The 57671-nt window shown below is 71.6% G+C and carries 50 protein-coding genes (1 of these 50 only partly in view); 20 read left to right on the top strand and 30 right to left on the bottom strand.

The features are described 5' to 3' along the window. The 7 genes from truB to rimP all read right to left on the bottom strand — a co-directional run. Positions 1–310, bottom strand: partial view of a tRNA pseudouridine(55) synthase TruB gene (gene truB, locus ACFYYJ_RS25070; protein ID WP_385124269.1) — the 5' portion only. 596 nt of this gene lie to the left of the window's left edge; only the first 310 of its 906 coding nucleotides appear in the window; the start codon lies at positions 308–310; its stop codon lies off the left edge, out of view. Continuing rightward, on the bottom strand, positions 307–753 hold the full coding sequence (gene rbfA, locus ACFYYJ_RS25065) for a 30S ribosome-binding factor RbfA (RefSeq protein WP_384748910.1): 447 nt from the start codon (positions 751–753) through the stop codon (positions 307–309). The genes truB and rbfA overlap by 4 nt, the downstream gene beginning before the upstream one ends. A gap of 28 nt (positions 754–781) precedes the next feature. After that, on the bottom strand, positions 782–1075 hold the full coding sequence (locus ACFYYJ_RS25060; protein WP_030651158.1) for a DUF503 domain-containing protein: 294 nt from the start codon (positions 1073–1075) through the stop codon (positions 782–784). A gap of 141 nt (positions 1076–1216) precedes the next feature. Beyond that, positions 1217–4330: a translation initiation factor IF-2 gene (gene infB, locus ACFYYJ_RS25055; protein ID WP_385124274.1), complete on the bottom strand. Its 3114-nt coding sequence runs from the start codon at positions 4328–4330 to the stop codon at positions 1217–1219. A 147-nt stretch (positions 4331–4477) separates the two neighbouring features. Then, on the bottom strand, positions 4478–4765 hold the full coding sequence (locus ACFYYJ_RS25050) for a YlxR family protein (protein ID WP_389135570.1): 288 nt from the start codon (positions 4763–4765) through the stop codon (positions 4478–4480). A 109-nt stretch (positions 4766–4874) separates the two neighbouring features. After that, on the bottom strand, positions 4875–5903 hold the full coding sequence (gene nusA, locus ACFYYJ_RS25045; protein ID WP_385124280.1) for a transcription termination factor NusA: 1029 nt from the start codon (positions 5901–5903) through the stop codon (positions 4875–4877). Between the two features lie 2 nt (positions 5904–5905). Beyond that, positions 5906–6403: a ribosome maturation factor RimP gene (rimP, locus tag ACFYYJ_RS25040; RefSeq protein ID WP_385124283.1), complete on the bottom strand. Its 498-nt coding sequence runs from the start codon at positions 6401–6403 to the stop codon at positions 5906–5908. Positions 6404–6560: 157 nt separating this feature from the next. On the opposite strand from rimP, the gene ACFYYJ_RS25035 reads away from it, so the two are divergent. The 4 genes from ACFYYJ_RS25035 to ACFYYJ_RS25020 all read left to right on the top strand — a co-directional run bounded on the left by ACFYYJ_RS25035 (position 6561) and on the right by ACFYYJ_RS25020 (position 9508). Next, entirely contained in the window at positions 6561–7106 is a 546-nt protein-coding gene (locus tag ACFYYJ_RS25035) for a hypothetical protein (RefSeq protein WP_385124286.1), read from the top strand. After that, positions 7103–7561 carry a ferritin-like domain-containing protein gene (locus ACFYYJ_RS25030; protein WP_385124289.1) on the top strand — a complete coding sequence of 153 codons (459 nt, stop codon included), beginning with the start codon at positions 7103–7105 and terminating at the stop codon, positions 7559–7561. The genes ACFYYJ_RS25035 and ACFYYJ_RS25030 overlap by 4 nt, the downstream gene beginning before the upstream one ends. Positions 7562–7577: 16 nt before the next feature. After that, positions 7578–8480 carry an aminoglycoside phosphotransferase family protein gene (locus tag ACFYYJ_RS25025; protein WP_389135566.1) on the top strand — a complete coding sequence of 301 codons (903 nt, stop codon included), beginning with the start codon at positions 7578–7580 and terminating at the stop codon, positions 8478–8480. Positions 8481–8566: 86 nt separating this feature from the next. Further along, positions 8567–9508, top strand: a complete 942-nt coding sequence (locus tag ACFYYJ_RS25020) for a slipin family protein (RefSeq protein WP_389135564.1) — start codon at positions 8567–8569, stop codon at positions 9506–9508. 108 nt (positions 9509–9616) lie between these two features. Here ACFYYJ_RS25020 and ACFYYJ_RS25015 read toward each other — a convergent pair whose 3' ends face one another. The 11 genes from ACFYYJ_RS25015 to ACFYYJ_RS24965 form a co-directional block, all read right to left on the bottom strand. Beyond that, positions 9617–11323, bottom strand: a complete 1707-nt coding sequence (locus tag ACFYYJ_RS25015) for a proline--tRNA ligase (protein ID WP_389135562.1) — start codon at positions 11321–11323, stop codon at positions 9617–9619. Positions 11324–11376: 53 nt separating this feature from the next. After that, positions 11377–11919, bottom strand: a complete 543-nt coding sequence (locus tag ACFYYJ_RS25010; RefSeq protein ID WP_385124300.1) for a GNAT family N-acetyltransferase — start codon at positions 11917–11919, stop codon at positions 11377–11379. Between the two features lie 65 nt (positions 11920–11984). After that, on the bottom strand, positions 11985–12827 hold the full coding sequence (locus ACFYYJ_RS25005) for a GNAT family N-acetyltransferase (protein WP_389135602.1): 843 nt from the start codon (positions 12825–12827) through the stop codon (positions 11985–11987). Positions 12828–12987: 160 nt separating this feature from the next. Next, the gene (gene ispG / locus ACFYYJ_RS25000; protein ID WP_384579979.1) at positions 12988–14145 is read right to left on the bottom strand and encodes a flavodoxin-dependent (E)-4-hydroxy-3-methylbut-2-enyl-diphosphate synthase; all 1158 of its coding nucleotides are present in this window, start codon (positions 14143–14145) and stop codon (positions 12988–12990) included. Positions 14146–14321: 176 nt separating this feature from the next. Further along, entirely contained in the window at positions 14322–15623 is a 1302-nt protein-coding gene (locus ACFYYJ_RS24995) for a M50 family metallopeptidase (RefSeq protein WP_389135558.1), read from the bottom strand. After that, positions 15620–16873, bottom strand: a complete 1254-nt coding sequence (gene dxr, locus ACFYYJ_RS24990; RefSeq protein ID WP_385124305.1) for a 1-deoxy-D-xylulose-5-phosphate reductoisomerase — start codon at positions 16871–16873, stop codon at positions 15620–15622. Before dxr ends, ACFYYJ_RS24995 begins: the two co-directional genes overlap by 4 nt. Positions 16874–16893: 20 nt before the next feature. Continuing rightward, on the bottom strand, positions 16894–18228 hold the full coding sequence (locus ACFYYJ_RS24985; protein WP_389135555.1) for a hypothetical protein: 1335 nt from the start codon (positions 18226–18228) through the stop codon (positions 16894–16896). 75 nt (positions 18229–18303) lie between these two features. Beyond that, positions 18304–20256, bottom strand: coding sequence for an acyl-CoA dehydrogenase family protein (locus ACFYYJ_RS24980; RefSeq protein WP_389135553.1), 1953 nt, complete (start codon positions 20254–20256; stop codon positions 18304–18306). 528 nt (positions 20257–20784) lie between these two features. Then, on the bottom strand, positions 20785–22230 hold the full coding sequence (locus tag ACFYYJ_RS24975) for an aldehyde dehydrogenase family protein (RefSeq protein WP_385124317.1): 1446 nt from the start codon (positions 22228–22230) through the stop codon (positions 20785–20787). 240 nt (positions 22231–22470) lie between these two features. Further along, a complete protein-coding gene (locus ACFYYJ_RS24970; RefSeq protein WP_385358613.1) occupies positions 22471–24051 on the bottom strand; it encodes a PucR family transcriptional regulator in 1581 nt (526 codons plus the stop codon). Positions 24052–24248: 197 nt separating this feature from the next. Continuing rightward, positions 24249–26648 (bottom strand): ATP/GTP-binding protein, encoded by a 2400-nt coding sequence (locus ACFYYJ_RS24965; RefSeq protein WP_389135549.1) that lies wholly within the window; start codon positions 26646–26648, stop codon positions 24249–24251. A 237-nt stretch (positions 26649–26885) separates the two neighbouring features. Here ACFYYJ_RS24965 and gabT point away from each other — a divergent pair, with 237 nt between their 5' ends. Then, on the top strand, positions 26886–28232 hold the full coding sequence (gene gabT / locus ACFYYJ_RS24960; RefSeq protein ID WP_385124326.1) for a 4-aminobutyrate--2-oxoglutarate transaminase: 1347 nt from the start codon (positions 26886–26888) through the stop codon (positions 28230–28232). 394 nt (positions 28233–28626) lie between these two features. Continuing rightward, positions 28627–29154, top strand: coding sequence for a phosphatase PAP2 family protein (locus ACFYYJ_RS24955; protein WP_385358610.1), 528 nt, complete (start codon positions 28627–28629; stop codon positions 29152–29154). Here the strand turns inward: ACFYYJ_RS24955 and ACFYYJ_RS24950 are convergent. The 8 genes from ACFYYJ_RS24950 to ACFYYJ_RS24915 form a co-directional block, all read right to left on the bottom strand. After that, a complete protein-coding gene (locus tag ACFYYJ_RS24950) occupies positions 29120–30913 on the bottom strand; it encodes a chitinase (RefSeq protein WP_389135600.1) in 1794 nt (597 codons plus the stop codon). The two genes, ACFYYJ_RS24955 and ACFYYJ_RS24950, sit on opposite strands and share 35 nt — an antisense overlap. Before the next feature lie 82 nt (positions 30914–30995). Next, the gene (locus ACFYYJ_RS24945) at positions 30996–31460 is read right to left on the bottom strand and encodes a hypothetical protein (protein WP_389135545.1); all 465 of its coding nucleotides are present in this window, start codon (positions 31458–31460) and stop codon (positions 30996–30998) included. A gap of 180 nt (positions 31461–31640) precedes the next feature. Further along, positions 31641–33059 (bottom strand): NAD(P)/FAD-dependent oxidoreductase, encoded by a 1419-nt coding sequence (locus tag ACFYYJ_RS24940; protein WP_385124335.1) that lies wholly within the window; start codon positions 33057–33059, stop codon positions 31641–31643. Positions 33060–33082: 23 nt separating this feature from the next. Further along, a complete protein-coding gene (locus ACFYYJ_RS24935; RefSeq protein ID WP_385358607.1) occupies positions 33083–33892 on the bottom strand; it encodes an ABC transporter permease in 810 nt (269 codons plus the stop codon). Continuing rightward, positions 33892–34821: an ABC transporter permease gene (locus ACFYYJ_RS24930; RefSeq protein WP_385358604.1), complete on the bottom strand. Its 930-nt coding sequence runs from the start codon at positions 34819–34821 to the stop codon at positions 33892–33894. Before ACFYYJ_RS24930 ends, ACFYYJ_RS24935 begins: the two co-directional genes overlap by 1 nt. Next, positions 34818–35966, bottom strand: a complete 1149-nt coding sequence (locus tag ACFYYJ_RS24925) for an ABC transporter ATP-binding protein (protein ID WP_389135543.1) — start codon at positions 35964–35966, stop codon at positions 34818–34820. Before ACFYYJ_RS24925 ends, ACFYYJ_RS24930 begins: the two co-directional genes overlap by 4 nt. A gap of 76 nt (positions 35967–36042) precedes the next feature. Further along, positions 36043–37293, bottom strand: coding sequence for a spermidine/putrescine ABC transporter substrate-binding protein (locus ACFYYJ_RS24920; RefSeq protein ID WP_385124345.1), 1251 nt, complete (start codon positions 37291–37293; stop codon positions 36043–36045). A gap of 48 nt (positions 37294–37341) precedes the next feature. Then, complete coding sequence (locus ACFYYJ_RS24915; RefSeq protein ID WP_385124412.1) at positions 37342–38856, bottom strand: gamma-aminobutyraldehyde dehydrogenase; 1515 nt, start codon at positions 38854–38856, stop codon at positions 37342–37344. Positions 38857–39050: 194 nt separating this feature from the next. Between ACFYYJ_RS24915 and ACFYYJ_RS24910 the strand changes: the two genes are divergently transcribed. Further along, positions 39051–39623: an NADAR family protein gene (locus tag ACFYYJ_RS24910; RefSeq protein ID WP_385124413.1), complete on the top strand. Its 573-nt coding sequence runs from the start codon at positions 39051–39053 to the stop codon at positions 39621–39623. A 455-nt stretch (positions 39624–40078) separates the two neighbouring features. Beyond that, a complete protein-coding gene (locus ACFYYJ_RS24905; protein WP_389135541.1) occupies positions 40079–41680 on the top strand; it encodes a TROVE domain-containing protein in 1602 nt (533 codons plus the stop codon). Between the two features lie 22 nt (positions 41681–41702). On the opposite strand, the gene ACFYYJ_RS24900 is transcribed toward ACFYYJ_RS24905, so the two are convergent. Then, on the bottom strand, positions 41703–42410 hold the full coding sequence (locus ACFYYJ_RS24900; RefSeq protein WP_389135538.1) for a hypothetical protein: 708 nt from the start codon (positions 42408–42410) through the stop codon (positions 41703–41705). A 110-nt stretch (positions 42411–42520) separates the two neighbouring features. On the opposite strand from ACFYYJ_RS24900, the gene ACFYYJ_RS24895 reads away from it, so the two are divergent. The 5 genes from ACFYYJ_RS24895 (at position 42521) to ACFYYJ_RS24875 (ending at position 47489) form a co-directional block, all read left to right on the top strand. Next, a complete protein-coding gene (locus ACFYYJ_RS24895; protein WP_385124352.1) occupies positions 42521–43546 on the top strand; it encodes an adenosine deaminase in 1026 nt (341 codons plus the stop codon). A 21-nt stretch (positions 43547–43567) separates the two neighbouring features. Beyond that, positions 43568–44257, top strand: a complete 690-nt coding sequence (locus ACFYYJ_RS24890; protein ID WP_389135535.1) for a glycerophosphodiester phosphodiesterase — start codon at positions 43568–43570, stop codon at positions 44255–44257. Then, complete coding sequence (locus ACFYYJ_RS24885) at positions 44254–45426, top strand: sensor histidine kinase (protein ID WP_385358594.1); 1173 nt, start codon at positions 44254–44256, stop codon at positions 45424–45426. The genes ACFYYJ_RS24890 and ACFYYJ_RS24885 overlap by 4 nt, the downstream gene beginning before the upstream one ends. Further along, entirely contained in the window at positions 45423–46142 is a 720-nt protein-coding gene (locus tag ACFYYJ_RS24880) for a response regulator (RefSeq protein WP_385358592.1), read from the top strand. Before ACFYYJ_RS24885 ends, ACFYYJ_RS24880 begins: the two co-directional genes overlap by 4 nt. Positions 46143–46289: 147 nt before the next feature. Next, positions 46290–47489 carry a serine hydrolase domain-containing protein gene (locus ACFYYJ_RS24875; RefSeq protein ID WP_389135532.1) on the top strand — a complete coding sequence of 400 codons (1200 nt, stop codon included), beginning with the start codon at positions 46290–46292 and terminating at the stop codon, positions 47487–47489. On the opposite strand, the gene ACFYYJ_RS24870 is transcribed toward ACFYYJ_RS24875, so the two are convergent. From ACFYYJ_RS24870 to ACFYYJ_RS24860, 3 genes are all read right to left on the bottom strand, one after another. Further along, positions 47456–47965: a hypothetical protein gene (locus ACFYYJ_RS24870; RefSeq protein WP_389135531.1), complete on the bottom strand. Its 510-nt coding sequence runs from the start codon at positions 47963–47965 to the stop codon at positions 47456–47458. The genes ACFYYJ_RS24875 and ACFYYJ_RS24870 overlap by 34 nt on opposite strands. A gap of 76 nt (positions 47966–48041) precedes the next feature. Then, complete coding sequence (locus ACFYYJ_RS24865; RefSeq protein ID WP_389135528.1) at positions 48042–49220, bottom strand: spermidine/putrescine ABC transporter substrate-binding protein; 1179 nt, start codon at positions 49218–49220, stop codon at positions 48042–48044. Between the two features lie 100 nt (positions 49221–49320). Then, positions 49321–50760 carry a gamma-aminobutyraldehyde dehydrogenase gene (locus ACFYYJ_RS24860; RefSeq protein ID WP_389135526.1) on the bottom strand — a complete coding sequence of 480 codons (1440 nt, stop codon included), beginning with the start codon at positions 50758–50760 and terminating at the stop codon, positions 49321–49323. A 168-nt stretch (positions 50761–50928) separates the two neighbouring features. Between ACFYYJ_RS24860 and ACFYYJ_RS24855 the strand changes: the two genes are divergently transcribed. The 7 genes from ACFYYJ_RS24855 to ACFYYJ_RS24825 all read left to right on the top strand — a co-directional run bounded on the left by ACFYYJ_RS24855 (position 50929) and on the right by ACFYYJ_RS24825 (position 57656). Next, a complete protein-coding gene (locus ACFYYJ_RS24855) occupies positions 50929–51432 on the top strand; it encodes an Lrp/AsnC family transcriptional regulator (protein ID WP_281207348.1) in 504 nt (167 codons plus the stop codon). A 3-nt stretch (positions 51433–51435) separates the two neighbouring features. Further along, positions 51436–52797 carry an aspartate aminotransferase family protein gene (locus ACFYYJ_RS24850; protein ID WP_385124364.1) on the top strand — a complete coding sequence of 454 codons (1362 nt, stop codon included), beginning with the start codon at positions 51436–51438 and terminating at the stop codon, positions 52795–52797. Positions 52798–52978: 181 nt separating this feature from the next. Beyond that, positions 52979–53740, top strand: a complete 762-nt coding sequence (locus tag ACFYYJ_RS24845) for an ABC transporter ATP-binding protein (RefSeq protein ID WP_385124366.1) — start codon at positions 52979–52981, stop codon at positions 53738–53740. Next, a complete protein-coding gene (locus ACFYYJ_RS24840) occupies positions 53722–54795 on the top strand; it encodes a hypothetical protein (RefSeq protein ID WP_389135522.1) in 1074 nt (357 codons plus the stop codon). The genes ACFYYJ_RS24845 and ACFYYJ_RS24840 overlap by 19 nt, the downstream gene beginning before the upstream one ends. Before the next feature lie 25 nt (positions 54796–54820). Beyond that, positions 54821–55933 (top strand): LOG family protein, encoded by a 1113-nt coding sequence (locus ACFYYJ_RS24835; protein ID WP_385124368.1) that lies wholly within the window; start codon positions 54821–54823, stop codon positions 55931–55933. An 80-nt stretch (positions 55934–56013) separates the two neighbouring features. Continuing rightward, positions 56014–56919 carry a hypothetical protein gene (locus ACFYYJ_RS24830; protein WP_385124369.1) on the top strand — a complete coding sequence of 302 codons (906 nt, stop codon included), beginning with the start codon at positions 56014–56016 and terminating at the stop codon, positions 56917–56919. A gap of 122 nt (positions 56920–57041) precedes the next feature. Beyond that, positions 57042–57656 carry a hypothetical protein gene (locus tag ACFYYJ_RS24825; RefSeq protein WP_385358581.1) on the top strand — a complete coding sequence of 205 codons (615 nt, stop codon included), beginning with the start codon at positions 57042–57044 and terminating at the stop codon, positions 57654–57656. Positions 57657–57671 lie beyond the last annotated feature (15 nt).

The raw sequence follows: 57671 nt of genomic DNA, 5'->3' as shown, positions 1-57671 counted from the left end.
CCCGGGTGACCCCGGAGGCGTCCGCGGAGGAGGTGATCTCGCCCTCGGCGTCGTCCGTCAGGGTGTACTGGCCCAGACGGATCGTCCCGAGGTACTCCTTCTCGGTGAGCGCGAGGTGGCCGAGGAGCTTGGTGGCCTTCTCGACACCGAGGACGAGGACGCCCGTCGCCATCGGGTCCAGCGTGCCTGCGTGGCCGACGCGGCGGGTCTTGGCCATCCCGCGCATCTTGGCGACCACGTCGTGCGAAGTGAAGCCGGACGGCTTGTCGACGATGACAAGGCCGTCCGGCGTCTTTCCTGCGTTGCTCATTCGGCGGCTGCGTCCTCGTCGTCGCCCGGCTTCTTGTACGGATCGGCGTCGCCGGCGTACTGGGCGCCGGAGGAGACCTCGCGCACCTGGGCGTCGGAGGCGCGCGCCTTGTCGAGGAGGTCCTCGATGGTCTTGGCGGTCTCCGGGAGGGCGTCCGCCACGAAGGTCAGGGTGGGCGTGAACTTGGTGCCCGCCGCCCGACCGACCGCGGAGCGCAGTACGCCCTTGGCGCTCTCCAGGCCCGCTGCCGCGCTGGCCCGGTCCTCGTCGTCGCCGTAGACCGTGTAGAAGACCGTGGCCTCCCGCAGATCGCCGGTGACGCGGGTGTCCGTGATGGTCACGTGCGTGCCGAGGCGGGGGTCCTTGACGCCGCGCTGCAGCTTCTCGGCCACCACCTCCCGGATGAGGTCCGCCAGCTTCTTCGCCCGCGCATTGTCGGCCACTGGTCCGTCTCCTTCTTATGTCTTGCTATCAGTCTTCATCACCGTGGAGGCGCCGTCGTACGGACAGCAGCTCCACTTCCGGACGCGCCGCGACCAGCCGCTCGCAGCGGTCCAGTACGTCCGAGAGGAACCCCGCGTCCCCACTCACCAGAGCGACCCCTATACGGGCCCTGCGGTGCAGGTCCTGATCGCCCACTTCGGCCGCGCTCACGGAGAACTTTCGTTGGAGCTCGGCCACGATGGGCCGGACCACGGAGCGTTTCTCCTTGAGCGAGTGGACGTCGCCGAGGAGCAGATCGAAGGACAGAGTCCCCACGTACATGCAGTTCCGGATATCCCGCCGGTGCGGGTTCGGTGGCCTGCCGGCCGTCGCTCGGCAGGGTCACCAGAACCGTACACGCAACGGCCGGGGCCGATCGACGGATATTCCGTCGACCGGCCCCGGTGTCAAACCGCCTGGCGCTTACGCGCGGGGCTTCTCGCGCATCTCGTACGTCGCGATGACGTCGTCGATCTTGATGTCGTTGTAGCTGCCGAGGTTGATACCGCCCTCGAAGCCTTCGCGAATCTCGGTGACGTCGTCCTTGAAGCGGCGCAGACCGGAGATGGTGAGGTTCTCCGCGATGACCTTGCCATCGCGCAGGAGCCGCGCCTTGGTGTTGCGCTTGACCTCGCCGGACCGGATGAGGACACCGGCGATGTTGCCCAGCTTGGACGAACGGAAGACCTCGCGGACCTCCGCCGTACCGAGCTCGACCTCTTCGTACTCGGGCTTGAGGAGACCCTTCAGGGCCGCCTCGATCTCCTCGATGGCCTGGTAGATCACCGAGTAGTAGCGGACGTCGACGCCTTCGCGGTCCGCCATCTGCGCGGCACGGCCGACAGCGCGGACGTTGTAGCCGATGACGATGGCGTCGGAGCCCATCGCCAGCGAGATGTCCGACTCGGTGACCGCACCCACACCGCGGTGCAGGACGCGGATGTCGACCTCTTCGCCGACGTCGAGCTGGAGCAGCGAGGACTCGAGGGCCTCGACCGCACCGGACGAGTCGCCCTTGATGATGAGGTTGAGTTCCTGGACCAGACCGGCCTTGAGGACCGAGTCGAGGTCTTCCAGGGACACCCGGCGGACGCGCTTGGCGAAGTTGGCGTTGCGCTCGCGCGCAGCACGCTTCTCGGCGATCTGACGGGCGGTGCGGTCCTCGTCGACGACGAGGAAGTTGTCGCCGGCGCCGGGGACGTTGGTGAGACCCAGGACCAGGACGGGGGTCGCGGGACCCGCTTCCTCGATGTTGTTGCCCTTGTCGTCGAGCATGGCGCGCACGCGGCCGTAGGCGTCGCCCACGACCATCGTGTCGCCGACGCGGAGGGTACCGCGCTGGACGAGGACGGTGGCGACGGCACCGCGGCCACGGTCGAGGTGGGACTCGATCGCAATACCCTGAGCGTCCTGCTCCGGGTTGGCGCGCAGGTCGAGCGAGGCGTCGGCGGTGAGGACGACGGCCTCCAGCAGGGAGTCGATGTGCAGACCCTGCTTGGCGGAGATGTCGACGAACATCGTGTCGCCGCCGTACTCCTCGGCGACCAGACCGAACTCGGTGAGCTGACCGCGCACCTTGACCGGGTCGGCACCCTCGACGTCGATCTTGTTGACCGCGACGACGATCGGGACGCCGGCGGCCTTGGCGTGGTTCAGCGCCTCGATCGTCTGCGGCATGACGCCGTCGTTGGCCGCGACCACGAGGATCGCGATGTCGGTCGACTTCGCACCACGGGCACGCATGGCGGTGAACGCCTCGTGACCCGGGGTGTCGATGAAGGTGATCTTGCGGTCTTCACCGTTGACCTCGGTGCCCACCTGGTAGGCGCCGATGCCCTGGGTGATGCCACCGGCCTCGCCCGCGACGACGTTCGTCTTGCGGATGGCGTCGAGGAGGCGGGTCTTACCGTGGTCGACGTGACCCATGACGGTGACGACCGGCGGACGCGGCACGAGGAATTCCTCGCCGCCCTCGTCCTCGCCGAACTCGATGTCGAAGCCCTCGAGGAGCTCGCGGTCCTCTTCCTCCGGGCTGACGATCTGAACGACGTAGTTCATCTCGTCCGCGAGGAGCTGGAGGGTCTCGTCGGACACGGACTGCGTGGCCGTGACCATCTCGCCGAGGTTCATCATCACGGCGACGAGCGACGCCGGGTTGGCGTTGATCTTCTCCGCGAAGTCGGTGAGGGAGGCACCGCGCGACAGGCGCACGGTCTCGCCGCCACCGCGCGGCAGCATCACGCCGCCGACCGACGGGGCCTGCATGGCCTCGTACTCCTGGCGACGCTGGCGCTTGGACTTGCGACCACGACGGGCCGGACCACCGGGACGGCCGAAGGCGCCCTGCGTGCCACCACGGGCACCGGGACCACCGGGACGACCACCGAAGCCGGGACGACCGCCGCCACCGGCACCGGCCGGGCCGCCACCGAAGCCGCCGCCACCCGGACGGGGGCCGCCGAAGCCGCCACCCGCGGGACGGGAGCCCGGACCGGCCGGACGGCCGGCGAAGCCGCCGCCACCGGGACGACCGGCGCCACCGGGACGCGGGCCACCGGCACCGGGACCACGGCCACCGGGGCCGCCACCGGGACGGGGACCGGGACCACCGGCAGCGGGACGCTGCGGCATCATGCCCGGGTTCGGACGGTTACCGCCGGGAGCACCACCGGGACGCGGGGCGCCGCCCTGCGGACGGGGCATGCCGCCCGGGGTCGGACGGGCGCCGCCGGGACCCTGCGGACGCGGAGCGCCGCCGGGACCACCCTGCGGGCGGGGAGCACCCTGGCCGCCACCGGCGCCGGGAGCACCGGGACGCGGGGCGCCGGCCGGACGGGGCGCCTGCGGGCGCGCCATGCCGGTGGAGCCGCCGGAGGTGAAGGGGTTGTTGCCCGGACGGGGACCGGCCGGACGGGCGCCACCGGGGCGCGGAGCCTGGGCGCCGCCCGCGGGGCGGGGAGCCTGGGCACCGGGAGTGGCACCGGCCGGGCGCGGGGCGCCGGGACGGGCACCGGACTGGCCCGGGCCGGCCGGACGCTGCTGCGTCGGACGGGGACCGGGGGCCGCGGCGGGACGCTCGGTGCGCGCCGGGGCGGCCGGGGCCGCCGGAGGCGCGGAGAACTCGGTCGCCACGGGAGCCGCCGGAGCGGGCTTCGGGGCGGCCGGAGCCTTCGGGCCGGGACGCGGGCCGGGGGCGGCCGGGGTCACCGGTGCGGGCGCCGCGGGGGCCGGAGCCTCCGCCGCGACCGGCTTGGGGGCCGGTGCGCCGGGCTTCGGCGCAGCGGGACGGGCGGGACCCGGAGTCGGAGCCCCGGGCTTGGCGGGGGCAGCCTTGCGGGGCGCACCCGGCTTCGCAGCGGACTTGCCGGCGTTGCCGCCGGGGCCCTGCAGTGCGTCGGTCAACTTGCGCACAACCGGCGCCTCGATCGTCGAGGACGCCGAACGGACGAACTCACCGAGTTCCTGGAGCTTGGCCATGACGACCTTGCTCTCAACTCCGAACTCCTTGGCGAGTTCGTATACCCGGACCTTAGCCACTTCGCTCCTTTTAGGTCCGGGTTACGCCGGACCGTCGCTACTTCATGGGCGTACTCATCGCGTACTCATCGAGTGCTCATCGCAATCTCGACCTACTTCCAACTCGCGAGGTACCTGACCGCACGGGGCTCCGTGCCGTACTACTTCTTACGGTGTGACCACGGCCTCACCGGCCATGGCTTTGTGCAGCTCCGCCGTGTCGAGCGCCCCGGTGGACCTGAGGGCCCGGGGGAACGCGCGGCGGCGGATCGCCTGGTCGAGGCAGACCACGACCGGGTGCACGTAGGCACCCCGGCCGGGCAGCGTACCGCGCTGATCGGGGACGCATTCGTCTCCGATCGCCACGATGCGCAGCAGATCGCTCTTGGCCGCTCGCTCCCGACACCCCACACAGGTGCGTTCGGGGCATGCGCGGGCTTGCGTCCGGCCAGACACGCCTAAGTCTACCTCCCCGTACCGACCTCACCCCTTCAGGCGAAAAATCGAACGGACGTTGTCGTGTTATTCCCTGTCTACCGTCCGGGAAGCCCCGGCGGGTACCGGTTTATTCCCCGTCGCGGACCCGGTCCCGGTCCGCGTCGCGGTCGGCGTCACGGTCCGGCTCGGTGTCCGGGCGGATGTCGATGCGCCAGCCGGTGAGGCGCGCGGCGAGGCGGGCGTTCTGGCCCTCCTTGCCGATGGCCAGCGACAGCTGGTAGTCGGGAACGGTCACCCGCGCGGAGCGGGAGTCCCAGTCGACGACCTCGACCTTGCTCACCCGGGCGGGTGACAGCGCGTTCGCGACCATCTCCGCCGGGTCGTCCGACCAGTCGACGATGTCGATCTTCTCGCCGTGGAGCTCGGCCATCACGTTGCGCACGCGGCTGCCCATCGGGCCGATGCAGGCGCCCTTCGGGTTCAGGCCCGAGCGGGTGGAGCGCACGGCGATCTTGGTGCGGTGACCGGCCTCGCGGGCGATCGCCGAGATCTCGACGCTGCCGTCGGCGATCTCCGGGACCTCCAGCGAGAAGAGCTTCTTCACCAGGTTGGGGTGGGTGCGCGAGAGGGTCACGGACGGACCGCGGACGCCCTTCGCCACCCGCACGACGTACGCCTTCAGGCGCAGACCGTGCGTGTACTCCTCGCCGGGCACCTGCTCCTGCACCGGCAGGATGGCCTCCAGCTTGCCGATGTCGACGAGGACGTTCTTGGGGTCCTTGCCCTGCTGCACGACGCCGGTGATGACGTCGCCCTCACGGCCGGCGAACTCGCCGAAGGTCAGGTCGTCCTCTGCGTCGCGCAGACGCTGGAGGATCACCTGCTTGGCGGTCGTCGCGGCGATCCGGCCGAAGTCCGACGGAGTGTCGTCGAACTCCTTCGGCTCCTGCCCCTCTTCGAGGTCCCTCGGGTCTTCCGTCGCCCACACGACCACGTGACCGTTGGTGCGGTCCAGCACGACGCGGGCGCGGCGGAAGCTCCCCTCGGTCCGGTGGTACGCGATGAGGAGGGCCGACTCGATCGCCTCGACGAGCAGGTCGAAGGAGATCTCCTTCTCCCGGACCAGACCCCGCAGGGCACTCATGTCGATGTCCACGGCTACGCCTCCTCTTCCTTCTTGTCCTTGCGGTTGAACTCGATCTCGACACGCGCCTTGGCGATGTCGGTGAAAGCAATGCGGCGGGCGGTCGCCTTGCGGCCCTTCACGCCCGGGACCTCGAGGTCCATTCCCTCGTCGTCCACGTCGAGGATGCGGGCGATCAGTTCCCCGCCCTCGACGAGCTGGAACTTCACGAGGCGTTCGATCGCCCGTACGTAGTGACGGTGCTCGGTCAGCGGGCGGTCCGCGCCCGGGGAGCTCACTTCGAGGACGTACTCGTCCTCGCCCATCACATCGGATTCGTCGAGCTTGTCGGAGACCTCACGGCTCAGCTCGGCGCACGCGTCCAGCTCCACGCCCTCGTCGGAGTCCACGATGATCCGCAGCATCCGGCGCTTGCCCGCCTTGGACATCTCGATCTCCTCGAGGTCCAGGCCCTTGGCGGCGACGAGCGGCTCCAGCAGTCCGCGCAGCCTGTCGCTCTGGGTGGTGCTCATCCGGGTGACTCCTCGGCCGCGTGTGCTGTTGTGGTTTCCGTCGTGCGTCAGGTCAAAGGGTATCCGGTCGCGGAGGGTGTTGCCGTCCGCCCTGTGGACAGGGCCCCGGGTACCGTGATCACACCCTGCCCCGCCCATCACCCCCGAGGACGTCCCCGTGCCCTGGACCTTGCCTTTCAGGCCCTCGCGAAGGAGCCTGCTCGCCGGCGCCGCCGGTGCGGCGGGCGCCGCGCTGCTCACCGGGTGCTCCGGCGGCCCCTCCCCCGAGGAGGAAGCACGGATTCCACTCGAACGGCGGATGCGGGAAGCGGCCGTTCGTGAGAGCGAGCGACTGCTGGAACGTTACGACGCCACGCGCGCGGCCCACCCCGCCCTCGACGCGCAGCTCGCTCCGCTGCGCGCCGCCGTCGCCGCGCACGCGGCGGCCCTCGCCCCGGCCCCCGCGGGCTCCCGTTCCCCCCGCCCCGCCTCCCCGTCCGGCCCCGTGGGCGCCGCCGCTCCCACGGGCAGCGCCGAGCCGGTGCCGCCGAAGCCCGCCGATGCCCTGACCGCCCTCGCCGACGCGGAGCGCAAGCTGTCCGAGGCCCGCATCATCGACCTCGCCGGAGCCCCCGGGGAGCTGGCGCGGCTGCTCGCCTCGCTGGCCGCCTGCGGAGCCGTCCACGTCCACCTGCTGACCTCGAACCCCGGAGCCGCGTCGTGAGCGACGGTCCCTCCCCCGAGGGGAACCCCCTGCCGGCCGCCCAGGCCGCCCTCGCCGCCGAGCACGCGGCGGCGTACGGCTACGGCGTCATCGGCGCGCGCAGCACCGGTGCCCGCGCGACCCAGGCCCGGGAGGCCTACGGCGGCCACCTCGCGCGCCGCGACTCGCTCGCCCGTACCGTGCGGGAGCTGGGCGGCACACCGCGGGCGGCGGAGGCCGCGTACACCCTGCCCTTCGAGGTGCGCACGCCCGCCGACGCCGAGCGGCTGGCGGCCGAGATCGAGGACCGCGTGGCCGGCGCCTACTCCGATCTGGTGCGTGCCTCGCAGGGCAAACTGCGCCGCGAGGCGGCCGACGCGCTGAGCGCCGCGGCCGTGCGCGCGGCACGCTGGCGCGGTGTCGGCGTAGCCTTCCCTGGGCTCCCGGAACGATCGGATCGAGCCAAGCAAAGCTGAAAGGGACCACGCACGCATGGCTTTCGAACCGCCGCAGCGGCTTGTGAGGGCGCTCGGCGAGATGCCGCAGACGGAGCGGGACGCGACGTGGCTGGGGCAGTTGCCCGGGCTCACCGCGGTCGCGCTGTCCCGGCGCGGGCTGCAGTCCCAGCGGGTGCAGGCCCCGGGCGGCCGGAGCAGTCTGGTCGTCCTCGTCCGGTACTCCGACGGGACCCCGGCCGCACTGAAGATGGCGCCCCCGTACGCCCGCCCCGACCTGGAACTGGCCGCGCTGGCGCACTGGGGCGGCTTCGGGGCCGTACGGGTGCTCGACACGCGGTACCACGAGGAGGACGGGGCGCTGCTGCTGGAGCGGCTGCACGCGGAGGTCTCGCTGCGGTCGCTGCCCGAGGCGAAGGCGCTGTTGGAGGCCGGCGGCACGCTGCGCCGACTGTGGGTCACCCCTCCCGCCGGGCACGGATTCGAGTCGGTGGCGTCGCGCACGAAGCGGCAGTCCGAGGCGCTGCGGGCGGCTCCGCCGGAGGTCCGGGCGCTGGCGGACACCGCGCTCGCGGTGCGCGAGGAGCTCGTCGCCGTCCCCCCGGAGGAGCTGCTGCTGCACGGCAACTTCCGCCAGGGCAAGGTCCTGGCGGGCGACCGGGCGCCGTGGCTGACGGTGGGTCCCGAGCCGCTGATCGGCGAGCGGGCGTACGACCTGGCGCGGCTGGCCCGGGACCGGCTGGAGGACCAGGTGGCCTCCTCCACGGGCGCGGCGGGTGCCCGCCGGCGCGTGCAGCGGCTGGCGGACGCCCTGGAGGTGGACCGGGAGCGGCTGCGGGGCTGGACCCTGTTCCGCGCCGTGGAATCGGGCAACCGCGCGCTGGCCGCCGGGCGGCGCCGGGACGCGGAGCAGCTGCTGGAGTTCGCGGCCTGGTTGTAGGGCATACCGTGAATAGGTAGGCATGTCCGGTATCTGACATGCGTCAGGCGACATGCGTTCTGCGGTATGCACAGCAGGGGGCCGTCATGGTCGAACAGCTGCTGACGGCGGCGATCGCCGCCGGTGTGGGCATCGTGGTCTACATGGGCGCGGCGGCCCGCGTGGTGAAGCAGTACGAGCGGGGCTTGGTCTTCCGCTTCGGCCGGCTGCGCGACGGGATACGGCCGCCCGGCTTCGCGGCGATCGTTCCCGGGATCGATCGCATGCGGAAGGTGAACATGCAGATCGTGACCCTCCCGGTGCCGGCGCAGGAGGGCATCACGCGGGACAACGTCACGGTGCGGGTGGACGCGGTCGTGTACTTCAAGGTCGTCGACCCGGCCAGCGCGATCGTGGCCGTGGAGGACTACCGCTTCGCCGTCTCGCAGATGGCGCAGACCTCGCTGCGGTCGATCATCGGCAAGTCCGACCTGGACGACCTGCTCTCCAACCGGGAGATGCTGAACCAGGGCCTGGAGCTGATGATCGACAGTCCGGCGGTGGGCTGGGGCGTGCAGATCGACCGGGTCGAGATCAAGGACGTGTCCCTGCCGGAGTCGATGAAGCGGTCGATGGCACGGCAGGCGGAGGCGGACCGGGAGCGGCGGGCGCGCGTGATCAACGCGGACGCGGAGCTCCAGGCCTCGCACAAGCTCGCCGAGGCGGCGGCGGTGATGTCGGACCAGCCGGCGGCGCTGCAGTTGCGGCTGCTGCAGACGGTGGTGGCGGTGGCGGCGGAGAAGAACTCCACGCTGGTGCTCCCGTTCCCGGTGGAGCTGCTCCGCTTCCTGGAACGCGCGACGCCTGCGGAGGCGGTCCCGGTGCCCCCGGAATCGGCGCCGCCGGTCCCGCCGCTCGCCCCTACGGACACCGCCGTGCCCCCGGGACTGCCGCCCGTGCCGGACCCGCCTCCGGCGCCGCCGGCCGGGGCCGTGGACGACGCGCCGTCCGGGACCGGGACCGTGAACGGGTCCGCGCGGCCGGGGTAGCCGCTGCGCGGGGCCGGTCCCCTACCCGCCCTTCCACCGTTCCCCGGGGCTCCGCCCCGGACCCCGGTCCTCGAACGCCGGACGGGCTGAAACTCAGCCCCGCCGGGGCTACGTCAGGCGGGACAGGGCCTCCTGGAGGGGGAGTTCCTCCCGGGTGCCCGTGCGGCGGTTCTGGAGTTCGACCACCGACTCCGCCGCCCGGCGGCCCGCCACCAGGATCCACGGGACCCCGATCAGCTCCGCGTCGGTGAGCTTCACCCCCGGCGAGAGCCCCGCGCGGTCGTCCAGGAGGACCCGCAGGCCGGCCCCCGCCAGGGCCTCCGCGGCCGAGGCGGCCAGTTCCTGCTGGGCCGCCTTGCCCGCGGCCACCACGTGGACATCGGCCGGGGCCACCTCCGCCGGCCAGCACAGCCCGCGCTCGTCCGCCGACTGCTCGGCCAGCGCCGCCACCGCCCGGGAGACTCCGATGCCGTACGAGCCCATGGTGACCCGTACCGGCTTGCCCTCCCGCCCCAGGACGTCGAGCCCGAACGCGTCCGCGTACTTGCGGCCGAGCTGGAAGATGTGGCCGATCTCGATGGCCCGGTCGAGCCGCAGCCCGGCCCCGCAGTTCGGGCAGGGGTCGCCCGGTTCCACGACCACCACGTCGAGGTACTGGTCGACCTCGAAGTCGCGGCCGCAGACCACGTTCCGGGTGTGGGTGTCGACCCGGTTGGCGCCGGTGACCCACGAGGTGCCCGGCGCCACCCGCGGGTCGGCGAGGTAGCGGACCTTGTCCAGGCCCTGTGGGCCGACGTAGCCGCGTACGAGGTCGGGGCGGTCGGCGAAGTCCTCCGCCGTCACGAGCTCGACGACGGCCGGCGCCAAGTGCTCGCCCAGCTTGCCGAGGTCCACCTCGCGGTCACCCGGCACGCCGACGGCCACGATCTCGCCGTCGACCTTCACCAGGAGGTTCTTCAGCGTCGCCGAGGCGGGCACGTCCAGCCGGGCCGCCAGGGTCTCGATCGTCGGGGTGTCGGGGGTGTCCACGTCCTCCGGTGCGGGGTGCTCCACGGCGACCGGGGTCAGGGCGAAGGTGACGGCCTCCGTGTTCGCCGCGTAGTCGCAGGACGGGCAGTCCACGAAGGTGTCCTCGCCCGCCGCCGCGGGGGCCAGGAACTCCTCGGACGCCGAGCCCCCCATCGCGCCGGACACCGCCGACACGATCCGGTGGTCCAGGCCGAGGCGGGTGAAGATGCGGACGTACGCCTCGCGGTGCAGCCGGTAGGACTCCGCCAAGCCCTCGTCGGAGACGTCGAAGGAGTACGAGTCCTTCATCTGGAACTCGCGGCCGCGCAGCACGCCGGAGCGGGGCCGCGCCTCGTCCCGGTACTTGGTCTGGATCTGGTAGAGCATGACCGGCAGGTCCTTGTACGAGGTGCACTGGTCCTTGACGACCAGGGTGAAGATCTCCTCGTGGGTGGGGCCGAGCAGGTAGTCGGCGCCCTTGCGGTCCCGGAGGCGGAACAGCAGGTCCCCGTACTCCGACCAGCGGCCGCTGACCTCGTAGGGCTCCTTGGGCAGCAGCGCGGGGAGCAGCACCTCCTGGGCGCCGATCGCGTCCATCTCCTCGCGGACGACGCGCGAGACGTTGTCCAGCACCCGCTTGCCGAGCGGCAGCCAGGTCCACACGCCGGCCGAGCTGCGCCGGACGTAGCCGGCGCGGACCAGCAGCCGGTGGCTGAGGGTCTCGGCGTCGGCCGGGTCCTCGCGGAGGGTCTTGGCCATGAGACGGGACATGCGCTGCACGGGGGGCGTGCCGTGGTGTGTGGACATGTGCGGAGGCTACCGGGGGGCGCGCGGGGCCCGGAAACCCGTTTTCCCCGTGCTCAGGGCCTGCGCAGCGGCAGTTCCGCGCCCATGACGGCGTACGGGAGGCTCGCGCTCGGGAAGAGGACCTGACGGGCGAGGTCCCGGTAGCCGAGGGCCCGGTAGAGGCCCCGGGCGGGGCTCTCGGTGTCGATGGCGGAGAGGATCGAGCGCGGCTCTTCGGCGCTGTCGGTGATGCGGGTGATCAGCTCGCGGCCGACGCCGTGGCCCTGGAAGCCGGGGTGGACGTGCAGTTCGGTGATGACGAAGGAGCCGTCGAGCCAGGCCTCGTGGCCGCCGGCCCGCAAGTAGGGCTCGACGATTCCGGACCACCAGTGGCGGCGGTCGTTCGGCATCCCGTAGACGAATCCGGTGAGCGCGCCGTCCTCGGTGAACGCGCCGAGCGCGCGGGCTCCCGGGCAGGTCATGTGGCGCTGGACGATGTAGCGCCGGATGCCGACCTCCTCCTCGCTGAGGCCGAAGGCGACGGCCTGCACGCGCAGGGCCTCGTCCACGCGGGCGGCGAGGTCGAGGGGGCCGATGCGGAGTCCGGAAGGCAGCATGCGGCTGACCTTACTGCGCGGTTCCGGCGTGCCGGTATGCCAGGCCCCGTTCGGAGCCGGGGCGTTCAGAAGAGCACGCTCATGAACGCGCCGACCTCGCGGAAGCCGACGCGCCGGTACGCGGCCCTCGCCGCGGTGTTGAAGTCGTTGACGTACAGGCTGACCACGGGTGCGACGTCGCGCAGCGCGTAGTCGACGACGGCGGCCATGCCGGCCTCGGAGTGGCCGCGGCCGCGGAATTCGGGGGCCACCCACACGCCCTGGATCTGGCAGGCCTTGGCGGTGGCGGCGCCGATCTCCGCCTTGAAGACGACCTTGCCGTCCTCGACGCGGGCGAAGGAGCGGCCGGTGCCGACGAGCTCGGCGACGCGGGCCTGGTAGAGCAGTCCGCCATCGCCGGCCATCGGGGAGATGCCGACCTCCTCGGTGAACATGGCGACGCAGGCGGGCATGATCAGCTCCATCTCGTCCTTGCGGATCCGGCGGACCCGGGGGTCGGGGGCGACCGTCGTGGAGGAGTGCTCGATGATCATGAGCGGCTGGTGGGAGCGGACCTCGCGGGCCGGACCCCAGCTGGGCTCCAGGAGCTTCCACAGCAGCCGGGTGGGTTCGGCGGGGCCGACGATGGAGGAGCAGCGGCGGCCGGTGCGGCGGGCCCGGTCGGCGAAGGCGCGCACGGCGTCGGGTACGGCGCACACCGGGACCAGGTTGGCGCCCGCGTAGCAGAGGGAGCGGAGCTCTCCGTCGGCGTACCAGCCCCACATCTCGCCGCCCAGGCGCCAGGGGTCGAGGCCGGCGACCTGGACCCGGGAGGTGACGAAGGCGTTCTCGACCGGCTCGCGTCCGAGGACTTCGAGCGCGGCGTCGAGATCACTGGGGTCAAGGACCCTTGTGGTGGTCTGCGTCAACACGGGGGCCTCACGGTACAAGTCTGCTGATCTCCGCACTGTACCCGGCGGGGCCGGAGGATGCCCGGCCGGCGGGTCACGAAAAGGCCCCGGCCCCGCCCGCGAGCTGCGGTAACGGGGCCGGGGCCGATGCCTTGGAGGGCCGGGTGCCGGGCCTGGATCAGACGCCGATGGCGACGGTGGGCTCGCCGCTCATCACGCCGTCCTTCTCCATCTGCTCGGCGATCTTCATCGCCTCTTCGATGAGGGTCTCCACGATCTTCGACTCGGGGACGGTCTTGATGACCTCGCCCTTCACGAAGATCTGGCCCTTGCCGTTGCCGGAGGCGACGCCGAGGTCGGCCTCGCGGGCCTCGCCGGGGCCGTTGACGACGCAGCCCATGACCGCGACGCGCAGCGGGACCTCCATGCCCTCCAGGCCCGCCGTGACCTCCTCGGCCAGCTTGTAGACGTCGACCTGGGCGCGGCCGCAGGAGGGGCAGGAGACGATCTCCAGGCGGCGCGGCTTGAGGTTCAGCGACTCCAGGATCTGGATGCCGACCTTGATCTCCTCCACCGGCGGGGCCGACAGGGAGACGCGGATCGTGTCGCCGATGCCCTCGGAGAGCAGCGCGCCGAAGGCGACGGCGGACTTGATGGTGCCCTGGAAGGCGGGGCCGGCCTCGGTGACGCCGAGGTGCAGCGGGTACTCGCACTGGGCGGCCAGCTGGCGGTAGGCGTTGACCATGACGACCGGGTCGTTGTGCTTGACCGAGATCTTGATGTCGCTGAAGCCGTGCTCCTCGAAGAGGGAGGCCTCCCACAGCGCGGACTCGACCAGCGCCTCGGGGGTGGCCTTGCCGTACTTCTTCAGCAGTCGGGCGTCGAGGGAGCCCGCGTTGACGCCGATCCGGATCGGGGTGCCCGCGTCCTTGGCGGCCCGCGCGATCTCCTTGACCTTGTCGTCGAACTGCTTGATGTTGCCGGGGTTCACGCGGACGGCGGCGCAGCCGGCGTCGATCGCGGCGAACACGTACTTCGGCTGGAAGTGGATGTCGGCGATGACCGGGATGTTCGACTTCTTCGCGATCACGGCGAGCGCGTCGGCGTCGTCCTGCGTCGGGCAGGCGACACGGACGATGTCGCAGCCGGAGGCGGTCAGCTCGGCGATCTGCTGCAGGGTGGCGCCGATGTCGGAGGTACGCGTCGTGGTCATCGACTGCACCGAGATGGGTGCGTCGCCGCCGACGGCCACGGAACCGACCTGGATCTTGCGGCTGACCCTGCGGTCGGCAAGCTTCGTCGGCACGGCCGGCATTCCGAGAGAGATGGCAGTCATCTGCTGTGCAACCCCAAGGTGTGGATCATGGTCCCGAATTCGGCGGGCTCCAGGCTCCGAGATTACGGCAATCCCCGCGTGCCCCTCGCATCCGAGGGGGGTGCGCCACCCGAACGTAGGGAGCCGGGCACGATCCGTGCCCGGCTCTCCTGTCGGTGGGGTATCGACCCCGGCCGCTAGGTGATCTTGATCGGGTTCACCACGTCGGCGACCATCACCAGCAGCGTGAAGCAGATGAACACGCCGGCCACCACGTAGGCGACGGGCATCAGCTTCGCGACGTCGAACGGGCCCGGGTCGGGGCGCCGGAAGATCCGCGCCAGGTTGCGGCGGAACGACTCCCACAGGGCTCCCGCGATGTGCCCGCCGTCCAGCGGGAGCAGCGGGAGCATGTTGAACAGGAACAGCGAGAGGTTGAAGCCGGCCAGCAGGTTGAGGAAGAAGACGAGCTGGTGCTGGGCGGGGATGTCGAGGGTGAAGATCTCCCCGCTGACCCGGGCCGCGCCGACGACGCCCATCGGGCTGTCCTGCTTGCGCTCGGCGCCGTTGAAGGCCGCGTTCCACAGGTCCGGGACCTTGGACGGCAGCTGGACCAGCGACTGCACGCCGGCCTGCATCATCTCGCCCATGCGGTCGACGGACTGGCCGAAGGACTGCTGGACGTAGCCGGGGGCGGGGGTGAAGCCGAGGAAGCCCGCGGTGACGTACTGGTCCTTGACGTACTTGCCGCTGCCATCCGTCTTGGCGACCTTGTTCTCGATCAGGGTGGCCTTGAGGTCCACGCGCTGACCGGCCCGCTCCACCGTGATGGTCGCGGGGCCGACGGTGGCCCGGATGTCCTTCTGCAGGGCGGACCAGTCCTCGACCCGTCGCCCGTTGAAGGCGACGATCTTGTCGCCCGCCTTCAGGCCCGCGGCCTTGGCGGGGGCGGCCGGGTCGCCGGGGGCGCACTTGTCGCGCTTCTCGCTCTGCTGGATGACGCAGTCCGAGACGGTCTGGACCGAGGTGGTCTGCGTGTTCAGTCCGAAGGTCATCAGGGTGGTGACGAAGATCGCCACGGCCAGGACCAGGTTCATGAACGGTCCGGCGAACATCACGATCACGCGCTTCCACGGCTTGCGCGTGTAGAAGAGCCTGCTCTCGTCGCCGGGCTGGAGCTCCTCGTACGCGGCCGAGCGCGCGTCCTCGATCATCGACCGGAACGGCGAGGTGGACCGGGCGGTCACCTTGCCGTCCTCGCCGGGCGGGAACATCCCGATCATGCGGATGTAGCCGCCCATCGGGATGGCCTTGATCCCGTACTCGGTCTCGCCCTTCATCCGCGACCAGACGGTCGGGCCGAAGCCGACCATGTACTGCGGCACGCGGATGCCGAAGAGCTTGGCCGTGGAGAGGTGCCCCAGCTCGTGCCAGGCGATGGACACCAGCAGGCCGAACGCGAAGATCGCGACCCCGAGCACCGTCATCAGAACTGTCATGCGCGCGCCTCCGCGGCGGCCCGAGCCGCCATCTCCCGCGCCCGGGCCCTGGCCCAGGCCTCTGCTTCAAGGACGTCCTCGACGGTCAGGGAGGTTCCCGACGCCGGCGTCCCGTGCTCACCTACCACGGCAGAGACCGTATCCATGATTGCTGTGAACGGCAGCCGGCCGGCCAGGAAAGCCTCGACGCACTCCTCGTTGGCCGCGTTGAACACGGCCGGGGCGGTGCCGCCGAGGGTCCCGACGTGCCGGGCCAGCCCCACCGAGGGGAAGGCCTCGGTGTCCAGGGGGAAGAACTCCCAGGTGGACGCCTTGGTCCAGTCGAAGGCGGGAGCGGCGTCCGGGATCCGCTGGGGCCAGCCGAGGCCGATCGCGATGGGCCCGCGCATGTCCGGCGGGGTGGCCTGGGCGAGCGTGGAGCCGTCCGTGAACTCCACCATCGAGTGGACGTAGGACTGCGGGTGGACGACGACCTCGATGCGGTCGAAGGGGATGTCGTAGAGCAGGTGCGCCTCGATGACCTCCAGCCCCTTGTTGACGAGGGTCGCCGAGTTGACGGTGATGACCGGGCCCATCGCCCACGTGGGGTGGGCCAGGGCGTCCTCGACGGTGACGGCGGCCAGCTCGGCGCGGGTGCGGCCGCGGAAGGGCCCGCCGGAGGCAGTGACCACGAGCTTGCGGACGTCGGCCCGGGTACCGGCGGCGAGGGCCTGGAAGAGGGCCGCGTGCTCGGAGTCCACGGGGATGATCTGGCCGGGCTTCGCGAGGGCCTTGACCAGCGGGCCGCCGACGATCAGCGACTCCTTGTTGGCGAGGGCCAGCGTCCGGCCCGCGCGCAGCGCGGCGAGGGTGGGCGCGAGGCCGATGGAACCGGTGATGCCGTTGAGGACGGTGTGGCACTCGGAGGCGGCGAGCTCGGTCGCGGCGTCGGGCCCGGCCAGGATCTCGGGCAGCGGCTCTCCGGCCCCGTACTGGGCGTTCAGCGCCTCCTTGAGGGCCGGTACGACGTCCTCGCGGGCGACGGCGACCTTCTCGACCCGCAGCCGGCGGGCCTGCTCGGCCAGCAGTGCGACCCGCCCGCCGGCGGCGGACAGCGCGGTCACGCGGAACCGGTCGGGGTTGCGCAGGGCCAGGTCGATGGCCTGGGTGCCGATGGAGCCGGTGGACCCGAGGATGACGATGTCCCGGCGGCCGGCCGCGGGGTCGAAGAGGAGGTGCGGGTCGGCGAGGGGGGCTGGGCTGTCGCTCATGCCCCCATTGTTGCCGCAACTCACGACGGCTTGGACACGGAGTCCCCCTGGACGACGGCGGCGAGGAGCTCGGGCAGGGTCCCGGCGAACTCGGGGAGCGAGCGGGCCGCGCGCCACCAGGTGTCCGTGTCCGCTCCGAGTGCGGCGTCGAACAGCCGGTCCGCCTCCGCCCGGGCGGCGAGGACCGCCTGGTGCCGGTCGTGGCGGTCGGGGTAGTCGGTGTCCCCCAGCCAGTGGTCCTCGTCCAGGGCCCAGGCTGCGGGGGCCTTGTGCCGGATCACGTCGTCGCCGGTGAGCACGCCGCGGTCGAGGCAGGCGCGGACCCACCGGATGTCCTCGTAGAGGTCGCCCATGGCGTTGGGCACCGCGAGGCTGGCGAGGGCCAGCTCGCGGTTCACGGTGTCGTTCGGCCACCACGGTGAGCCGGGGGCGAGGGAGTCGACGGCCTGGGTGAGCCCCGGGACCGCGGGCGCGGGGCCGCGCCCGGGCACGGCGACGGTCCCGGCGGCGATCTCGGCGGCCAGCTCCGGCAGGGTGCCGGTGAACCCGGGGGCGTGCCGCTTCAGCTCCGCCCACAGACGCGGGTCATCGCCCAGCGCCGGGCGCAGCACCCGCATCAGGGCGGAGCGCATGCCGGCCCACTCGGCCAGGTTCCAGGCGAAGCGGCCGATGGCGTGGGCCCGCCCCAGCAGCAGGGTCCGGTGTGCCGGTGCCGCGGCCGCCGCGAGCTCGTCGAAGGTCAGCATCCCCGTGCGCACGGCGCGCACGGCGGGGCGGTGCCAAGAGGGCCCGTACGCCTCCTGCGCACGCGTGTCGAGCAGCGCGAGGCAGACCCGCCGGTCCAGCCCCGCCACCAGCATCAGGGCCTCCACCGAGCCGGGCGGCAGCGGGGCCCGGGCGTGCTCGCGCAGCAGGACCTCCGGGTCGAGTTCGTACGGCAGGGCCAGCACGTCGAGCGGGATCCGCGGCCGGCGGCTGCCGTGCCGGCGCAGCAGGACGATGAGGTCCTCGCCGGCCAGCGGCACCCGGAGCGGGCGGCCGAGCTCGGCGCGGAAGGTGGCGAGCAGTTCCGGGGAGGGGCCGGGGCGGCGCGCGTACCGGGCGGGGCCGGGCAGACCGGGCAGCGGGCGGCCCCGCACGTGCGGGTTGCGGGCGATGGTGCGGCGGTCCTCTTCGGTGCCGTCGCGCAGCAGGAGCGTGACGACGGGGGCCGGGAGGATTTCGTCGCGGCTCAGGTAACGGCGGGTGGACGCGTCGAGGCGGGCGAGCAGGTTCGCCGCGACGGTGTCCGGTGCGTGGCGCAGGAGCAGTGCCACGCACCAGGCCAGCCGCCTGCTCTGTCTGTCGACGTCCACATGCATCCGATTCCCCGTCGCCGCTCCGGTACGCCTTTCCGCGTGCGGAGATGATCTCAGTCGACGGGCCGGGGGTCAGCGGATGGGGCGGTGAACGTTCGGGTGCGGGGAGGGGCCGGGGGTGGCGTCCGCGATCCAGGGGCCGTCGCCGGAGGGGTCGATGATCCCTTCTTCGAGCCAGGCGTAGGTGCCGGTCAGGACGCCCGCGACGACCTTGTGGTCGAGGTCGTCGGTGTTGGACCAGAGGCGTCCGAAGAGTTCCTCGACGCGGAGCCGGGACTGCTCGCAGAAGGCGTCGGCGAGCTGGTAGGCCTCGCGACCGTGGTCTCCCGTGGCGCGCAGGTGCTCGGCGCGGACGCAGGCCGCGCTCATCGCGAAGAGTTCGGCGCCGATGTCGACGACGCGGCCGAGGAAGCCCTGTTTGGTCTCCATGCGGCCCTGCCAGCGGGACATGGCGTAGAAGGTGGAGCGGGCGAGTTTGCGGGCGCCGCGTTCGACGTAGCGCAGGTGGGTGGCGAGGTCGGGGTGGCCGGCGGGGTGGAAGGCCCGGTAGGTGCCGGGGACCTGGCCGGCGCCGGTGGCGAGCTTGGGCAGCCAGCGGGCGTAGAACCCGGCGGCGCGGGCGCCCGCCTTCGCCTTGTCGCCGAGGGCCTTCTCCGGGTCGATGAGGTCGCCCGCGACCGAAAGGTGGGCGTCGACGGCCTCGCGGGCGATCAGCAGGTGCATGATCTCCGTCGAGCCCTCGAAGATCCGGTTGATGCGCAGGTCGCGGAGCATCTGTTCGGCCGGGACGGCCCGCTCTCCGCGGGCGGCCAGGGATTCGGCGGTCTCGAAGCCGCGGCCGCCGCGGATCTGGACGAGTTCGTCGGCCATCAGGCAGGCCATCTCGGAGCCGTAGAGCTTGGCGAGGGCGGCCTCGATGCGGATGTCGTTGCGGTCCTCGTCCGCCATCTGGGAGGCGAGGTCGACGACCGCTTCCAGGGCGAAGGTGGTGGCGGCGATGAAGGAGATCTTGGCGCCGACGGCCTCGTGGTTCGCGACGGGGCGGCCCCACTGCTCGCGTACGCCGGCCCACTCGCGGGCGATCTTCAGACACCACTTGCCGGCGCCGACGCACATCGCGGGCAGCGAGAGCCGACCGGTGTTCAGCGTGGTCAGGGCGATCTTGAGGCCGGCGCCCTCGGCTCCGATGCGCTGGTCGGCGGGGACCCTCACCTGGTGGAAGCGGGTGACGCCGTTCTCCAGGCCGCGCAGGCCCATGAAGGCGTTGCGGTGTTCGACGGTGATGCCGGGCGAATCGGCCTCGACGACGAAGGCGGTGATGCCGCCGCGGTGGTTCTCGCTCTTCGGCACCCGGGCCATCACGACGAGCAGGTCGGCGACGACCCCGTTGGTGGTCCACAGCTTCACGCCGTCGAGGACGTACGCGTCGTCCCCGTCGGGCACGGCCGTGGTGGCCAGCCGGGCCGGGTCGGAGCCGACGTCCGGTTCGGTGAGCAGGAAGGCGCTGATGGCGGTGGTGGCGCAGCGCGGCAGGTAGGCGTCCTTCTGGGCCTGCGTGCCGAACATCTTCAGCGGCTGGGGCACGCCGATCGACTGGTGCGCGGAGAGCAGGGCGCCGATGGCGGGGCTGACGGAGCCGACGAGGGCGAGGGCCTTGTTGTAGTAGACCTGGGTCAGACCGAGGCCGCCGTACTTGGGGTCGATCTTCATGCCGAGCGCGCCGAGCTCCTTGAGCCCGCGCACGGTCTCGTCGGGGATCTTCGCCTCGCGTTCGATGCGCTGCCCGTCGATCTCGTTCTCGCAGAATTCCCTCAGCCGGGCCAGGAAGGCCTCGCCGCGCCGGACGTCCTCGTCGGCGGGGAGCGGGTGGGGATGGATCAGATCGAGGCGGAACCGCCCCAGGAAGAGCTCCTTGGCGAAGCTGGGCTTGCGCCAGTCCTGTTCCCGGGCCGCTTCCGCGACCTGCCGTGCCTCGCGCTCGGTCACCTTGGGCGTTACGGGACGTGCGGGCTGTGTTGCGGACATGAGCGGGCTCACCTCGCCGCGGGAGTCGGTGGAACCGGGCCTACCGGCCGGTACTCCCTGTGAGGCGTACCCGTTTCGCGTGCCGGGGAAAAGCGGCATTGGGCAGAGTGGGGGACCAGGAGGGCGCCGGGAACCTCCCGCGACAGGCCCCGCGAACCGGCGCCGGCCTGCGAAGATCCATGCCCATGGACACCCTGGAACACGAGGAAGCCCGGACTGGCGGAGACGGGCGCGAGGACCTCCTGCACCTGGTACGGAAGGCCGCCCGCCCGGAGCCGGACGGAGGGCGGGTCGAGACCCGCCTCGCCGTGTGCGAGCTGTGCGGTGGCGGTACGGACGAGTTCGAGGTGGCGCTCTGGAGGCCTACTGCGTCGGCTGCTGCATACCGATCGACATCACGGTCGGGCTGCAATGCGCGCACGACGGCGCGCTCCACCTGTACGTCGACAACGCGCGCGTGGTGAAAAAGGAGACGGCCGGAGCCCCCGCACAGTAGGCTCCGGCCGCCGGCTCAATGGCCGTACGAGATCAGATGTCGAGGCCGGTCAGGACCAGGACCCGCTCGTACGTGTAGTCGTCCATCGCGTAACGGACGCCCTCGCGGCCCACACCGGACTGCTTGACGCCGCCGTACGGCATCTGGTCGGCGCGGTAGGACGGCGCGTCGCCGACGATCACACCGCCGACCTCGAGCTCGCGGTGGGCGCGGAACGCCGTCTGGACGTTGCGGGTGAAGACACCGGTCTGCAGGCCGAACTTCGAGTCGTTGACGGCGGCGAAGGCCTCGTCGGTGTTCTCGACCTTCAGCAGGGTCAGGACCGGGCCGAAGACCTCCTCGGTGGCGAGCTTGACGCCGTCCGGGACGTGGGCGACGACGGTGGGCTCGAACGAGGCACCCTCGCGCTTGCCGCCGGTGAGGAGCTTGGCGCCCGCGGCGACGGCCTCGTCGACCCAGGACTCGACACGCTTGGCGGCGTCCTCGGAGACGAGGGGGCCGACGTCGGTGGCGGAGTCGGACGGGTCACCGGTGACCTGCGCCTGGACCTTCGCGACGACCTTCTCCACGAGGCGGTCGTAGACGGAGGCGTCGGCGATCACGCGCTGCACGGAGATGCAGGACTGACCGGCCTGGTAGTTCGAGAAGGTCGCGATACGGGTCGCGGCCCAGTCGAGGTCCTCCTCGGAGGACCAGTCGTCCAGGACGACGGCCGCGGCGTTGCCGCCGAGCTCCAGGGTGCAGTGCTTGTGGGGCACCGACTGCTGGATGGCGTAACCGACGGTGTCGGAACCGGTGAAGGAGATGACGGGCAGGCGCTCGTCCTTCACCAGGGCCGGCATCTTGTCGTTCGCGACCGGCAGGACCGACCAGGAACCGGCCGGGAGGTCGGTCTCGGCGAGCAGCTCACCCAGGATCAGGCCGGAGAGCGGCGTGGCCGGGGCGGGCTTGAGGATGATCGGCGCGCCGACGGCGATGGCGGGGGCCACCTTGTGGGCGCACAGGTTCAGCGGGAAGTTGAACGGCGCGATGCCGAGGACCGGACCCTTGACGAAGCGGCGGGTCAGGGCGAGACGGCCGACGCCACCGGCGTCGGTGTCGAGGCGCTGGGCCTCTCCGCCGTTGAAGCGGCGGGCCTCTTCGGCGGCGAAGCGGAACACGGACACCGCACGGCCGACCTCACCGCGGGCCCACTTGATGGGCTTGCCGTTCTCGGCGGAGATCAGCTGGGCGATCTCCTCGGTGCGCTCGACGAGCCGCTTGGACACGTGGTCCAGGGCGGCGGCCCGTACGTGGGCGGGGGTCGCGGAGAACTCCGCCGTCACGGCGTACGCCGCGGCCACGGCCTCTTCGACCTGCGCGTCGGTGGGCACGCTGACGGTGCCGACGAGGCGTCCGTCCCACGGGGAGTGGACGTCGAAGCTGTCCTCGCCGGTGGCCTGGCGGCCGGCGAGCCAGAAGGCGTGGGTGGAAGTCATGCGAATCCCGGCCCTTCGGAGTGTGCGGTGGGTCCTTGTCCCCTCCACCGTAGGACTCCGGCGGGGATTCGGCGTTTATCCGGGGTGTAGTACCTGGTGTCGGGGGCGCGCCGGTTTGTCACTGTCCCGGGCGGCCCGGCCTGTGCGGGCCCTGCCGGGTGCGGCTCCCACGGCGGCTCCCACGAGGGGGGCGGGCCGGCCTTGACGACGGGTTCGAGTACGACGGGTTCGAGCCGGCCCCTACGACGGGGTCGAGCTGGCCTTGAGGGCGAGCCACAGTTCCATGCGTACGTCCGGGTCCTCCAGGGAGCGGCCGAGGATCTCCTCGACGCGCTTCATCCGGTAGCGCAGGGTGTGCCGGTGGACGCCGAGGTCGGCGGCGGCCGCGTCCCACTGGCCGTGCCGGGACAGCCAGGCCTGCAGGGAGGCCACCAGGTCGCCCCGGCCCGTCGCGTCGTGCTCCTTCAGGGCCCGCAGCGTGCCCTCGGCGAAGGCCCGTACGGCGTCGTCGGCGAGCAGCGGCAGGACCGAGCCCGCCGCCATGTCCTCGTGCTCGACCATCGGCCGGCCGCGCCTGCGGGCCACCGCGAGGGCCTGGTCGGCCTGTTTCAGGGCGGCGGCCACGGTGCCCGGTCCGGCCGGCGCGGACAGGCCGACCACCAGTTCGTCGGGCTCCGGCCCGCTGGTGTCCCGGCCGCGCCTGGCCTCCAGGGCCTCCGCGTGGTCCACGCACGCCTGTACGGCCGAACCGGCGTCGGCGGCCAGCACCACGAGCCGGCCCGGCTCGGGCACCACCAGCAGCGCCTCGCCGGTACGGGCGGCCGCGGACTCCACGGCGTCCGTCAGCAGGGCCAGGCCCTCGGGCTGGGCCGTGCCGGGGAGCGCCGGTTCGGCCACGATCAGTCGGAAGGGCGCCTCCAGGAGGGGCCCGTACAGGTCGCCGGCCACGGACCGGGCGTGTTCCGCCTCGCCCGCCAGGAGCATCCGCAGCACCGCCGCGCCCAGCCGGGACTCGGCGTCGTGCAGGGAGCGGGAGCGTTCGGTGGTGAGGGTGAGCAGGGCGACGGCGGAGTGCACGGCGTACCGCTCGGCCGTGCCCAGCGGGGCGGCGGTGCCCACGGCCAGCGCGCCGCGGGCCCGGCGGCCGGTGCCGAGCGACTGGAGCTCGACCCGGTCCTCCGCGCCGCCGACCACGGCGCTGGCGGGCGCGGGCCGGTCCCGCAGCCGCTCCACGTCGGGGGTGAGCCGGGCGGCCCGGCGGGCGGCCCAGTCGGGGGCCGCGGCGACGACGGCGCCCGAGGTGTCGTAGAGCGCGGCCCAGCCCTGCACGTGCGCCGCCAGCCTGCCGAGCAGTTCGGCGGGGCCCTCGGCGGAGAGCGCGGCCCGCGTCAGCTCCCGCTGCGCCTCGAAGCCGGCGGTCACGGCCCGGTACTGGTCCGCCGCGAGGGCCGCGGAGACGGCCTTGCTGATCGCGAGGAAGGGGGTCTTGCGCGGCACCTCCAGCAGCGGCATCTCCTCGGCCCGCGCGGCCTCGACCAGGGCTTCGGGGATCGCCTCGTAGTTGACCCCGATCGCGAAGCCGATGCCGACGACTCCGGCGGCGGCGAGGCGGCGCACGTAGCGGAGCATCTCCTCGGGATCCTCCGCGTCCAGCTTCATCGCGGTGATCAGCAGCAGTTCCCCGCCCTCCATGTAGGGGACGGGGTCGGCGAGCTCACTGACGTGGGCCCAGCGCACGGGGGTGTCGAGGCGGCCCTCCCCCGCCCGGACGCCGAGTTTGAGCGCCGAGTGCTGGACGAGTGAGGCGAGGGTGAGCGGCATCGGTTACCAGGAGCCTTAGCGGGGAGGGAGCGACGGAGGAACGGGCCGACGGGGGAAGGGACCGACGGGAGGAAGGACCGACGGGAGGAAGGCCGGAACGGTGGCCTACAGGCCACCAGAACGACTGCGGGGCTTTTCGCCGTGGCGTATGAACGGCTCCCCTCGATTCTGCCACCTCGTACGGGTCCGGGTGTGGTTCAGGCCGATCCGGCCAGCCGTACCAGCAGCGGCGCCGCCCGCTCCCCGCGGACCGAGGTCAGCGACAGCACGGCCGAGCCCGGGGGCACGGCGTGCGCGAGGTCGGACGCGGACCAGCGTTCGCGCTCGACCTGGCGCACGGTCACCGCGTCCGTGGTGACGGCCTTGCCCGTGACGAGCTTGCGGAAGGTGTGGATGGCCCGGGTCAGCGGCTGGTCGGCGAAGACGGTCCGGTGGGTGACGTCGCGGGTCTCGACCCACTCGGTGCCCCAGGCCTCGGCGAAGCGCTTGCCGTCCCAGGTGGTGACCCCGGAGAAGGCCATCCGGCAGCCGACCGCCCCGAGCAGCGGGATGCGCAGGGCCTCCGGTACGTCGTCCAGCGTGCGCAGCGTGAGCAGCACCCCGGCGTTGGTGGAACGCAGCCGCTGTACGCCGCGCACGGTCTCCGGGGTCAGGGTGTGGGAGGCGTCGTCTAGCGCGAGCAGGGCGAAGAGGGAGCGGTCGGTGCGGGCCGCCGCGGCGGCGTTGAACTGGGCGAGCAGCAGCCGGGCCAGCATCCGGGAGGCGTCGGCGTGCGCACGCTCGGGCAGGTCCACCCGCACCCGGATCGGGTGTTCCAGGGCGCGCAGGGAGAAGGGCCGCCCCTGCCCGGTGGTGTCGAAGAAACCGGCGAAGGCGGGCCGGTCCAGCAGGGCCACCCGGTCGGCGAGGGCCGGCCCCGGGTCGCCGTGGGCCCCGTACTGCCGCTCCCGCGCGTCGAGGTCGCGGAGCATGGCGTGCGCCCCGACGTTCCCCGCGGCCCCGGCGTCCTCCAGGGCGCGCCGCAGCCCGTCGAGTGCCGGGCGCGCCTGGTCGAGCAGCCCGCGCAGCTCGGGCACGGCGGGGAAGCGACCGTACGCCGTCCGGAAGGGCCCGAGGAGCTGTGCGAGGGCGGTCGCGGCGCGGCGGACGTCGATGCCGGGGACGTCTCCGACGAAGCCCTCGGCGAGCAGGGTGGCGGCCTCGTCGGGATCGGTGGTGCCGCCGTAGAGGTCGAGGTCGTAGACGGACTCGGGGTCGCCGACGCGGACGACGACGTCGTAGGCCGCGTCGGGCCCGAGCTGCGCGCCGGCCGCCCCCACGGCGACGACGGCCGCCTGCCCGGCGAGCGCCTGCAGCGCGAGCGACTCGACGACGGGCCGCACGAGGCGCCCCGTCTTCCCGGCCCCGGAGGGCCCGACCGCGAGGAGGGAGGTGCCGAGCACCGCGGGATCGAGGGCGAGGCCGGTGCCGCGGCGGGCGTAGGGGTTGCGGGGCTCGTCCTCGACGGTGCCGAGGCGCACCTGCCGGACCAGCAGATCGTGCCGCGCCGCCCTGACGGGCAGGTCCCGCGCCCCGGAGGGGTGGGCGCAGGCGGCGGCACCCTTGTCCCGAACGGCATCGACGAAGGCCCGCAGCCGGCCGGGATCTGCTTGGACGGACTCCCAGGCCCTGGCGATACGGGCGTAGTCCACGTCGTTCATCCGCCCGTCGGCGATGGTCGCCTCCAACCGGTCGGCAACGTCCCCGAGTCCGGCCCCCCGCACCTGAGGCCACCGCACGGGGTCGTCGGCCGGAGTCGCGGTGGCCGGGGTCTGCGGTTGCCGCCGGGGGGCGGTGGCCGTGGACGCGGTCGATCGCTGCGATCCGGGCAGGAAGCGGCGCACCAGGCGGTCTCCGCCCGCGAGCCAGAGGAAGGCGAGAACGAGGAGCACGTCGATGACGGTCCTCGTCGTGTTCATCAGCTCGCGGTTGGCCTCCGGGGTTCCGTCGAAGGTCAGGAACGCCTCCGCCAGTTGCCGGAGCGGCAGCTGGTAGTTGTGGACGAGCAGCAGGGTGAGGTAGCCGAGGGGCACGACCGCGAGGGGCTGGATCCAGGGCCCGCGTGCCTCGGCCAGCCGGCGCCACGCCGCCCCCCAGTTCCCCAGACGGCCGAAGCCGTAGAGGAGCGCCGCGTCGAAGAGCAGCTCGTAGATGGGTTTGGCGCGCACCCCGCCGGTCCCCGTGAGGGGCTCTCCGTTGCCGGCCCACCAGCTGTTCGGCGTGAAGAGCTTCAGCGGCACGTCCCAGAACGGGATGTAGGCGTTCCTCATGAGGGACCAGACGAGGACGCACGCCAGGAAGGAGATGACGGCGCCGGCCGCGAGGGCCCGGTCGGGGGTCCGCGCCGGTTCCACCTCCGCGCGAGGGGTGTGGGCGTGGCGCCAGACACCCGGTTCGGCGGTGGGGCGGGCGGTGCGCAACCAGTCGGCGAGGACCGGTCCCCCTCCGGGTGCATGACGCGGCTTCGGCGGATGGGCGGGAGGAGCGGGAGGAGCGGACGGTTTCAGGATGTGGCTCGGGCGCGTCGTGTTCGCCTCGTGCGTGCCCTCGGTGTCCATGAACCCCTGCCCCCTGCCAGTTCCGGTGCTGCGCCGCTCAATCTAGTGCCCGGCCCGGGCCTTCGGCCCGTACCCGGTCATGATCCACAAGACACGCCGCGGATCCCTCCTATGGCCGTCACGGACAAGGACACGCGGGCACCACTCCCGAACGGAGCATGCAGGACCCCCTCCCCCGGGCCTAGCCTGCGGACAAAGACACAAGTGCGTCCGAAATCACCCCCCAGGGAGCTCCCTATGACCGCTGTCCCGCAGGAGCGCAAGCTCGTCACCGCGATCCCCGGCCCCAAGTCGCAGGAGCTGCAGGCCCGCCGCCTTGAGACCGTGGCCGGCGGCGTGGGCTCCGTGCTCCCCGTCTTCACGGCCCGCGCGGGCGGCGGCATCATCGAGGACGTCGACGGCAACCGCCTGATCGACTTCGGCTCCGGCATCGCCGTGACCTCCGTCGGCGCCTCCGCCGAGGCCGTCGTGCGCCGCGCCTCCGCGCAGCTCGCCGACTTCACCCACACCTGCTTCATGGTCACCCCGTACGAGGGCTACGTCGAGGTCTGCGAGGCGCTGGCCGAGCTGACCCCGGGCACCCACGCCAAGAAGTCGGCGCTGTTCAACTCCGGCGCCGAGGCCGTCGAGAACGCCGTCAAGATCGCCCGTGCGTACACCAAGCGCCAGGCCGTCGTCGTCTTCGACCACGGCTACCACGGCCGTACGAACCTCACGATGGCTCTGACCTCGAAGAACATGCCGTACAAGCAGGGCTTCGGGCCGTTCGCCCCCGAGGTCTACCGCGTCCCGGTCGCCTACGGCTACCGCTGGCCCACCGGTGCCGAGAACTGCGGCCCCGAGGCCGCCGCCATGGCGATCGACAACATCGTCAAGCAGATCGGCGCCGAGAACGTCGCCGCGATCATCATCGAGCCGGTCCTCGGCGAGGGCGGCTTCATCGAGCCGGCCAAGGGCTTCCTCCCGGCGATCGTGAAGTTCGCCAACGAGAACGGCATCGTCTTCGTCGCCGACGAGATCCAGTCCGGCTTCTGCCGCACCGGCCAGTGGTTCGCGTGTGAGGACGAGGGCATCGTCCCCGACCTGATCACCACCGCCAAGGGCATCGCGGGCGGTCTGCCGCTCGCCGCCGTGACCGGCCGCGCCGAGATCATGGACTCCGCCCACGCGGGTGGCCTGGGCGGCACCTACGGCGGCAACCCGGTGGCGTGCGCCGGTGCGCTCGGCTCCATCGAGACCATGAAGGAGCTCGACCTCAACGCCGCGGCGAAGAACATCGAGTCCATCATGAAGTCCCGCCTGGCCGCCATGCAGGAGAAGTACGACATCATCGGCGACATCCGCGGCCGCGGCGCCATGATCGCGATCGAGCTCGTGAAGGACCCGGTCTCCAAGACCCCGTTCCCGGAGGCGGCCGCGTCCCTGGCCAAGGCCTGCCACGCCGAGGGCCTGCTCGTCCTCACCTGCGGCACCTACGGCAACGTGCTCCGCTTCCTGCCGCCGATCGTGATCGGCGAGGACCTGCTGAACGAGGGCCTGGACCTCATCGAGGCCGCGTTCGCCGGTATCGGCACGGAGATCTGATCGAACGTCTAGAACGTCCGATCGCAGCGCCCGGCCGGTACCCGCGGTAACGGTCGGGCGCTGTGAAGAAGCTGTGGGGGGCCGATGGCAAGAGCGCGTTCGTGCTGTCGGTCCCCTTTTCTCTGCCGTACGGTTTCTGCAGATGAGTGAGACACCCCGCTCCCGGGAAACCGGGGGCGAAACCAGTACCGGGCTTCCCCAGCGCCGCACTGGGCATGCGTTCGCGCACACTCCTCGCCGATCGGACAGCCGTCCGCCCCAAACCCCCCGGGGCGTACGGCAACCCGATCCGGGCGGCCGTCCCGGAACCACCCCCCCTGTTCCGGGACGGCCGGCCATTCTCCCGGCGCTCTGCGCCGGCCTCCTCGGCCTCTTCGCCCTGATCACCTGGCAAGTGCTCGCGTCGGGCCCGCTGCTGACCCCGGATCACGCGCTCAGCCGCACGCTGGTGCGCACCCTCCCGGACGCGCTCACCGAGCGCCTCGCGGACCTGGGCAACATTCCGGTCGCCGTGCCCGTCCTCGCACTGGCCATGGCCTACGCGGCCCGGCGCGGCCGGTACCTCGCCGCGGGCGCCGCGGGCCTGGCGATGGCCCTGGTCCCGGCCCTGGTCATCCCGCTGAAGGAATGGACCGCCCGGCCCGGCCCCCTGGAGCCCTGGGCCGCCGGCTACTACCCCTCCGGCCACACCGCCACCGCCGCCGTCGCCTACTTCGGGGCGGCCGTCCTGCTGCGCCCCCACACCCGCCGGGCCTGGCCGACGGCCGTCGCCCTCGTGCTGACGGGGGCGACGGCCGCGGGTCTCGTCGTACGGGGCTGGCACTGGCCGCTGGACGTGGTGGCCAGCCTCCTGATGTGCGCGCCCCTGCTGCTGGGCGTGCGGTGGGTCAGCCTCCGAAGTAAGCGTCGAAGTTCCGGCTGAACTCGCCGCCTCCGAAGCGGTCCCAGTTGATGGACCAGGTCATCAGGCCGCGCAGGGCGGGCCACGTGCCGTGGGTCTGGTAGCCGCCGCAGTTCGTCTTCTTCGTCAGGCAGTCCAGGGCCTTGTTCACCTCGGCGGGCGGGGTGTGGCCGTTGCCCGCGTTCGGCGTGGCCGGCAGGCCGATGGCGATCTGGTCGGGGCGCAGCGGCGGGAACACGCGGGCGGTGTTGCCGGCCACGGGGAAGCCGGTGAGCAGCATGTCGGTCATGGCGATGTGGAAGTCCGCGCCGCCCATGGAGTGGTACTGGTTGTCCAGGCCCATGATCGAGCCCGAGTTGTAGTCCTGGACGTGCAGCAGGGTGAGGTCGTCGCGCAGGGCGTGGATGACCGGCAGGTAGGCGCCGGCCCGCGGGTCCTGGCCGCCCCAGGGGCCGGATCCGTAGTACTGGTAGCCCAGCTGGACGAAGAAGGTCTCGGGGGCCATGGTCAGGACGAAGCCGGGGCCGTACTTGGCCTTCAGGGTCTTCACGGCCGAGATCAGGTTGACGATTCCGGGGGTGGTGGGGGCCCTGAAGTCGGTGTCCCCGGTGGCCAGGGAGAGGGAGTGGCCCTCGAAGTCGATGTCGAGGCCGTCGAGGCCGTACTCGTCGATGATCTTCCCGACGGAGGAGACGAAGGCGTCGCGGGCGGCCGTGGTCCCGAGCTGGACCTGGCCGTTCTGGCCGCCGATCGAGATCAGCACCTTCTTGCCCGCCGCCCGCTTGGCCTTGATGGCCGCCTTGAACTCGGCCTCCGACTCCGCGTTCGGGCATTCGGTGACCGGGCAGAGGCGGAAGCGTATGTCGCCGGAGGTCACCGAGGTCGGTTCGCCGAAGGCGAGGTCGATGACGTCCCAGGAGTCGGGCACGTCGGCCATCCGGACGTAGCCGGAGCCGTTGGCGAAGCTCGCGTGCAGGTAGCCGACGAGCGCGTGCGCGGGAAGCCCGCCGCCACCGCCACCGCCGCCGCTCGTGGTGGTAGCGGAGACGGGGGCGCTCTTCGGGGACTCGCCCGCCGCGTTCGCCGCGCTGACCTGGAAGGTGTACGTGGTGGAGGCCGCGAGGCCGGTGACCGTCGCCGAGGCGGTGGCGACGGAGAGGGGCGCGGCGCCGTCCCGGTGGACGGTGTACGAGGTGGCCCCGGGCACGGCCGTCCAGGACAGGGAGATCGCGCTCGACGAACCGGCGGAGGCGGTCAGGCCGGTGGGGGCGGCCGGGATCCCCGGCTGGCCGGTGCCGCCCGGGTCGGGTCCGACGAGGGTGAGGTCGTCGGTGAAGTGGGCGGGCTGGCCGTACCAGCCGTGGGTGTAGACCGTCACGGAGGTGGTCGACGGTCCGGTGCGGAAGGTGGTCGTCAGCTGCTTCCAGGCGCCCGGGGTCTGCGTCCAGGTGGAGACGTCGGTGGTGCCCGTGCCGCTCGCGCCGAGGTAGACGTAGGCGCCCTGCACCCAGGCGGTCAGCGTGTACGCCGAGTCGGGCTTGACGGTGACGGTCTGCGAACAGCGGGCATTGTCCTGGCCGGCCGGGATGGCCCGGAGGGCCGAACTCCCGCCGTGGACGGGTGTGGTGACGACGGCTCCGCTGCCCGCCGAGCAGCTCCAGCCGTCGAGGCCGGTCTCGAAGCCGCCGTTGCGGATCAGGTCGGCGTCGGCCGCCGCCGCGGGCGGGCCGGCGGCGAGGAAGCCGGCCACGGCGAGCGCGGCGGCACCGAGGAAGGACATGGCTCTGCGCACAACTGCCTCCGGGGCGTGGGGGGATGGAGGGGGTCAGCGGCGCCCAAGATGGTCCAGACCAATGCCCTTGTCAAGACCTCCGGTCCTCCTGCGCGAGCACGCGTGCGGCGGCCTCGTGCATCGCGAGCTCCAGCAGCGCCGGGTCGGTGAGCGTCCCCCCGCCGTCCGGGAGCACCAGCCAGCGCACGCCGCCCGTGGCCCGACCGGGGTACGGGACCACGATCCAGGTCCCGCGCCCCGCTCCTCGTACGCCCGTACCGAGCCAGCGGGAGGCCGTGCCCGGGGGCACGAAGAAGCCCAGCCGCGAGTCGCCGAAATCGGCGAGCACCGGGCCGGGCAGGTCGAGGAGCATCTTCAGTACGTCGAGGGTGGCGTGACCCAGCTCCCCGGGCAGGATCAGCACGTCCCAGCGCCGGCCGGCGGGCAGCAGCGCGACCCCGAGGGGGTTGCGCTCCCACTCGAACCGGCAGGCCTCCGGGTCGGGCGCCGCCGACGCCAGCCAGTCCACCGCCGTCTTGGTCTCCGGGATCGTCATCGCCCGGCCTCCGTTCCCTGTTGGTGAGGTCCTCACCAGGGGAGAGCGGGGCCGGGCGCGACTATGACGCGGGTTCGGGCACCCCGTGTCAGTGAACCGGGTCACAGGGTGAAGGAACGGTACGCCGGGGCCGTGCACCCCGGCGTACGCGCGGCCTCAGGGCCTCAGGGCCTCAGGGCCTCAGCTGTCGAAGCCGAGCCCGAAGCGGTCCAGTGTCCTCAGCCAGAGGTTGCGCCGCCCGCCCCGGGCGTCCGCGCGGGCCAGCGACCACTTGGTGAGGGTGATCCCGGTCCACGCGAAGGGCTCGGGCGGGAACGGCATCGGCTTGGAGCGCACCATCTCCAGCCGGGTGCGCTCGGTGGGGACGCCGTCCAGCAGGTCCAGCATCACGTCCGCGCCGAAGCGGGTGGCGCCCACCCCGAGCCCGGTGTAGCCGGCGGCGTAGGCGACCTTCCCGGAGTGCGCGGTGCCGAAGAAGGCGGAGAAGCGCGAGCAGGTGTCGATCGCACCGCCCCAGGCGTGGCTGAACTTCAGCCCCTCCAGCTGCGGGAAGGCGGTGAAGAAGTGCTCCGCGAGCTTGAGGTAGGTCTCCGGGCGGTGGTCGTACTCGGAGTCGAGCTTCCCCCGGTAGGGGTAGATCGCGTCGTAGCCGCCCCACAGGATCCGGTTGTCCTTGGTGATCCGGAAGTAGTGGAACTGGTTGGCGCTGTCGCCGAGGCCCGCCCTGTTCTTCCAGCCGATGGAGGCCATCTGCTCCTCGGTCAGCGGCTCGGTCATCAGCGCGTAGTCGTAGACCGGGACGGTGAACGGGCGGATCCGCTTGACCAGCGACGGGAAGATGTTGGTGCCCAGGGCGACCCGGCGCGCGAGGATCGTGCCGTACGGGGTCTCGACGGTCATCCCCTTGCCGGCCGAGGCCATCTTCAGGCCGGGGGTGTTCTCGTAGATGCGTACGCCGAGGTCCAGGCAGGCCTGCTTGAGGCCCCAGGCGAGCTTCGCCGGGTTGAGCATGGCGACGCCGTCGCGGTCCCAGACGCCCGCGAGGAACGTCGGGGAGTTCACCTCCGCACGCACCGCGTCCTGGTCGAGGAATTCCGAACTGCCGGCCAGACCGGCGGCTTCGGCCTCCCGGTGGAGCTCCTTGAGCTCCTCGACCTGGTGCGGCTCGGTGGCCACGTCGATCTCGCCGGTGCGTTCGAAGTCGCAGTCGATGCCGTAGCGGGCGACCGCCTCCTCGATGGCGTCGAGGTTGCGCGCGCCCATCTCCTCCAGCTTGGCGAGCTCGCCGGGCCAGCGGGCGAGCCCGTTGGCGAGGCCGTGGGTGAGGGAGGCCGCGCAGAAACCGCCGTTGCGGCCGGAGGCGGCCCAGCCCGCCTCCTTGCTCTCGATCAGGACGACGTCCCGCTCCGGGTCCCGCTCCTTGGCGAGGAGCGCGGTCCACAGGCCGCTGTAGCCGGCGCCGATGACGAGGAGGTCGCACCGCTCGTCGGAGGTGAGCGCCGGCCGGGGGGCGGGCCTGCCGGGGTCGTCCAGCCAGTACGAGACCGGCTTCGCTTCGGAAAGGGATTTCGCAACACTACGCATGGCGACTGGGGCCATGTCTTCCAACTCCCTACAGGGTGTTACTTGGGCTGTGCCTTCTTGCGGCGGTTGCCGACCATCTGGCCGGCGAGGACCACCAGCACCGCGATGACGAACATCGCCGTGCCGATGACGTTGATCTGTACAGGCGTACCGCGCTGGGCCGATCCCCACACGAACATGGGGAAGGTGACGGTGTTGCCCGAGTTGAAATTGGTGATGATGAAGTCGTCGAACGAGAGCGCGAAGGAGAGCAGCGCGCCCGCCGCGATACCGGGTGCGGCGATCGGCAGGGTGACCCGTACGAAGGTCTGCACCGGGCCCGCGTAGAGGTCGCGGGCGGCTTCCTCCAGGCGCGGGTCCATGGACAGCACGCGCGCCTTGACGGCGGCGACGACGAAGCTGAGGCAGAACATGATGTGGGCGATCAGGATCGTCCAGAAGCCCAGCTCGATGCCCATGTTCAGGAAGAGCGCGAGCAGCGAGGCCGCCATCACGATCTCCGGCATGGCCATGGGCAGGAAGATCAGCGAGTTGACCGCGCCGCGCGCCTTGAAGCGGTAGCGCACCATCGCGAAGGCGATCGCGGTGCCCAGTGCGGTGGCCACGATGGTGGACCACAGGGCGATCTGGAGCGAGAGCGAGAGCGAGCCGCACATGTCGGCGACCCCGCACGGGTCCTTCCAGGCGTCGAGCGAGAACTCCTGCCAGGAGTAGTTGAACCGTCCCGTCGGGTTGTTGAAGGAGAAGACGGTGACGACGACGTTGGGCAGGATCAGGTAGGCGAGCGTGCCGAGACCTGCGATGACCACCAGGTTGCGCCGCAGCCAGGCGAGTGGAGTCTTGCGCATCAGACCAGGTCCTCCGTCCCCGCACGGCGGATGTAGATGGTGACCATGATCAGCACGATGGCCATGAGGATGAAGGACAGCGCGGCCGCCGTCGGGTAGTCGAGGATCCGCAGGTACTGCGACTGGATGACGTTGCCGATCATGCGGGTGTCCGTGGAGCCGAGCAGTTCGGCGTTCACGTAGTCGCCGCTCGCCGGGATGAACGTGAGCAGGGTCCCGGAGACCACGCCCGGCATGGAGAGCGGGAAGGTGACCTTGCGGAAGACCGTGGCCGGCTTCGCGTACAGGTCCCCGGCCGCCTCGTGGAGGCGGGTGTCGATGCGCTCCAGCGAGGAGTACAGCGGCAGGATCATGAAGGGGAGGAAGTTGTACGTCAGACCGCAGACGACCGCGAGCGGCGTGGCCAGTACCCGGTCACCCTCGGTCATCCCGAGCCAGCTGGTGACGTCGAGGAAGCCGATCTTGTTGAGGACGCCGACCACCGGGCCGCCGTCGGCCAGGATCGTCTTCCAGGCCAGCGTGCGGATCAGGAAGCTGGTGAAGAACGGGGCGATGACCAGGACCAGCAGCAGGTTGCGCCAGCGGCCCGCCCTGAAGGCGATCAGGTAGGCCAACGGGTACCCGAGCAGCAGGCACAGCACGGTCGCCGTGCCGGCGTAGGCCAGGGAGCGCAGGAACTGCGGGTAGTACTCGGTGAAGGCGTCCCAGTAGGTCTGGAAGTGCCAGGTGACCTTGAAGCCCTCTTCGAGGGAGCCCGTCTGCACCGAGGTCGAGGCCTGGTAGACCATCGGCAGTACGAAGAACACCAGCAGCCACAGGATGCCGGGGAGCAGCAGCCAGTACGGGACCAGCCGCTTGCGCACCGACGGCTTGTGCACCGGCGGTTCGGCCGAGGCGGGCGCCTGGGGCGGCGCGGCGGTGGCGGTCACGCGCCCTCCTCGACGGTCTCGATGCCCGCGTCGATGTCCTGGTCGGCGTCCAGCCCGAAGGTGTGCTCGGGGTTCCAGTGCAGGACGACCTCGGCGCCGGGCACCAGGCGGGCGTCCCGCTCGATGTTCTGGACGTAGACCTCCAGCTCGGGGCAGACCTGGCTGTCGATCACGTACTGGGTGGAGACGCCGATGAAGGAGGTGGCGGCTATCCGGCCGGTGATCTTGTTGCGGCCGACGGCTATCGAGTGCTCCTCGTCCGCGTGGACCAGGGAGATCTTCTCCGGGCGCACTCCGACCAGCAGCTTTCCGCCGGCGCGCGGGGTGGTCGAGCAGCGGGCCGCGGGCAGGCGCAGCTTCGTACCGGAGGCGGAGACGGCTATGTCGGATCCGGCGGACTCCACGGAGGCCTCGATGAGGTTGGAGGTGCCGAGGAAGTTGGCGACGAAGGTGGTGCCCGGGTTCTCGTAGAGCTCGGCGGGGGCGCCCAGCTGCTCGACCCGGCCGCCGTTCATCACGGCCACGGTGTCGGCCATGGTCATGGCCTCCTCCTGGTCGTGCGTGACGTGCACGAAGGTGATGCCGACCTCGGTCTGGATCCGCTTGAGCTCCAGCTGCATCTGGCGGCGCAGCTTGAGGTCGAGGGCGCCGAGCGGCTCGTCGAGGAGGAGCACCTGCGGGTGGTTGATCAGGGCGCGGGCGACGGCGACGCGCTGCTGCTGGCCGCCGGAGAGCTGGTGCGGCTTCTTGCGGGCGTGCTCGCCGAGCTGGACCAGGTCGATCATCTCGTCGACCTGCTTCTTGACCGACTTGATGCCGCGGCGGCGCAGGCCGAAGGCGATGTTCTCGAAGATGTCCATGTGCGGGAAGAGCGCGTAGCTCTGGAAGACCGTGTTCACCGGGCGCTTGTACGGCGGCAGGTCCGTGACCTCGCGGTCGCCGAGGTGGACGGTGCCGGTGGAGGGGTCCTCCAGGCCGGCGATCATGCGCAGGGTGGTCGTCTTGCCGCAGCCCGAGGCGCCGAGCAGGGCGAAGAAGGAGCCCTGGGGGATGGTGAGGTCCAGCGGCTGCACGGCGGTGAAGGAGCCGTAGTGCTTGCTGATCCCGGAGAGGCGGACGTCGCCGCCCTCGGTCTTGTCAGTCATGGATGGGTCCCGGGGTGGTGTGGTCGAGGGGTCGGAGGTGGGCCGGGCCGTCGAAGAGGCTCGGGGTGCCGGGCGCCTACGCGCCGATGAGCTTGGCGAACTTCTCTTCGTACGCGGTCTCTTCCTCACTGGTGAGGGAGCGGAAGGCGTGCGCCTTGGCGGCCATCGCCTTGTCCGGGACGATCAGGGGGTTGTCCGCGAGCGCGGGATCGATCTTGGCGAGCTCGTCCTTGACGCCCTCGACCGGGCAGACGTAGCTGATGAAGGCGGCCAGCTGGGCCGCGACCTCGGGCTCGTAGTAGTAGTCGATGAGCTTCTCCGCGTTGCCCTTGTGCCTGGCCTGCGCGGGGACCAGGAGGTTGTCGCTGGAGGTGATGTAGCCGGGGGCCGGGATCGCGTACTGGATGTCCGGGTTGCCGGCCTGGAGCTGGATGACGTCGCCCGCCCAGGCGAGACAGGCCGCGAGGTCGCCCTTGTCGAGGTCCGCGGTGTAGTCGTTGCCCGTGAAGCGGCGTATCTGCTTGGTGTCCACGCCCTTCTGGAGGCGTCCGACGGCGGCGTCGAAGTCCGCGTCGGTGAAGTTCGCCGGGTCCTTGCCCTGGTCGATCAGGGTCATGCCGACCGAGTCGCGCATCTCCGTGAGGAAGCCGACCCGGCCCTTGAGGGTGGGGTCGTCGAGGAGCTGGGTGACGGAGTCGACCTTCTTCCCGTCGGTGGCCTTCGTGTTGTAGGCGATGACGGTGTCGATGCCGGTCCAGGGGTAGCTGTGGGCGCGGCCCGGGTCCCAGTCCGGGTTGCGGAACTGCGGGATCAGGTTGGCGTAGGCGTGGGGCAGGTTCGACGGGTCGAGCTTCTGCGCCCAGCCCAGGCGGATGATGCGCGCGGCGAGCCAGTCGGTGACGACGATCAGGTCGCGGCCGGTGTCCTGGCCGGCGGCGAGCTGGGGCTTGATCTTGCCGAAGAACTCGACGTTGTCGTTGATGTCCTCGGTGTACTTGACCTTGATCCCGGTCCGCTTGGCGAACTCTTCGAGGGTGGGACGGGACTTCTCGTCCTCGCTGGTGTCCATGTACTCGGTCCAGTTGGAGAAGTTGATCTCCTTCTCCTGTGCCGAGTGGTCGTCGGACGCCGCTGCCGCGTCCCCCTGGCGCTTGGCGGGCGGGATCCCACAGCCGGCGAGGGTGGACAGACCGCCGAGGGTGAGCGCGCCGACACCGGAGGCGCGCAGCAACGAGCGGCGGGTGAGGGCGCCGCGCCCGCTGGTGAGGCTGCGCCGCATCGCGGCGAGTTGCGCCTCCGAGAGGCGGTCGGGCTCGAACTGCTCCATGCTCAATGCCCTTTCGGGAGGTGTACCGCTGGTCGGGCGGTGGGCGTTTTATCGGTCCCCGAAGATCGTGCGGTGCCAGTCCTTCGCGGCCACCGCGGTGTTGTCGAACATCACGTGCTTGACCTGCGTGTACTCCTCGAAGGAGTAGACGGACATGTCCTTTCCGAACCCGCTGGCCTTGTAGCCGCCGTGGGGCATCTCGCTGATGATCGGAATGTGGTCGTTGACCCAGACGCAGCCGGCCTGGATCTCCCGGGTGGCCCGGTTCGCCCGGTACAGGTCACGGCTCCAGGCGGAGGCGGCGAGCCCGTACGGGGTGTCGTTGGCCAGTGCGATGCCCTCGTCGTCGGTGTCGAAGGGCAGGACGACGAGGACCGGGCCGAAGATCTCGGACTGGACGACCTCGCTGTCCTGGGCGGCCCCGGTGATCAGGGTGGGCCGGTAGTACGCGCCCTCGGCCAGCTCCCCGCCGGGGATCTCGCCGCCGGTGACGACGGTGGCGTAGTCCCGGGCCCGCTCGACGAAACCGGCGACGCGGTCGCGCTGGGCGTGGGAGACCAGCGGGCCGAGGTCGGTGGAGGCGGCGAAGGGGTCGCCGAGGCGTACGGTCTCCATCAGCTCGGCGACGCGGGCGACGAAGGCGTCGTGCAGCGGCCGCTGCACGTAGGCGCGGGTGGCGGCCGTGCAGTCCTGGCCGGTGTTGATGAGGGAGGCGGCGACGGCGCCGTTGGCGGCCGCCTCCACGTCGGCGTCGTCGAAGACCACGAAGGGCGCCTTGCCACCGAGCTCCAGGTGGAGCCGCTTGACGGTGGCGGTGGCGACCTCGGCGACCCGCTTGCCGACCGCGGTGGAGCCGGTGAAGGAGGTCATGACGACGTCCGGGTGGCCGACCAGGTGCTCGCCCGCCGTGCGGCCGGCGCCCGTGACGATGTTGATCACGCCGTCGGGCAGGCCCGCCTCCTTGGCCGCCTGCGCGAACATCAGCGAGGTCAGCGGGGTGAGCTCGGCCGGCTTGAGGACGATCGTGTTGCCCGCCGCGATCGCCGGGAGGATCTTCCAGGCGGCCATCTGGAGCGGATAGTTCCAGGGCGCGATGGAGCCGACGACCCCGATGGCCTCACGGCGTACGTAGGAGGTGTGGTCGCCCGAGTACTCCCCCGCCGCCTGCCCCTGGAGGTGACGGGCGGCGCCCGCGAAGAAGGCGGTGTTGTCGATGGTCCCCGGCACGTCGAACTCCGTGGACAGCCTGATCGGCTTGCCGCACTGGAGGGACTCGGCGTACGCGAAGTCCTCGGCCTGCTCGGCCAGCACGGCGGCCAGCCGGTGCAGCGCGTCCGAGCGCTCGCCCGGGGTGGCGCCGGACCAGGCCGGGAAGGCCCGCTTGGCGGCGGCGACGGCCTCGTCGACGTCCGCGGTGCTCGCCAGCTCGTAGGTGAGGACCTCATTGCCGGTGGCGGGATCGACCACGGTGTGTGACTGGCCGGATGTCCCGGCCCTCAGCTGTCCGTCGATGTACTGCGCGCCGTCTGCGAAGCGGTCTTTGACCTGGAAGCGGTTGCCCATCACGCTCTCACGCTCTCCGTAGCTACAGTTCGAGCTAAAGCCCGAATTGAGTGCCGATCCTGACAGAGGAGAACCACTCGGCCAAGTGATTCCGCTGTTGCCTTTTGATTACGCGACGGAATCGGTCGACCATGTGTCGAGGCACGCCCGAAATCCCGTACGAAGTGTCAGTGGCGACTGTCAGACTCGCGTGCATGGAGATGATCGAGAAGCTGACGGAGCAGGTCAGCCGTGGTGAGCGGGTCAAGTTCCTGCCGTTCTGGGGACACCGTCCGAGGCCCGACGGAAGCCTCGGCCCGAGCTGCCTGAGCCAGTGGTGGCCGTCCGAGTTCACTGTGGGTGACGTCCGCTACGACACGGCGGAGCACTGGATGATGGCCGCGAAGGCCCGGCTGTTCGGGGACGCGGAAGCGGAGCGGGCGGCCCTGGAAGCGCGGACCCCGGCCGAGGCGAAGAAGGCCGGGCGGCTCGTGCGCGGCTTCGACGACGCGATATGGGAGCGCGAGCGGTACGGGATCGTGGTGGAGGGCAGTGTGCACAAGTTCTCCTCCACGCCGGAGCTCACCGCGTACCTGCTGGGGACGGGGAACCGCGTGCTGGTCGAGGCCAGCCCGCTGGACCGCATCTGGGGCATCGGACTCGCGGCCGACGACGAGCGCACCCTGGACCCGGCCCGCTGGCGGGGGCTGAACCTGCTCGGTTTCGCCCTGATGGAGGCTCGCGAGCGGATCGGTTGGGGCGAAGGACCGGGCGGGGCCGCCAAGTAATTGCGTGGTGGATCCCCGCCCCGGCACCTAACGTGATGCTCGTCCAGGTGCGAAGGCGAGACCTACTTCCACTGTTAATGGGGTGGCCGCGGGTTCGAGTCCCGTCACCGGCTTCGGGCCGGTGTAGCTCAGTTGGCAGAGCACCTTCTGGTTTCGCCGACCTCGATCTCTGGACACCCACGTCACGCACCTCCCGGTGCGCGGGCTGCGGCTCCTTCTTTCCCAAGAGAATCCCAAGCCGCCGCCACCTTGATCTCGGGAGGCACGCGTGGGGGACGCCCGGTGCGCAGGCGACGGTTACTTCCGGATCAACGTGTCGCGGGTTCGAATCCCGCCCGGCCACGGCCGGTAGCTCAGTCCGGTAGAGCAGTCGACACAGTCCGTCGCCGACTTCGATCTCGGGCGTCCCCCACGTCGGGCCTCCCCGCTTTCCTTTGAATTCGGGGGGATTCACCATGGCTCGTTTCAACCTGCGCGCACTCAAGGCGGCGCCCGCCGCGCCCGCTCCACCCACTTCGCCCGTACGCGCGACCCGCCGCGCCCGCGCCCTCACCCGCGAGGGCGGCCCCGGGTACGAACGCGATCCGCGGTCCGAGCTGTTCCTGCTCGCCGTCTCCAACTTCGTGACGCAGCGGACCTTCTACGAGAGCGGCGAGAACCGCGACGACCGCTTCGCCACGCTCGTGCGCCGGCTCGCCGTGGAGGACCCCGCGTGGACCGCCGGCCTGCTGCGCTGGCTCCGCGGGGACGCGCACATGCGGACGGCCTCGATCGTCGGCGCCGCCGAGTACGTCAAGGCGCGCCTCGACGCGGGCGCCGACGACGGGCCCTCGAACCGCCAGGTCGTGGACTCCGTGCTGCAGCGCCCCGACGAGCCCGGCGAGCTGCTCGCGTACTGGACGGCCACGCACGGACGCAACGTGCCCAAGCCCGTCAAGCGCGGCATCGCCGACGCCGTGCGCCGGCTCTACTCCTCGGCCTCCCTCCTGAAGTACGACACGGCGTCCAAGGGCTACCGCTTCGGTGACGTCCTCAACCTCGTGCACGCCTCCCCCGACCCGGCCAAGCCCTGGCAGGGAGAGCTCTTCCGGCACGCCCTCGACCGCCGGCACCACCCCGAGGACGCGCGGGTCCCGGAGGGCGACCGCACCCTCGCCGCCCACCGGGCGCTGATGGAGCTGCCCGTCGCGGAGCGGCGCGGTGTGGTGCTCGCCCCGGACGGCGCGGAGCGCCTCGCCGAGGCGGGCATGACCTGGGAGGCGCTCGCCGGATGGCTTCAGGGGCCGATGGACGCGGCCGCCTGGGAGGCGGTCATCCCGTCGATGGGTGCGATGGCGCTGCTGCGCAACCTGCGCAACTTCGACCACGCCGGGGTCTCGGACGAGGTGGCCGCACGGGTCGCGGCGAAGATCTCCGACCCGGAGGTCGTCGCCCGGTCGCGGCAGTTCCCCTTCCGCTACCTGGCGGCCTACCAGCACGCGCCCTCGCTGCGCTGGGCGTACCCGCTGGAGCGGGCGCTGGGGCACTCGCTGGCCAACGTACCGGCGCTGACCGGCCGGACACTGGTGCTCGTCGACCGGTCCGGGTCGATGTGGAGCCCGCTGTCCGACCGCTCCCAGCTCAACCGGGCGGACGCCGCGGCCGTCTTCGGCACGGCACTGGCGCTGCGGGCCGAGAACGCCGACCTGGTGCAGTTCGGCACGACGAGCGCGGCGGTCCCCTACACCCGGGGCGAGTCCGTGCTGAAGGTGCTGGAGCGGTTCGGGGACCTCGGCGGCACCTACACGGCCCAGGCCGTGAGGGAGCACTACCGGGGGCACGACCGGGTGCTGATCGTCACCGACGAGCAGGCCGCCTCGTACGGATACGGCGGCGACCCGACCCAGGAGGTGCCCGGCACGGTACCGGTGTACACCTGGAACCTGGCCGGGTACCGAGTGGGCCACGCGCCCTCCGGTTCCGCGAACCGGCACGCCTTCGGCGGGCTCACCGACGGGGCGTTCCGCATGGTGTCGCTGATCGAGGCGGGCCGGGACGCCGACTGGCCGTGGGCCTAGGCGGACCCGTGCCGGGGTCCGCTCAGACCCTCTCGCGGTCCTGGGAGTTCGAGTACGGGCTGTCGTAGCGGGTGCCGGGGAGCGGGCCCTGGTCCATGAGCGTCTTGATGCCCAGGACGAGCATCAGGCCTCCGAGCACGATGCCGATGGCGCCGAGGATGATGCCGGCCAGCGCCATCCCGCCGTTGTCGGCCTCGCCTCGGTTCGCCTTGCCCTTGCCCAGGGCGCCGAAGACCACGGCCGCGATGCCGATGGCGACGGCTATGAAGCTGGTGACGCAGCCCACCACGGAGAGGATGCCGAGGACGAGGCCGGTGACGCCGAAGCCGTTGCTCTTCGGCATGCCGTAGGGCTGGTACGCGGCGTAACCCGGGTACCCCGCCTGGCCCGGATACCCCGCCTGGCCCGGATACCCGGGCTGGCCGGGGTACCCGTACGTCGGCTGGGCGGGGCCGGCACCGGGGTGGGCGTAGCCGTGGCCGTTCGGGTCGGGCTGCGACGGATAGCCGTACGCGGCGGACGCGGTGGGAGCGGGTCCGGACGCGGGGAACCCCGCGGGGGCCTCGGCCCCCGGCAGCCCGACGACCGTCTGCTGGTCGTGCACCGACGGCGGACCCGACACGCCCGGAGCGCCCGACATCCCGTGCGTGTCCTGCGGCTTGGCCAACTCCACCGGCGGCCGCTCCGGCGGAGCCCACGGGTCTCGCGGCTCGGGACTGTTCTCGGTCATACGGAGCCCCCTCTCGTACAGCCATGCTAAGCGCTGCCACCGACGGTCACCGGTCTGCCTACGATGAAGGCCGACCTGCCCGCACCAGCGTCTTTTCCGGAGGCATCCCCATGACCGACCTGCACCCCTTCATCGCGGGGCTGCCCAAGGCGGAACTCCACGTCCACCACGTCGGCTCCGCGTCGCCGCGCATCGTCGCCGAGCTCGCGTCCCGGCACCCGGACTCGAAGGTCCCCACCGACCCCGAGGCGCTCGCCGACTACTTCACCTTCACGGACTTCGCGCACTTCATCGACGTCTACCTGTCGGTCGTGGACCTGATCCGCACGCCCGAGGACGTCCGACTGCTGACCTTCGAGGTCGCCCGCGACATGGCCCGGCAGAACATCCGCTACGCCGAGCTGACCATCACCCCGTACTCCTCCACCCGCCGCGGCATCGACGCGAAGGCCTTCATGGACGCCATCGAGGACGCCCGCAAGGCCGCCGAGGCCGAGCTCGGCGTCGTCCTGCGCTGGTGCTTCGACATTCCCGGCGAGGCCGGCCTGGAGGCCGCCGCCGAGACCGCCCGCCTCGCCGTCGACCTCCGCCCCGAGGGGCTGGTCTCCTTCGGCCTCGGCGGCCCCGAGATCGGCGTCCCGCGCCCGCAGTTCAAGCCGTACTTCGACGCCGCCCGCGCCGCCGGCCTGCGCAGCGTGCCGCACGCGGGCGAGACCACCGGCCCCGAGACCATCTGGGACGCCATCCGCGAGCTGGGCGCCGAGCGCATCGGTCACGGCACCAGCGCCACCCAGGACCCGGAACTCCTCGCGTACCTCGCCGAGCACCGCATCGCGCTGGAGGTCTGCCCGACCTCCAACATCGCCACGCGCGCGGTCGCGGACCTCGACCAGCACCCGGTCAAGGAGATGGTCGCGGCGGGCGTGCTCGTCACCATCAACAGCGACGACCCGCCGATGTTCGGCTCGGACCTCAACAACGAGTACGCGGTGGCCGCGCGCCTCCTCGATCTCGACGAGCGCGGGGTGGCCCGGCTCGCGAAGAACGCCGTCGAGGCCTCCTTCCTGGACGACGCAGGCAAGGCTGCGCTGAGCGCCGAGATCGACACGTACACCACCGCCTGGCTGGCGCGCTGACGCCCCGTCGACAATGGGCGCATGCGCACCCTTACTGCCGTCGGTCACCGCGGCGATCCCTACCGTGTCCGTGAGAACACCCTGGCCTCGATCCGCTCCGCGTTCGCGCGCGGGGCGGACGCGGTCGAGATCGACGTCCGGCTGACCCTCGACGGGGTGCCGGTCCTGCTCCATGACGAAACGCTCCAGCGGCTGTGGGGCCACGACGTGCGCCTGGACGCCGTCACGGCCCCGCGGTTGCGGGAGCTCACCGGAGGCGGCGTCCCGACCCTGCGCGAAGCGCTGATGGAGGCCGGGGCGGGCCGGCTGATGATCGATCTGCCAGGTGCCACGGCGGAGTCGGTGCGCACGGTCGTGGGCCAGGTCCAGGAGTGCGGGGCCCGCGAGCGGACGTACTACTGCGCGGGCCCGAACACCATGCTGGCCGTCCGCGCCGCCGATCCGGCCGCGGAGATCGCCCTGACCTGGACCACGCTGTCGCCGCCGCGCCGGGTGCTGATCGACGCGGTGTCCCCGCGCTGGCTCAACTACCGCTTCGGGCTGGTGAGCCGGGAGCTGACGGAGGCGCTGCACCGGGACGGGCTGCTGGTGTCGGCGTGGACGGCGGACACCAAGAGGACGATGCGGGCGCTGGTCGCGGCCGGCGTCGATTCCATCACCACGAACCGCCTGGACGCGCTGGCCGCCGTACGCGCCGGGCTCGGGCAGTGACGGGCGGGCTCGGCGAGCGCCTGCGCGAGCGGGTCGTACGGGCGGATCCGCGCTGGCAGGACGTGGGGCTGACGCTGCTGGTGCAGGTGGCGACGACCATCCCCTTCGTGGTGCCCCGCGATCCCGAGGACTCACCGGCGACCTGGGCCGCGTACCTGCTGACCACACTGGGCAACCTGCCGCTGGTGTGGCGGCGGCGGGCGCCCACGGCGGCTCTCCTCGGGGTGATCGCGGCCGGCTACCTCTACCGGACGGTGCTGGACGGTCCCGGGCAGCCGTTGCCGTACGCGGGCCTGATCTGCGTCTACTCGATCGCCCTGCTGCGGCCGCCGCGGGAACGGCTGGCCGTCGGGGCGGCCCTGGTCGTGGTGATCGCCGTGTCCGTCGGGCTCAACACGGGCACGGCCAGGGAGCTGTTGTTCGCGCTGTTCGTGTTCGCGTCGGCGTTCGCGCTGGGGCGGCTCCAGGCCACGCGGCTGGCGTACACGGAGGCGGCCCTGGACCGGGCGGCGCAGTTGGAACGGGCGAACCGGATCGAGGCGGAGCAGGCGGCGGCCCGCGAACGGGCGCGCATCGCGCGGGAGATGCACGACATCCTCTCGCACGCCGTCAGCATCATGATCGTGCAGGCGGAGGCCGGTCCGGTGGCGGTGCGCCGGGCCCCGGAGCGTGCGGAGGCTGCTTTCGAGGCGATCGCCGAGACGGGCCGGGACGCGATGGCCCAGCTCCGGACGATCCTGGGAGTGCTGCGGGCGGAGGAATCGGCTCCGCGCGCTCCGCAGCCGGGGATCGGGGAACTGCCGGCGCTGGTGGACCGGGTGCGGGCGAGCGGGCTGGCGGTGTCGTACGAGCGCACGGGCGAGGTGCGCGGGCTGCCGGCCGCGCTGGAGGCGACGGTGCACCGGGTGGTGCAGGAGGCGCTGACCAACGTGGTGAAGCACGCGGGGGCCACGGCGGTGGACATACGTCTGGAGTACGGGGCGCGGGAGCTCGCGGTGCGGGTCACGGACGACGGCCGGGGACCGTCCGGCGGCGGCGCGGGCGGGCACGGGCTGATCGGGATCCGCGAGCGGGCGGCGGCGCACGGCGGGACGGCGTGGACCGGACCGGGGGCGGACGGGCGCGGCTTCACGGTGCTTGTAACCTCACCGCTGGAGGTGGGGAATTGACGATCCGTGTGGTGGTGGCGGACGACCAGGAGCTGGTGCGCAGCGGGTTCGCGATGATCCTGGACGTCCAGGAGGACATCGAGGTCGTGGCGGAGGTCGGGAACGGGGCGGAGGCGGTGTCGGCGGTGGAGCGGCTCGCCCCCGACGTGGCGCTCCTGGACGTCAGGATGCCGGTGCTGGACGGGATCGAGGCCTGCCGGGCGATCTCGGCGCGCAGCGCGTGCCGGACGGTGATGCTGACGACCTTCGACTCGGACGAGTACGTCTACGAGGCGCTGCACGCGGGGGCGAGCGGGTTCCTGCTGAAGGACGTGCGGCGGGACGATCTGGTGCACGCGGTACGGGTGGTGGCGGCGGGCGAGTCGCTGCTGGCGCCTTCGGTGGCGCGGCGGTTGATCGAGGAGTACACGGCGGCGACGGCCCGGCAGCCGGTCGTGTCCCCGGCGGCTGCGGAGCGGCTGGAGGCGCTGACGGCCCGGGAGCGGGAGACCCTGGTGCATCTGGGGCGCGGGCTGTCGAACGCGGAGATCGCGGCGGCGCTGGTGGTGAGCGAGCACACGGTGAAGTCCCATGTGGGGAACGTGCTGGCGAAGCTGGGGCTGCGGGACCGGATCCAGGCGGTGATCTGCGCGTACGAGACGGGGCTGATCGCGGCGGGGGCTCCGGGCTCGGCGGGCTCGGCGGATCCCTCTGCGGTATCTCCCTCTGGCGGGTGAGGGGCGGCGGGCCGACTCCCCCGTGCCGGTGAGTTGTCGTACCGCTGAAGACCCCTCTTGGTGGTGATCCGCAACGGCCCCTGCGACCTGCAGCATTGAGTCATCGGGGGGCAGCGGGCCCCGCGGGTCGCACACAGGGGGAACGTCATGAAGGCACGTACGCGCACGCTGGTCGCCGCCGCTCTGGTCCTGGGCATCGTCGCCGGTCCGGCGGCCGCCGCCCAGGCCGCTCCGGCTCCGGCGCCGACGCCGGTTTCGGCTCCGGCCGCGTCCCCGGTCTTCTCCACGCCGCCGGACGCGGCGGCCCTGCGGAAGGCGATCGCCGGGGTCGGACCGCAGAACAAGGACGCGACGGCCGCGCTGGTCCGGGTGGGCGGTACGAGCGGCAGCTGGCGGGGCGCGGCGGGCGTCGCGGACGTCCGCAGCGGGCGCGCGGCGGTGGAGGACGCCCGTTTCCGGGCCGGTTCGGTGACGAAGACCTTCACGGCGGCGGTGGTGCTCCAGCTGGCAGCCGAGGGCAAGGTGGACCTGGACCGGCCGGTGCAGGAGTACCTCCCGGGGCTGCTGCCCGGGTTCGAGCCGGTGACGGTGCGCCGGCTGCTGAACTACACGAGCGGCCTGCAGTCCGCCGACGGTCCCGGAGACACCTTCCAGGACGAGTACGCCCACCGCTTCGACCTGGTCGACCCGCACGCGCTGATCGCCAACGCGGTGGCGAAGGGGCCGGAGTTCAGGCCCGGTGAGAAGCAGCGTTACAGCAACATCCACTACACGGTGCTGGGCGTGCTGATCGAGAAGGTGACGGGGACGACGTACGAGAAGGCCGTCGGGGACCGGATCATCAAGCCGCTGGGCCTGCGCCACACCTCGTTCCCGGCCCGTACCCAGAACCGCATACCGGGTCCGTACAACCACGGCTATCAGGCGGTGGTGGGGGCCGACGGCAGCCGCACGCTGGTCGACGTGTCGGATTGGAACTCCTCGTCCAACTGGGCGGCGGGGGACCTGATGTCGACGACGGCGGACCTGGAGCGGTTCACGACGGCCCTGTTCGCCGGCCGGGTGGTACCGAAGACGCAGCTGGAGGAGATGTTCACCGTCCCCGACGTGACGGACGCCGCGAACGGCGAACACGCCGTGCAGACGGCCGGCATGAAGGAGTTCGTGCTCCCGGACGGCACGAAGCTCTACGGCAAGACGGGCTCCCGGTACGGCTACAGCACGGTCATCGGCGGCACCCGCGACCTGTCGCGCACACTGGTGTACTCGGTGAACGCCACCGACGCCAAGGGCCGGGACATGAATGCCGTGGGCTACGGCATCATCGGTGCGGCCTTCGCCAAGTAGCGCGGGCCATCGGCCTCTTGCAGGACCTCCAGCCGCTTGATCATGCGGCGCAGGACCAGCAGGGGGATCACTCCGAAGACGCCGAACGACATGTCGATGACGCTCCACCAGACGGGTATCCCGCGGATCGGTCCGCAGATCAGGGCGAGCGGGATGATGCCGGCGCAGGCGACCATGCCGGCTTCGACGATCCAGATGTTGCGGACGGGGTCGCGGTGGACGCCGTAGAAGAACACCGCGATCACCAGGTGGGCGAAGGCGAGCCAGTCCGTGCCGTAGAGGAGGAAGGGGTACTCGGCATCGGCCCGCTCCAGCCCGTCGCCGACCCGTCGGAGCCACTCGTTGTCCACCAGGGCGTTGGCCCAACGGAGTTCGCTCACCAGGGGGAAGGCGGTGAGTCCGCTCAGCACCAGGCAGACGAGGAACAGGACCAGCCAGGCGCGTATGCGCCGCTCAAGGGCGCTTCTCTCGCTCATGGAAGGAAGCGTACACCTGGAATTGAACACGTTCAGCCAAATCTCTGAACGTGTTCAATCGACCGATGGGCCCGGCTCAGAGTCCGACGATCGCGTTCCAGCGCTTGGCGAAGGTGCGGCGCTCGGCGGTGGAGATGCCACGGGCGACGGCCAGCCGCTTGCGCATCTCGTCGTCGGGGAAGATCAGCGGGTTCTCGGCCAGTTCGGCGGTCTCCTTGTCGTCGGATCCGGCCAGGACCTCGCGGGCCGCCGGGACGGGGCAGACGTAGTTGACCGAGGCGGCGAGCGCCGCGGCCGTCTCCGGCTCGTAATAGTGGTCGATCAGGGCCTCGGCATTGGCCTTGTGGCGGGCGAGGTTGGGGATGAGCAGGCTTTCCGCCCAGAGTTCGGCACCCTCCTCGGGGACCACGAACTCGATGTCGGGGTTGTCGGCCTGGAGCTGGATGACGTCGCCGGAGTAGGCCTGACAGGCCAGGACGTCGCCCTTGCTCAGATCGGAGGTGTAGTCGTTGCCGGTGAAGCGGCGGATGTGCTTCTTGCGCACGAGCTCCTCGACCTGGTCGCACACCCGGTGGTAGTCGGAGTCGGTCCAACGGGTGACGTCCACCCCGTTGCCCTGCATCAGCAGCGAGAAGGACTCGTCGAGGCCGGAGAAGAGGGTGACCTTGCCCGCGAGGTCCGTGTGCCACAGGTCCTTGACCGATTTGATCTCGCGGCCCAGGGCCTTGCGGTTGTAGGCGATGCCGGTGATCCCCGACTGCCAGGGGACGGTGTGCAGTCGGCCCTCGTCGAAGACGGGGGAACGCAGCTGCGGGTCCAGGTTGCGGGAGACGTTGGACTGCGCCGAGCGGTCCATCTTCTGGGCCCAACCCAGGTGGACGAAGCGGGCGGCCATCCAGTCGCTGACCACGACCAGGTCGTGGCCGGTCTCCTGGTGGTTCATCAGGGCGGGGCTGATCTTGCCGAAGAACTCGTCGTTGTCGTTGATCTCCTCGGAGTACCGGACCTCGATCCCGGTGCGCTCCGAGAAGGAGTCCAGCGTCGGCCGGCTCTCCTCGTCCTCGTCGTCGGTGTCGATGTAGAGCGGCCAGTTGGAGAAGACCACGCTCTGCTCCCGCTCGGAGCGGTCCGCGCCCGCGCGCTGCTCTTCCGGGACGTAGGCGGCGGGGACGCCGCAGCCGGTGAGGGCGGCGAGCAGGCCCGCGGCACCGAGGCCGCGCAGCGCGTCGCGGCGGGAGAAGTCGAGTCGAGGCATGGCCAAAGCCTCGGTGAACGCCGAAGGGCGGGCAATAGACAACGTGTCTACTGCCCGCCCCTTCAGCACTGTGCTGTGATCAGTGCGGCGAGGCCGCCGATCAGCCGTCGAGCGAGGTCATGACGTGCTTGATGCGCGTGTAGTCCTCGAAGCCGTAGGCGGAGAGGTCCTTGCCGTAGCCGGACTTCTTGAAGCCGCCGTGCGGCATCTCGGCGACGAGCGGGATGTGGGTGTTGATCCACACGCAGCCGAAGTCGAGGTTCTTGGACATCCGCATCGCGCGACCGTGGTCCTTGGTCCACACGGAGGAGGCGAGGGCGAACTCGACGCCGTTCGCGTACTCCACGGCCTGGGCCTCGTCCGTGAAGGACTGGACGGTGATGACGGGGCCGAAGACCTCGTTCTGGATGATCTCGTCGTCCTGCTTGAGGCCGGAGACCACGGTCGGGGCGTAGAAGTAGCCCTTGTCGCCGACCTGGTGGCCGCCCGCCTCGACCTTGGCGTGCGCGGGGAGGCGCTCGATGAAGCCCGCGACCTGCTTGAGCTGGTTCGGGTTGTTCAGCGGGCCGTACAGCACGTTCTCGTCGTCCGGCTGACCGGTCTTCGTGTCCGCGGCGGCCTTGGCGAGCGCGGTCACGAACTCGTCGTGGATCGACTCGTGCACGAGCACGCGGGTGGCCGCGGTGCAGTCCTGGCCGGCGTTGAAGTAGCCGGCGACCGCGATGTCCTCGGCGGCCTTGGCGATGTCGGCGTCCGCGAAGACGACCACGGGGGCCTTGCCACCGAGCTCCAGGTGGACGCGCTTGACGTCCTTCGAGGCGCTCTCGGCGACCTGCATGCCGGCGCGCACGGAGCCGGTGATGGAGGCCATCGCCGGGGTGCTGTGCTCGACCATGGCCTTGCCGGTCTCGCGGTCACCGCAGATGACGTTGAAGACGCCCTTGGGGAGGATCGAGTCGATGATCTCCGCCATCAGGATGGTGGAGGCCGGGGTGGTGTCCGAGGGCTTGAGCACCACGGTGTTGCCCGCGGCGATCGCCGGGGCGAACTTCCACACGGCCATCATCATCGGGTAGTTCCACGGCGCGACCTGGGCGCAGACGCCGACGGGCTCACGGCGGATGATCGAGGTCATCCCCTCCATGTACTCGCCGGCCGAGCGGCCCTCCAGCAGACGGGCGGCACCCGCGAAGAAGCGGATCTGGTCCACCATCGGCGGCAGCTCCTCGCTGGCCGTGAGGCCCAGCGGCTTGCCGGTGTTCTCCGACTCGGCGGCGACGAGCTCGTCCGCGCGCGCCTCGAAGGCGTCCGCGATCTTCAGCAGCGCCTTCTGGCGCTCCGACGGCGTGGTGTCGCGCCAGCCCGGGAAGGCGGCCGCGGCGGCGGCCATGGCGGCGTCGACGTCGGCCTGGCCCGAAAGCGGGGCCGTCGCGAAGGCCTCGCCGGTGGACGGGTTGACCACCTCGGTGGTCCGCCCGTCGGCGGCGTCCTTGAACTCCCCGCCGATGTAGTTGCGCAGACGACGCAGTTCGGTGGTCACTACAGCCACACTCCTGATCACATGTCCAACGATTGAGACGAATCCCAAGCCTAGCCCCTCGGGCGACGCTTTCGACAGACCCGGATGCCACCAACTACGAAATCGGTGAGATCCGAGTCGGCAAACAACGGATTTCATCGATTCCGTCTTGCGGAACAGACGACCCTCGTGCACAGTGAGGTCGTGGTCAGTCGAAGCGCAGATTCCAGGAACAGACAACCGTCCCCTTCGGTCGATGCTGTGTCCCTGGCGATCATCGAGCAACTGCAGGAGGACGGCCGCCGTCCCTATGCATCGATCGGCAAGGCCGTCGGCCTGTCCGAAGCCGCCGTACGCCAGCGCGTACAGAAGCTGCTCGACCAGGGCGTCATGCAGATCGTCGCCGTCACCGACCCGCTCACCGTGGGGCTGCGGCGCCAGGCGATGGTCGGCATCAACGTCGAGGGAGACCTCGACCCGGTGGCCGACGCACTGACCGACATGGCCGAGTGCGAATACGTGGTGATGACCGCGGGGTCGTTCGACCTGATGGTGGAGATCGTCTGCGAGGACGACGACCACCTGCTCGAAACGATCAACAAGAAGATCCGCACGCTCCCCGGCGTGCGATCAACCGAAAGCTTCGTTTATCTGAAGCTCAAGAAGCAGACCTACATGTGGGGAACTCGATAGCCCGTGAGCCAGGACCTCTCCAAGACCGCGTACGACCACCTGTGGATGCACTTCACCCGCATGTCGTCGTACGAGAACGCACCCGTCCCCACCATCGTGCGCGGTGAGGGCACCTACATCTTCGACGACAAGGGCAAGCGCTACCTCGACGGCCTCGCCGGCCTGTTCGTGGTCAACGCCGGCCACGGCCGCAAGGAACTTGCCGAGGTCGCCTACAACCAGGCGCAGCAGCTGGCCTTCTTCCCCGTGTGGTCGTACGCCCACCCGAAGGCCGTGGAGCTCGCCGAGCGCCTCGCGGACTACGCTCCGGGCGACCTGAACAAGGTCTTCTTCACCACCGGTGGCGGCGAGGCCGTCGAGACCGCCTGGAAGCTCGCCAAGCAGTACTACAAGCTGCAGGGCAAGCACACCAAGTACAAGGTCATCTCGCGTGCGGTCGCCTACCACGGCACCCCGCAGGGCGCCCTGTCCATCACCGGTCTGCCGGCCCTGAAGGCCCCCTTCGAGCCGCTGGTCCCCGGTGCCCACAAGGTGCCGAACACCAACATCTACCGCGCCCCGATCTACGGCGACGACCCCGAGGCCTTCGGCCGCTGGTGCGCCGACCAGATCGAGCAGGAGATCCTGTTCGAGGGCGCCGACACCGTCGCCGCCGTCTTCCTGGAGCCGGTGCAGAACGCCGGTGGCTGCTTCCCGCCGCCGCCCGGGTACTTCCAGCGGGTCCGCGAGATCTGCGACGAGTACGACGTGCTGCTCGTCTCCGACGAGACGATCTGCGCCTTCGGCCGCCTCGGCACGATGTTCGCCTGTGACAAGTTCGGCTACGTGCCGGACATGATCACCTGCGCCAAGGGCATGACCTCGGGTTACTCCCCGATCGGTGCCTGCATCGTCTCGGACCGCATCGCCGAGCCGTTCTACAAGGGTGAGAACACCTTCCTGCACGGCTACACCTTCGGCGGGCACCCGGTGTCCTCCGCGGTGGCGATCGCCAACCTCGACATCTTCGACAAGGAAGGCCTCAACCAGCACGTGCTGGACAACGAGGACGCCTTCCGCTCGACGCTGGAGAAGCTGCTCGACCTGCCGATCGTCGGCGACGTCCGCGGCAACGGCTACTTCTACGGCATCGAACTCGTCAAGGACAAGGTCACCAAGGAGTCCTTCACCGACGAGGAGACGGAGCGCGTGCTCTACGGCTTCCTCTCCAAGGCCCTCTTCGACGCCGGCCTGTACTGCCGCGCCGACGACCGTGGCGACCCGGTCATCCAGCTGGCCCCGCCGCTGATCGCGGACCAGGGAACCTTCGACGAGATCGAAGGCATCCTGCGCGCGGTGCTCACCGAGGCGTGGACCAAGCTGTAACCCGAGCTGCACCCGGACTGTAAATAGTCCGATCCACACGGCCCGGATCCCCCTTTCGAGTGAGAGGTGGGGGTCCGGGCCGCGTGCTGTCGGCATCCAAGACGTTCATCTCTTTACATCTCCATGCGGCGCCAGTGACCGAACCGGCTCCGCTTCGTTCCCCCGGACGGAGGTGTACGCCATGGTGGCTCCACCGGACAATGCCCCGCCTGACAATGACGTCCTGTGGGCACGGTCCCTTCAGTACTCCCACAGCGGTTCTCCCGGTCTCGCCGGGATCTCCCTGGGAGTGCGCCAGGGCGAGATCCTGGCCCTGACCGGCCCCCGCGGCAGCGGCAAGACCACCCTGCTGCGCTGCCTCTCCGGGCAGCTGCTGCCGGATGAGGGGGAGGTCTGGTTCAACAGCCTCCCCGTGCACACCATGGGCGCGCTGTCCCGGGAGCGGCTGCGCCGTGACCGGTTCGGCTGGATCGGCCCCGAACCGCAGCTGCTGCCCGAGCTGAAGGTCTGGGAGAACGCGGCCCTGCCGCTGCTTCTCTCCGGCGCCTCCCACCGCAGTGCCAAGCACGCCGCGTGCGAATGGCTGGACCGCCTCGACATCGGCGCCTTCGCCCGCAAACGGCCCACCGCCCTGGGGCGGGCCGAGTCCCAGCGGGTGGCACTGGCCCGGGCGCTCGTCAACCAGCCCGCGGTGATCTTCGCCGACGAGCCCACGGCCCCGCTGCACCAGGCCGAGCGCGCCCTGCTGCTCCGTACGCTGACCACGGCGGCCCGCTCGCACGAGATCACCGTGCTGTTGGCCACCCACGACGAGGAGAGCGCCGCCGTCGCCGACCGGCGCCTGGCCCTGCTCGACGGCCGCTGGGCCGGAGCCGCGCCGGCCGCCCCGTCGCAGGGTCCCGAGACGTCGGAGGGGCAGGCCGCGTGCTCGCTCTCCGCCTAGCCCGAGGCTCCCGGCCCCTGGTCCAGCTGCGCCGACTCCTCGTCGCGGCCGCCTCCGCCGGTACCGGGTTCCTGCTGCTCTACGTCCTCCAGGACGCCGTGGTCCGGCCCGCCGGATCGTTCCCTCGCCTGCTGTGGGCGCTCGTCCCGCTCGCCGCGACCGTCCACTTCGCCGTCGCCGTGGCCCGTACCGACCCCGCGACCCGCCCCCGCGAGGGGCTGGACGCGGCGGGGCTGGGACCCGTACGGCTCGTCCTCGTCGCGGCGATCTCCACCGCCGTCGCCTGCACCCTCGGCAGCGCGCTGGCCCTGGCCGCCTTCCTCCACCTGCGCGGCGACCTGTCCGGGGTGCCGTTCGACGGGGCCGGGGCCCGGCTCCTGCACGCCGAGCAGCCGCTGCCCGTGGCCGCCGCCCTCACCCTGCTGGCCGTGATCCCCCTCACCGCCTCGATCGCGACCGCCCTCACCCTGCGACCCCGGCCGTCCATGGCCCCGCAGACCGGGCTGCCCTGGGGCATCGCGCTGACGGCCTGCGGGCTCGCGGTCCAGGCGTACGCGGGCCGCAGCGGCACGGGGACGCTGACCGGCTGGTCTCTGACCGCGCTCGGCCTCGCCCTCGCCGGACCCGGACTCGCCTACGCCTGCGGCGCCCTCGTCCAGGCCGTACGTCCGGGCGCGCTCCGGCTGCTGGCCGGACGCGCCCTCCAGGAGGAGGCTGCCCGGCTCGGCCCGCCGCTCGGGGTGCTGTGCGCGGTCGGTGCGGGCGCGCTCACCGCGCTGGCGCTGCCCGGCGGGGGCGGGCTGCTCGCGCCGCTCGGCCCGCTGACCGGGCCGGCCGCCGCGCTGGTGGCCGGGTGCGCGGCCGCGACCCTTCTCACATCCGCGGTCGAGGCGAGGCAGACCCGGGCCTCGGCCCGCGAGACGCTGACCGGCATGGGCGCTCCGGCCAAGGTGCTGCGTACGGCGGCGAGTTTGCGGGCCACCGCGCTCGTGGCCGTGTGCCTGCCGCTCAGCTGGGGTGTGGCGCAGCTGACGTCGCTGGCCCTGACCCGCTGACGGGGCAGCCCTTAGGGTGGGCCGGATGGTCAACGGATACATCGACATCGAGATCGAGACGCTCGCCGAATTCGACCGGGTCGCCTCCCGCGGCTCGCTCGGCGGCTACCGGATCCAGTCGGTCAACCTGCTGGAGCGGACCTTCGCGCTGCTGTCCGCCGACACCGCGGCGGCCGTGTTCCTGGGCTGCCCGATGGAGCCCGACGCGGCCGCGAAGGTCCGCGCCGACGGCGCGCTGGTCTTCCCGCCCGTCCCCGACCTGCCCTTCGACCCGTACCGGGGGCTCCTCTACAGCCCCGAGGAGCTCTTCGCCGGGCTGGCCGACGGGTACGGGGCGACCCCGGACTGTCAGGCGTACGCCTGGTTCCAGGAGACCAGGGCCGACGGGGACGTCTTCTCCTCCATGCTGCGCTCGCTCCACGACGACGCCGTCTCGGACGCCCTCGACGAGCACCTCGCGGGCGCCCGGGTCGTGGGCGTGATGGGCGGACACGCCATGGCCCGCGGCGGTGCGGCCTACCGGGGCGCCGCCGAGCTGGGCCGGGCGCTGACCCGGTCCGGGCTGACCGTGGCCACCGGCGGCGGGCCGGGCGCGATGGAGGCCGCCAACCTCGGCGCCCACCTGGCGCCGGCGGCCGACGAGGCGCTCCCCGAAGCCCTGGAGTTGCTCGCCAAGACCCCGTCCTTCGAGCCGTCGGTGGCCGAATGGGCGCGTGCGGCGTTCGCCGTAAGGGACCGCCTGCCCGGCGGTGGCGAGTCGGTGGGCATCCCGACCTGGTTCTACGGGCACGAGCCGCCGAACGCGTTCGCCTCGCACATCGGCAAGTACTTCGCGAACGCCACCCGGGAGGACGGGCTGCTGGCCCGGTCCAACGCGGGCGTGGTCTTCCTGCCGGGCGCGGCGGGCACCGTACAAGAGGTCTTCGACGCCGCCACTGCGAACTACTACGAGTCGCGGGGCGAGCCGGCGCCGATGATCCTGGTCGACCGGGCCCACTGGACCGAGCACCTTCCGGTCTGGCCGCTGCTGCACGCGCTGGCGCGCGGCCGGTCGATGGAGTCCCGGATCGCGCTCGTGGACTCGGTGGACGAGGTCGCGGACGTCCTCGCCTCGATGGCTCGAACCGAACCGAACTGAGTTTCCGAAGCAACTTCGGGGCCCGTTCACACGTCTGGCAGAGGTACCGCAAAACCTGCCAGACGTGAACGGAGCCCTCGGTGCTCATAGGCCTGCTGACCGCTGTCGCGGCGTCCATCTGCTACGGCACGGGCTCCGTGCTGCAAGCCGTCGGATCGCGCCGCGCCGCACGGATGTCCCCGGCCACGGCCGGGGTGACCGCCCATGGCGGACCCAATCTGTCGTCCACCGCGAAGGCGGCGATGACCTGGGAGTTCATCGTCGGCACGATCCTGGACTTCGTGGGCTTCGGCCTGGGCGCCCTGGCCGCCCGCCTCCTTCCCCTGTTCCTCTCCCAGACGGTGATCAGCGCCAACCTGGTGATCACGGCCGTGCTGAGCGTGAAGATGCTGGGCATCCGGCTCAGCCGCAAGGAGTGGACCTCCATCGGGGTCGTCTGCACGGCGCTGGTCCTGCTGGCGACGGCGGCGGGCCACGAGGGCGGCCACCACGCTCCGATGGCCACCCACTGGTGGCTGCTGGGGATCACCGTGCTGCTGATGGTGGGCGGCACCGTCGCCGTACGCCTCCTGGGCGGCGGGGCGGCCATCCTGGCGGGTCTGCTGTCGGGGCTGGGCTTCGGCGCGCTGGGCGTCGGCGTCCGGATCCTCGACGGGGTCGACCCGTTCGACCTCGGCACCCTCCTGTCCGACCCCGCGCTCTACGCCATCGTGCTGGCGGGTGTCGGCGGCATGTACCTGCACACGGTCGCCCTCCAGATCGGCTCGGTGAACGGCGCCACGGCGGCGCTGGTCGTCGGCGAGACGGTCCTGCCGGGCGCGATCGGTGTCCTGTGGCTCGGCGACGCGTCCCGCCCGGGCCTGGCGTGGCTGGCGGTGCTCGGCTTCGTCCTCGCGGTCGCCGGTGCGGTGGCCGTCGCCTGGTACGGCAAGCACGAGGGCTCCGAACCCCAGGTGGAGACCCCGGTCCCGGCGGCGGTCGGGTAGGCGCGGGGCGGCCGGCCGCCGGTGTGGCCGGCCCGGGGCCGCCCCTTCACCCGCTCGCTCTCCCCCGGTGGCGTACGCCCGGCGGCTGCCGCTTGCTGGACGGGGGAGAAAGCGAGGAGCCGATGGCCGCCACGGACACCGCCACCGCCCGGCTGTACGCGCCCCGGGCCGCCGGGGCGGCGGGCGTCGCCTTCGCCGTGCTGCTCGCGGCGGCGATCGTCCTGATGCGGCTCGCCATCCCCTCGGGCGGCGCCGGGGAGGCGGTCCCCGAGGAGGACCGCTGGGCGGTGCGGCTGGCCCTGGAGATCGTGCCCTTCGCCGGAATCGCCTTCCTCTGGTTCATGGGCGCGATGCGCGCCCATGTCGGGGAGGTCGAGGACAAGTTCTTCGCCACCGTCTTCCTCGGCAGCGGCTTCATCTGTGCCGCCACCCTGTTCGTCGCCGCCGGGGCGGCGGGGACCGTGCTGGCGGAGGACACTCCGTCCGACTTCGGCCGCCACTACGCGTACACGATCCTGGCGACGTACTCCATGCGGATGGCGGCCGTCTTCGTCCTCTCGACCTCGATGATGGGGCGCCGGCTCGGGGTCTTCCCCCGGCCCCTGATCGCGCTGGGCGTCCTCGTCGGCCTGGTCCTGCTCGTGGTCGGGTCCGGCGTGCCCTGGTCCGAGTTGGTGTTCCCCGTCTGGGCCTTCGTCATCAGCGTCCACATCCTGCGCATGAGGCCCCGGCCGTAGTAGGCAGTCGACTCC

This window comes from Streptomyces sp. NPDC002467 (genome assembly GCF_042889825.1).
Lineage (GTDB): Bacteria > Actinomycetota > Actinomycetes > Streptomycetales > Streptomycetaceae > Streptomyces.
This window is presented reverse-complemented; position numbering and strand designations above follow the sequence as displayed.

Coding starts and splice junctions, on each gene's coding strand:
- ACFYYJ_RS25060 (WP_030651158.1), bottom strand. CDS start 1,075: ATGTACGTGGGGACTCTGTCCTTCGATCTGCTCCTCGGCGACGTCCAC.
- rimP (WP_385124283.1), bottom strand. CDS start 6,403: ATGAGCACCACCCAGAGCGACAGGCTGCGCGGACTGCTGGAGCCGCTC.
- ACFYYJ_RS25025 (WP_389135566.1), top strand. CDS start 7,578: ATGGCTTTCGAACCGCCGCAGCGGCTTGTGAGGGCGCTCGGCGAGATG.
- ACFYYJ_RS25020 (WP_389135564.1), top strand. CDS start 8,567: ATGGTCGAACAGCTGCTGACGGCGGCGATCGCCGCCGGTGTGGGCATC.
- ACFYYJ_RS25015 (WP_389135562.1), bottom strand. CDS start 11,323: ATGTCCACACACCACGGCACGCCCCCCGTGCAGCGCATGTCCCGTCTC.
- ACFYYJ_RS25010 (WP_385124300.1), bottom strand. CDS start 11,919: ATGCTGCCTTCCGGACTCCGCATCGGCCCCCTCGACCTCGCCGCCCGC.
- ispG (WP_384579979.1), bottom strand. CDS start 14,145: ATGACTGCCATCTCTCTCGGAATGCCGGCCGTGCCGACGAAGCTTGCC.
- ACFYYJ_RS24995 (WP_389135558.1), bottom strand. CDS start 15,623: ATGACAGTTCTGATGACGGTGCTCGGGGTCGCGATCTTCGCGTTCGGC.
- dxr (WP_385124305.1), bottom strand. CDS start 16,873: ATGAGCGACAGCCCAGCCCCCCTCGCCGACCCGCACCTCCTCTTCGAC.
- ACFYYJ_RS24980 (WP_389135553.1), bottom strand. CDS start 20,256: ATGTCCGCAACACAGCCCGCACGTCCCGTAACGCCCAAGGTGACCGAG.
- ACFYYJ_RS24975 (WP_385124317.1), bottom strand. CDS start 22,230: ATGACTTCCACCCACGCCTTCTGGCTCGCCGGCCGCCAGGCCACCGGC.
- ACFYYJ_RS24970 (WP_385358613.1), bottom strand. CDS start 24,051: ATGCCGCTCACCCTCGCCTCACTCGTCCAGCACTCGGCGCTCAAACTC.
- ACFYYJ_RS24965 (WP_389135549.1), bottom strand. CDS start 26,648: ATGGACACCGAGGGCACGCACGAGGCGAACACGACGCGCCCGAGCCAC.
- gabT (WP_385124326.1), top strand. CDS start 26,886: ATGACCGCTGTCCCGCAGGAGCGCAAGCTCGTCACCGCGATCCCCGGC.
- ACFYYJ_RS24950 (WP_389135600.1), bottom strand. CDS start 30,913: ATGTCCTTCCTCGGTGCCGCCGCGCTCGCCGTGGCCGGCTTCCTCGCC.
- ACFYYJ_RS24945 (WP_389135545.1), bottom strand. CDS start 31,460: ATGACGATCCCGGAGACCAAGACGGCGGTGGACTGGCTGGCGTCGGCG.
- ACFYYJ_RS24940 (WP_385124335.1), bottom strand. CDS start 33,059: ATGGCCCCAGTCGCCATGCGTAGTGTTGCGAAATCCCTTTCCGAAGCG.
- ACFYYJ_RS24935 (WP_385358607.1), bottom strand. CDS start 33,892: ATGCGCAAGACTCCACTCGCCTGGCTGCGGCGCAACCTGGTGGTCATC.
- ACFYYJ_RS24925 (WP_389135543.1), bottom strand. CDS start 35,966: ATGACTGACAAGACCGAGGGCGGCGACGTCCGCCTCTCCGGGATCAGC.
- ACFYYJ_RS24920 (WP_385124345.1), bottom strand. CDS start 37,293: ATGGAGCAGTTCGAGCCCGACCGCCTCTCGGAGGCGCAACTCGCCGCG.
- ACFYYJ_RS24915 (WP_385124412.1), bottom strand. CDS start 38,856: ATGGGCAACCGCTTCCAGGTCAAAGACCGCTTCGCAGACGGCGCGCAG.
- ACFYYJ_RS24910 (WP_385124413.1), top strand. CDS start 39,051: ATGGAGATGATCGAGAAGCTGACGGAGCAGGTCAGCCGTGGTGAGCGG.
- ACFYYJ_RS24905 (WP_389135541.1), top strand. CDS start 40,079: ATGGCTCGTTTCAACCTGCGCGCACTCAAGGCGGCGCCCGCCGCGCCC.
- ACFYYJ_RS24900 (WP_389135538.1), bottom strand. CDS start 42,410: ATGACCGAGAACAGTCCCGAGCCGCGAGACCCGTGGGCTCCGCCGGAG.
- ACFYYJ_RS24895 (WP_385124352.1), top strand. CDS start 42,521: ATGACCGACCTGCACCCCTTCATCGCGGGGCTGCCCAAGGCGGAACTC.
- ACFYYJ_RS24890 (WP_389135535.1), top strand. CDS start 43,568: ATGCGCACCCTTACTGCCGTCGGTCACCGCGGCGATCCCTACCGTGTC.
- ACFYYJ_RS24875 (WP_389135532.1), top strand. CDS start 46,290: ATGAAGGCACGTACGCGCACGCTGGTCGCCGCCGCTCTGGTCCTGGGC.
- ACFYYJ_RS24870 (WP_389135531.1), bottom strand. CDS start 47,965: ATGAGCGAGAGAAGCGCCCTTGAGCGGCGCATACGCGCCTGGCTGGTC.
- ACFYYJ_RS24865 (WP_389135528.1), bottom strand. CDS start 49,220: ATGCCTCGACTCGACTTCTCCCGCCGCGACGCGCTGCGCGGCCTCGGT.
- ACFYYJ_RS24845 (WP_385124366.1), top strand. CDS start 52,979: ATGGTGGCTCCACCGGACAATGCCCCGCCTGACAATGACGTCCTGTGG.
- ACFYYJ_RS24835 (WP_385124368.1), top strand. CDS start 54,821: ATGGTCAACGGATACATCGACATCGAGATCGAGACGCTCGCCGAATTC.
- ACFYYJ_RS24825 (WP_385358581.1), top strand. CDS start 57,042: ATGGCCGCCACGGACACCGCCACCGCCCGGCTGTACGCGCCCCGGGCC.